The sequence below is a fragment of the Pontibacter brevis genome (assembly GCF_054779655.1).
In genome coordinates, this window is sequence record NZ_BAAGXV010000088.1 from 1 (window position 1) to 57,671 (window position 57,671).

Sequence of the window (57,671 nt, forward strand, 5' to 3'; positions counted from 1 at the left end):
ATGGCCTTGATAATCTGTGTCTCGGTAAACTTTGTCTTTTTCATTCCATTTAAAGTTAGTAGTTTTTACAACTTTTAAATGGCCGAACTTCAGGTAAGCCTACAAATGCCCCTGATTTTTCCCTTTGGTCGAAATGGCAAGTAATTTTGCTATGCTTTTTGACCGGTAGAAAGGACTGCCTGACATAAGGCATAAGACGTTCTGTCTTTGTCTTATATTTAGTTAAAAGACACATAGGCATAGAACACTGTCTCCGCTCACTTGCCTGTGTAAGCCCCACTGCACCTCCGCCTTTGCTGCGTCTTTTGACCAGCAAACAAGTTGTTGGTGAAAACGCACAGCAACGGCAACTGTAGTCAGCGGCAGCATTCACTCAAACATCAACTAAAACTACTTAAGCCTCACCAGCTCCACAGCAGTGAAGCGTTTTTGCTATTACCTGAACTCATACTGCCTGCCATGTGTCCTATACCCATCTGGTCCGGGCAGAAGGCTATTTTTTCTGCGGCCTAATCTCTAACTTTGAAAATACTAATCTAACATTCAACCTACACATGAATAAACGTACCTATCTGAGTATGTTACTGGCAGCAGCGCTGGCCCTCCCTATCGGCGCGGCTAATGCCCAGGACAAAAAAGAAGAAACGAAGTGGAAAGTGGAAGAAAACCACGGACCGCAGAAAGAAATCACCGTCACCACCAACGAAGGCACCTGGATGAGCTTGGACGTGAGTCCGGATGGCAAGGAAATCATCTTCGACATGCTCGGTGATATCTACAGCATGCCTATCAGCGGTGGCAAGGCAAAACTCATCCGGAGCGGCCGTGCTTATGAAGTACAGCCCCGTTTCAGCCCGAATGGCCAGTACATCTCCTTTACATCTGATGCAGGCGGTGGCGACAATATCTGGATTATGAAGCGCGATGGCTCTGATGCCAAGCAAATCACAAATGAGAGTTTCCGTTTACTCAATAACGCTGTCTGGACACCGGACGGTGAGTATCTCATAGCACGCAAGCACTACACCAACACCCGCTCCCTGGGTGCCGGCGAAATGTGGATGTACCACAGAAGCGGCGGTGCCGGTGTGCAGCTGACCAAGCGAAAAAACGACCAGCAGGATGCCGGGGAGCCTTTTGTATCACCTGATGGAAAGTATGTGTACTTCTCCGAAGACATGAGTGGCGGCTCCAACTTTGAGTACAACAAGGACCCGAACGGCCAGATCTACGTGATTCGCCGCGTAGACCGTAACACAGGAGAGATTGAGAATGTGGTGACTGGAAACGGCGGCTCTGTGCGCCCTGTTATCTCCCGCGACGGAAAGCAGATTGCCTTCGTGCGCCGCGTGCGTACCAAATCCGTTCTCTTCGTACACGACCTGAAAACAGGTGAGGAATGGCCGGTGTATGATAAGTTAAGCCACGACCAGCAGGAAGCCTGGGCTATCTTCGGTGCTTACCCTTACTTCTCCTGGACGCCAGACAACAAAAACATCGTGTTCTGGGCTGACGGTAAAATCAATAAAGTAGATGTAGCCACGAAGCAGGTAAGCAACATACCGTTTGAGGCCACCGCTACGCACCAGATTACGGATGCCGTGCGTTACGACCACAGCAAAACAGGCGTTTCTCCAAAGCAATTTGAAGCAAAGGCAATCCGCCATGCCGAAACTTCTCCGGATGGTAAGACCTTGGTGTTCAACGCAGCAGGGTACATTTATAAGAAAGAACTGCCAAACGGAAAGCCGGAGCGTATCACCAAAGGTCAGGACTTTGAGTTCTACCCATCCTTCTCGCCAGACGGAAAATCTATTGTCTACTCCACCTGGAACGACGACAATTTCAGCGGCCTGTACAAACTCGACATCCGCAAAAAGAACGCGAAGCCAACCAAACTGACGACAGAGAAAGGCTTCTACACAGAGCCTAAGTTCTCGCCAAATGGCAAGTTCATTGTGTACACCCGCGAGGGCGGTAACAACCACCAGGGCTACGTGCACAGCAAAGAGAAAGGCATTTATTATATGCCTGCCGACGGAGGCAAAGCGGTATTAGTGCAGGAGCGCGGCTCCTCTCCACAGTTCAACGCCTCTTCCGACCGTATTTTCTTCACAGCGCGTGAAGGCGATAAATACGCTTTCAAGAGCGTGGACCTGAATGGCAAAGAGGAGCAGACGCATTATACCTCCAAGTATACTGACCAGTTCTACCCAAGCCCGGACAACAAGTGGATTAGCTTTGTAGAACTGTTCAACGGGTACGTAGCTCCTTTTTCCACAAACGGCAACGGCCTCGACCTAAGCGCCGATACCAAAGCTGTACCTGTTGCCCGCTTTACCCGCGACGCTGGTACCAGCATCCACTGGTCGGCCGACAGCAAGAAAATTAATTGGGTGCTGGGGGATGAGTATTACTCCAACGACCTGAAAGATCGCTTCACCTTTGTTCCTGGTGCGCCGGATAAATTGCCTGCCATCGACACAACTGGGTCTAAGATTGGTCTGGTGCTGAACACAGATATTCCGGAAGGCAAAGTAGCCTTCACCAACGCTCGCATCATTACCATGAAAGGCGATGAAGTGATTGAAGCCGGAACAATTGTAGTAGACGGCAACCGCATTGTGGCAGTTGGCAAAAATGTGCAAGTGCCGAAAGATGCCAAAGTGATTGATGCTAACGGCAAAACCATTATGCCGGGCATTGTGGACGTACATGCACACCTGGGCACTTTCAGGTTAGGTATGAGTCCGCAGAAACAGTGGTCTTACTATGCGAACCTGGCCTATGGCGTGACAACTACCCATGACCCTTCTTCTACTACTGAGATGGTATTCAGCCAGTCAGAAGCAGTGAAGTCCGGTGCTATGATTGGCCCGCGCATCTACTCTACCGGTACAATTCTTTATGGTGCCGACGGTAACTTCAAAGCAGTCATCAACAGCATAGACGATGCCCGTTCGCACCTGCGCCGCCTGAAAGCCGTTGGAGGATTCTCTGTGAAGAGCTATAACCAGCCTCGCCGCGAGCAGCGCCAGCAGGTAATTCAGGCTGCCCGTGAACTGGACATGAGCGTGTACCCGGAGGGTGGTTCCACCTTCTTCCATAACATGACGATGATTTTGGACGGCCACTCCGGCGTGGAGCACAACATTCCGGTAGCGCCGCTTTATAAGGATGTAATTGAGGTTTGGAAAGCTTCTCAGTCGGGCTACACTCCTACTTTGATTGTGAACTACGGTGCTGTGAATGGTGAATACTACTGGTACCAGAACACCAATGTCTGGGAAAAAGAGCGCCTGTTGAAGTTCACCCCACGCTCCGTTATAGATGGACGTGCCCGTTTTGTGACGCAGGTGCCGGATGAGGAATACAAGAACGGCTACTTCAAAACCTCAGAAGCCTGTAAGGTATTAACCGACAACGGCGTGAAAGTAAACCTGGGCGCACACGGACAGCTGCAGGGCTTAGGCGCACACTGGGAGCTGTGGATGCTGCAGCAAGGCGGAATGACGAACCATGAAGCCCTGCGTGCTGCTACACTGAACGGTGCTGAGTACATTGGCATGAGCAAAGAAATCGGCTCGCTGGAGGCAGGCAAACTGGCCGACCTGATTGTTTTGGACGCCAACCCGCTGGAGAACATCCAGAACTCGGAGCACGTGAAGTACACGATGGTAAACGGTCGCCTGTACGATGCCGCTACGATGGCCGAAACCGGTAACTACGACAAAAAACCCGGCAAATTCTGGTGGGAAAATGACCGCTACGCCACCGCTTTCGACTGGCATGAAGGCACCGACACCCGCTTCGAAGGCATCGCCGGAGAGCACTGCACCTGCCGCCATTAAGAATTATAAAGTTTGATGATAACAAAACAGCCACCTCATTTGGGGTGGCTGTTTTTATTTGTACGGCTGAAGTTAAAAACCTCGCAGCGTGCGCAGCTCCTGCGAGCGTTTGATGCAACGGCTTTTGCCTTGTAGCCGGCAAGACACTCGCAGGAGCTGCGCACGCTGCGAGGTCTATGCGACTCCTGCTCCTATTCTATGGTTTTAGATTTCGTGGCAACTACAGCAACAGCCAATCCCATAGCCGCGATAACAGTAAAGGAAATCCGCAGGCTGGTGGCCCCTGCTATAAAACCAATCAGCGGTGGCCCTAACAAAAAGCCAAAGAAACCAATAGTGGACACAGCAGCCAATGCCACTCCCGGCGACATCACTTTCGATTTCCCTGCTGCACTATATACCAAGGGCACCACCGCTGACACACCCGCTCCTACCAGTAAAAAACCCAGAATGGCAGTATACAAATGAGGTAGCAGCACAGCAATCAGCAGTCCGGAGGCGGTGAGGGTACCGCTTGCCTGCAAGATGCGCTGCAAACCAAAGCGTCTTGTAAAGAAGTCTGCTACAAAGCGTGTGCCGGCCATGGTGCACATAAAAGCCGTATAGCCAGCACCAATCCAGGCTCCTTCTGCTCCTATTACCTTATTAAAGTACACGCCGCTCCAGTCGAACATGGCGCCTTCGCAGATCATCGCAAAGAAACAGATGATGCCCAGGTCAATCAGCGACTTGTCCGGCATGACAAAGATGGGCTTGTCCCCATCCGTATTCACGTCTTTGCGCAGCACAAAGCGAGCGGCAACCGCAATGGTTATATAGGAAATGAACATAATCAGGAGGAAATGGTGAAACGGGGCTACGCCATTCCCAATCATCAGGGTACCGATAGCAGCCCCGGTAAACCCGGCCAGGCTCCACATCCCGTGAAAAGAGGCCATAATGGACTTCTGATACAAATCCTCCACACCTACCCCTTGTGTGTTAACAGAAATGTTCATCAGGTTTCCGGCAAAGCCGAACACGAACAAAGCAATTACCAGTTGCAACGTAGTCTCTGAATAGCCAATCGCTACCAAGGTAGTGCTGTAAAGGATGCCTGCAAATATAAGCACGCTGCGGCTCCCTGTTTTAGCAATTACCCACCCCGCTACAGGCAGCGAAAGCAGCAGTCCTATTGGCAATGCCAGCAGCACACCACCCAGCTCCGCTTCTGACAGACCCATCTGCTGCTGTATGGTGGGTATCCTGGAACCCCAGCTGGCAAAGGACAGCCCCTGCAAGAAGTAAAAGCAGCCCACCGCAACACGGTACACAAGTTTAGAGTGGCGTTGAGCAGGTAAAGAAGTGAGCATCAGAAATTAATTAATAGCTGTCAGTTTCATGTATCAGCTGATGTTACGCATAAAGCAAGGCTTTCGGGAAGGCCCCCTTTACAGGGAGGCAACACTGCATTCATAGGACTGAACTGTCACAAAACAATTTATTACGGTGAATGAGCAACGATGAACGAATAAGAAGCAAATTACTTCACTGCCTCCAGGACCCGCTTAAACAGCTCATCCTGCTTACCGTCGTGCCAGCGCCACACTATTACAATGTCGTGCTCAGGGTCCACCCAAATAGTATTTTGGCCTGCGCCCAAGGCGGCATAACTGGTAGTGGGAGCATTTGGCCAGGCTTTGCCCTCCGTGTTCAGCCACCACAGATAACCGTAATCCGGGCCAACAGGACCTCGCCTGGTAGTCGCTTCTTCTACCCATGCCTCCGACACCAGTTGCTTGTCTTTCCAGCGGCCGTTGCGCAGGAACAGGTAGCCGAAGCGGGCCTCGTCGCGGGTGTTAATCCAGAGGCCCCCGCCCCAGCGCGTACCCCCGCTCACAGATGGCATTTCTGTGCCGTTTATTTTCACCTTTGAATTGCGGTAAGGCACCCAGCGCCACGTATCTGAAGCATTGATCGGGTCCATGATTTCATCCTCCAGCACCTCCGGCAAAGGCTTTTCCCACACGCGCAGCAGCGACAGGGCCAGGCGGTTAATACGCACGTCGTTATATTCATAGTAGGTGCCCGGCTCTTGTAGTTCACGGGGTTTGCGTTCGCCGCGGCCATACTCTTCTTTGCCAACAAAGTCGTGCTTTTTACCCCACAGCTCTCCTTCCCACTCTGTTGTCTGCCGGGCATGATGCTCCCAGGTAACCTTACGGTTCTGTTCTGATTCGTAGCCACCGTCTTTTACATACTTGGCTACCGGGTCGTAGATACTCTCTATCATTCCCTTGTCTATTGTGAGACCCAGGATAGTGGATAAAAAGCTTTTTGCGACGCTGTAGGTTGGGTCAGGACGCTTGGTGTCGCCCCACTCCGCCACGATATACCCATCCTTAAGAATGATTCCGTTCGTTTCAGCCCTGTCAGCGGGCAGTGGACCGAGCATCTTTCCGAAGATTTCCTCCTGTGTGGAAAAATCTTTCGGCATCTGTGCTGTTTCCTGTGTTTTGGCCCATGCTACTGATTCCTGCAGCTTCGCTGCATCCAGGCCTAGCTCTTCCGGGTTGCGGCGTTCCCAATCGTCGCCCTCGCCGGGATAGTAAAAGGTAGTGGCAGTTTGTGAGACCGCCTGTGTAGTGGTAGTCTGTTGAGGTTGCTGTTGGCACGAAAGCAGGCTTGCTGCCAAGGCCAACAACAGTATTGAATGACGAAACATAGTTATATGGTAATTTGAGGGCCTCAATCTACTAAAAATTAGCTGTATATACCTCTATGTCTAAACAAAGGGGAAACAAATTGGAGTCCAGGTGGTACTAACAAGTACAAACTAGATAATGACACATGCTACAGATAAAGGTATACTCAGACTATGTTTGCCCTTACTGCTTTTTCGGGGAAGTGGTGCTGGAACGGGCTTTAAGAGGTATAGAAGACAAAGTAGAACTGGAGTGGATGCCCTTTGAGTTACGCCCATATCCTAACCCCACGCTTAAACCGGAAGAAAACTATTTGCAGACAACCTGGCAAAACTCAGTGTACCCGATGGCGGAGCAACTGGACATTAACATTGTGCTACCTAAAGTATCGCCACAACCACACACGCACCGGGCTTTTGAAGGCTACCAGTACGCTAAGGAAAAAGGACTTGGAGAGGCTTATACCCACCGTATGTTTACTGCCTTTTTTCAGGAAGAGCAGGACCTAGGAGACATAGAGATACTGACCAGGCTGGCAAAAGAAGTCGGCCTGGATGAAGAGGAATTCAGAGCAGCGGTTGAATCAGGCAAGTACAAAAAAGCACACCTGAAAGCCCTGCGCCATGCTTATGAAGAGGTAGGCGTAACTGCAGTGCCCACCTTTATCATCGGCAATAAAAAAGTGCGCGGGCTATTGCGTGAAGAAGACCTGCGCAGGTTAATTGAACAGGAACTGGAGTAGAAGCAGCAGGTACTCCGCCTTGCAACGAAGGCGAAGTACCTGCTGCTTTGGAATGTGTTTTCCCAGCAATGGAAGAAAGCCTCAGGTTGCTACAAGTTGTGTTGCGCTGTCCTTAGCTGCTTACCATCCTGAACCGCTGCGCCTGCCACCTCCAAGTATGCCTCCCAGCAGGCCACCCAGACCTCCGGAGCGCCGCATGTTGCCGTAGCCCCTTCTGCCGTTAAGGCCTCCCAGGATGGAAACGATAGAGCCGAGTCCGCCTCCGCTGCGGTACATGCCGCCGCCCATCATGCCACCACCTAATAGGCCTCCGAGCAATCCGCCGCCCATCATACCGCCACCATAACCATACCGGCGCCGGCGCCCGCCGCTCAACAACGACGCGATAACCAGGGGAGCCGCAACACCTAAAATACCCTGCACCATTTGTGGAGAGATACCGGCATTCTTGAACATGTCGCCAAAGCCATTCTTGTTCAGGAACGACTGTGAGGTAGGGTCTTCCCCCTGCTTCTGTGCCTCATCAGCTTTGTTGACATACTGCTCTAAGATGCTGTACTGTTTCTGGTTTACCTGCAGGTAATCGGCCATGCGCTGAATTTCCTTCTGCTCTTCCGGTGAATAATGCCCATCTGCTTTGGCGAAGCTGATGATATCAGTAATGAAGGAGAACCGCAACTGACTGTCCTTCAGCACATCCAGGCACTTCTGCACATTTATCTGCGACGGGTTTTTAGCGATTTGCAGCACCTCCTGGTGTACATTTTCCGGAAGTTCTGCGGCCTCGCTCATCAAGCTTAAAAACTCCAGTTCCTCCTCTGTTGTTTTCCCATCTGCCGAGGCCATCGTGGCCAAAGCTCCAAAATAGGCTCCTTTTTCCTCTATTGAGTAGTCTTTTAATAAATTCGTCTGTTCCTGTTCCATAGCTTTTAACAGTTATTATATTTTGTACCTGCTATCTTATACGTACCTGTTACTTCCTGTAGCAGTTCCTACTCCACCACTAGCACTATTTTACCGGCAGCATGCCCTTCCTCGCTGTAGCGGTGTGCTTCTGCTGCCTCGTGGAGCGGGTATTCCCTGTCCACCACCGGCTTTACTTTGCCTGCTTCTATCCAGGCAGCAATCAGCTCCAGGTCCTCCCCTTTCTCATCAGCAACCAGCATTTTCAGCTTTTTATCAGAAAAAACAGATAAAGCATACCCAAGCGCTACGTCTTTGGGGTTAGGCACAGTCGTGACATAGCGCCCATTTTTGCAAAGGCTGTCTTTGCTGTCCAGGTAGGTACTTTTGGCTACTGCATCAAAGATGATGTTATAGCAGTCTTTTATCTCTGTGAAGTCTTTTGCAGTATAGTCTATCACCCGGTCTGCGCCCAGGCTTTTTACCAGCTCGATGTGGTCGGTGCTGCATACACCCGTTACCTCTCCGGCTCCCAGTGCTTTGGCAATCTGCACGGCAAAAGTGCCTACGCCACTGGAGGCCCCGTTGATAAGTACCTTTTCGCCCTGTGCCAGTTCGCCTTTGTCGCGCAGTGCCTGCAAAGCCGTAAGGGCAGTCAGGGGCACGGCAGCCGCCTGCACGTAGTTCAGGTTCTCCGGTATGGGTACAACTGCTTTTTCTGAGATTATTGCATACTCTGCAGCAGCTCCTCCCAAACCTGTATCCAGCATGCCGAACACACGGTCTCCGGGTTTGAAAGTTCTCACGCTTTCCCCTACAGCTGTTACCTCGCCGGCAATGTCGTGGCCCGGTATCTTTGGGAAATTTAGGCCGGACACTGGCAGCAAGTGGCCCGAGCGCACTTTCCAGTCTACAGGATTTACACTGGAGGCATGCACCCGCACCAGCAGTTGATCCGCTTTTACCTCTGGCGTTGGTTGCTCTCCATACTGCAGCACATCAGCATCACCGTACTTTTCATAAAAAATCGCTTTCATAGCATGTTGTGTGTCTGTTCAAACTCTGCTTTACGACCGAACGCTTCGTGTGTTCACGGTATATGGGTTTTGCCATCTCAAATAAGGCTCTGGAGCTTTCAAGCGGCATTTTCCATGGGTAATAACAAGCGATAAATAAGAAGGCTCACCTTAGCCAGGGAATGCAACCTCATGAAATCATTGAATTGCAGGTACCTGAGCGCACAGCCTGTGCATAATAAAACAGGTGTAAAAGCAAAAAGCCGGGTAAAATACCCGGCTCTTTCAACTCTAAACTCTATTAACTTCTTAATTCATTATTCTTTCACCATTTTGATGAACTGAGTATAGCCACCAATCTGCGTTTTGATGATGTAGAGGCCGTTCGGCAAGCCTGCATCCAGTTTCAGCTTTTCGGTAGTGAAGCCTCGCTCTACCTGCACCTTCCGCTCCATCAGCTGCTTGCCAACCGCATCGGTTACTACAATCAGCATCTCGCCACTTGTCTCCGAAGCAATATCGAGTGTTACCTCATCATGGAACGGGTTCGGGAAGGCAATCACCTTGCTTGCCACCTTGCCAAATGTCACCATTTTTGGCCCGAAGAACTCGAAGGTTCCGCTGTGGTCAATTTGCTTCAGGCGATAGTAGCGTGTGCCAGCTTTGCCGTTCTCCTTATCAGTGAACTTGTACACCTGCTTGGTATTGGAGTTACTGTTCTTGCTCGGCACAAACGCCAGCGGTCTGTAGTTCAATCCATTCTCCGACACCTGCACCTCAAAGCCCTTGTTGTCCTGCTCCGACGCCGTGGCCCACTCCAGCAGCACATCGTTGCTTTGTTTGCTGGCCTTCAGGTAAAGGATTTCGACTGGGAGAGGAGTGATACTACCGGTCTCAAGAGTCAAGGCATTATAGCAGTTAGTCCCATCATTCCTTGGTTGGATTTCTACTTTCACTTTGAGTTCTCCTTGCTCAACTGAAGCTATAACGAAATCATCAGTTGGTGAATTGGCAGTATGCGTTGCTTCTAGTACCCAGGCCATTGTTGTTTCATCCCACACATACCACTGATATATTACTGCTGTACCTCCTCCTATCTCAGTTTCGGCAGTAAAAGTAGCTGGTTCATTAATCAACACCGGATCTGGGTTAACAAGCAATTTAGCTGCAGCTGTTATCATTGGATTTACTGTAAGCATTACCGCATCAGATGTTACAGTACTGCAAGCACTACTACCAGTTATGCGCACACTGTACAGCGCTTCATCAGCCTCTGTTGTGGAAAGAATAGTATAACTATTTTCTGTTGCACCAGATATTTCTGCACCATTCTTCAACCACTGATAACCAATGTCTGTGCCAGTTGCTGTTACATTAAATGTTGCCCCTGTGCCGACACAAACAGCCTGTGGCTTTGGCTGGGCAGAGATAGCCGGTGGTGTATCCACAGTAAGTGCTACTGCATCAGAGGTAAGTGTACCACACGTGCCAGTTACTCTTACACTGTAGCTTCCTGCATCCGCTGTCGTCACTGCCTGTATAGAATAAGAACTTGCAGTTGCACCCGTTATAGTGCTTCCATCTTTCAACCACTGGTATGTTAAGTTTGTACCAGTGGCTGTAACATTGAAAGAGGCTTGCTGACCTACACAGAGAGCCTGAGGCTGTGGCTGGGCAGAGATAGTTGGTGGCGTATACACTGTGAGCGCTACTGCATCAGAGGTGAGAGTACCACACGTGCCAGTCACTCTTACACTGTAGCTTCCTGCATCCGCTGTTGTCACTGCCTGTATAGAATAAGTACTTGCAGTTGCACCTGAAATTTCTGCACCATTCTTCAACCATTGGTAACCTACGCTTGTACCAGTGGCTGTTACACTGAAGGATGCTGTCTGACCTACACAGAGCGTCTGAGGCTGCGGCTGGGCAGAGATCCTTGTTAAAGGATTGACTACAAGCGTTGCTTTATTCGATTCGGCAGACGTAGTGCAAACAGAATTTGTACCGTTGCTAACAACTACATAGTAGTTACCTGCGTCAGTTAAAGCCAGGTTAGAGATAGTAATGGAATTTGTCGTAGCACCGCTTATTTTACCTGAGCTGTTCGTCAATAAGGTAGGAGTGGTTCCAGCCTTGTACCAGGCATAGCGCAGGTCAGTACCTGTTGCCGTTATACTAAACGTTACACTACCTGCTTCACATCTTTCCACCGGTGTTGGGAGAGAGGAAGTTATGACTACAGGCTGATGCACTTTTAGCTCAACAGTGTTAGAAACTGTTTTACCAGCACACTTGCCTCCCACATAATTGTCAACGTCAGATGTAAAGTTTATATGTATCTTATCTCCATCTATGAAGCTACCTATAGCTGTACCTGCCGGATTATAGGTAAAGCTTATGGTGTTTGAACCATCATAAGGGAGGGTGTTCAACGTATAAGTAGTTTTATCTCTTGTCAGGATGAACTGTAATTCCAAATCGGCTACTGCCCAATAATCAAAGTCCCCATCCAAAGTGGCCGTCAGAGTTACCGGGCCACTTGTACACATCGGGTTTGGCGACACTGCGAGGCTTACCTCATAGTCAGGTAAATCAGCGCTGTACATTCTGTAGGACACCTGGTCTTTCAGCTCCGCATCGCAGAGCGTTCCTGACACCTTAACGTTATAGTAGTCCTGAGATGAGAGACCGGCATCACTTGTTAAATACTCACCATTCTTTCTGTTTTGTGTTTCATTCTTTTGCCACTGGTAAGAAAACTTGCTTGGGTCTACTCTTTCTCCGCCCGTAACAATAGGCTGAAAGTACCTGTATCCCTGCTCTTTTACGAGCTGTGATGCCTCAGCAGGATATGGGTAATCAGGATTCCACACAGGCAAGTTACCAGCCCCCTTCTGTATCAGGGCACCACTCGCATCCACCGGTTCTCCTTTTGCATTAACAAGGTACGGATAAACTATATTGGCGTCTCTGTACACAAACGCTTCAAACTCAACATTCTCACCCTGGCAGAATGGGTGTGGCTTGGCCTTGATGATAACTTTATAGGTGGACTGTTTGATTGTTACTGTCACAGGGTCTGAAGTATTACTACAGGTACCATCGGAATAGGTATATGTAACTGTAAATGTACCAGCTCCTAAAGTACAAGAAGAGAAGGTAGCACTAGTAGACACAGTCTGTCCGGAAGCATTCTTTACTGTAAACCTGCCACTTGAATTAGAAGGGTTGGCCTGCAGTGTAAAGCTAGTCTCACCTGTATAGTGGACAGCTGCCAGGTTTGTAATAGTTGGCTTCTGAGGCAGCGGGTTTACAGTAATTGTATGAACAGCAGACACGCTAGCCTGGCAAGTACCAGAACTGACAACTCTCCTATACCTTGTTGTTAGAGTTAAGGCAGGTGCCTGATAGTCTTTTAGATTATTAGTACCTGCTGCAGAACCCCATGTAGCATTATCTGTACTTTGCTGCCACAGGTAAGTGTACCCTCCATAACCACCAGATGGAGTTGAACCTGTTATTTGACCTGGCTGGGAGTTGAAGCACACTGACGTTGGGCCTGAGATTGTGTTATTAGAAATTGCAGGTACAACAGTTACCGCTATGACTTTATCACTGGCTACAGGTGCAGCACAAACCCCTGATGTTACTGTACGTCTGTAATAAGTAGTGCCGGCAGTGGTGGTTGGTGGTGTATAAGCAGCCGTGTTATTTGTCCCACTTGCAGAAGTCCAGGAGCCTGTTCCTGTTGAACTTTGCTGCCATGTATAACCATAATTTGTCCCATCCCCGCCACTAACTGTACCTGTTATAGCTGTAGCAGGGCTATTCTCGCAGTAGCTGTAGATAGTGGGGCCAATTAGCGAGTTCACTATACCTGGAAGTACTGTAACCTTAAACTCGTTACTTTCAACATTTGTACAAGCACCTGAAGTAACGATACGTTTGTAGTAGAAATCACCAGCTTGTGCAGTGGAAGGCACATAAGTTGCTAACGTAGCCCCACTTATTGTTCCCCAGGTACCGCTCTCACCGGCTTTTACCTGCCATGTATAAGCATAAGTTCCAGTACCTCCACTCACAGTACCATTTAAAGCGGTAGCAGTGGCATTCTGGCAGTAGCTTGAGGTTCCGGAAATAGTATTAGCAGTTATAGATGGCGTCACTACTACGGCCAAAACATTACTGTTACTTGAGCATGACTCAGAGGTGACAACGCGGCGGTAGTACATCGTTCCGCCAGTCGCTGTAGAAGGGGTGTAGCTGGCTTGCGTGTTGGTACCTGTAGCAGCCGTCCAAGTTGACGTCTCCGTGTTGGTAGTGCTCTGCTGCCATAGGTACGTTTTATCAGTAACTCCTCCGGTCACCTCTCCTCCCAGTGCGGAAGCTGCTGCATTCTGGCAGTAGCTTTGCGTGCCTGATATGGTGTTGGCAGTTATAGATGGAGTCACCGTTACAGCGATTTCTTCGCTTGTACTTGAGCAGTTACCTGAGGTAACTATGCGGCGGTAGTACGTCGTACCGGCAGTCGCTGTAGAAGGGGTATAGCTAGCTTGCGTGTTGGTGCCTGTAGCAGCCGTCCAGGTTGACGTCTCCGTGTTGGTAGAACTCTGCTGCCAAGTATAGCTGTAGCTACCAGTCCCGCCACTTAAGGTCCCGCTAGTTGTCAAAGCAGAAGCAGGTGCATTTTGGCAATAAGCTTGTGTACCTGCAATAGTGTTACCAGTAAGAGAAGGCTGCACCGTTAGAGACACAATGTTACTTTCTATAGGTGCACAGGAACCAGAAGTAACAATACGTTTATAATAATAAGTACCAGCAGTTGTTGATTGTGGTGTATAATCACTCCCATTACTTACACCAGGAGCTGCTGCCCAGGCACCATTAGTTCCAACGCGCTGTTGCCATGCATAAGTATAAGAACCCTGACCACTACCACCTGTTACCGCATCGCCTGTTATGGTTTGAGCAGGGCTATCCTGGCATATTGTCTGGTTTGCAGAAGTTAGGGTGTTAATTATCTGTGGCAGCACTGTTATCTTTATAACATCACTCTCTACTGCACAGCTACCTACTGTAGTTATTCTTCTGTACCATCTATCTCCTGTATGAGCACCCAACTCCAGGTCTTTATCTTTTGCACCTGTGATATTGTTGAAGACGCCACCTTCTGTAGCCTTTACCTGCCACTGATAGCCTGGTTCACCACCGGCAGTTGACTGAGCAATTTCCCCGATAAGTGGTGCCGGTTCTTCATTGTAGCATACCGTCTGATGGTCTCTGATACTAACATAGTTTAGGATTGTCTGCTCAACAGTTATAACACCTGATGTAGAAGAACAAGCATTACCGTCTGTTATTTGAGTTACTTTAACATAGTAACTCCCGGCTCCAACGTTTATCTCTCTTGTAGTAAATATTGGGGCTGTATCATCAGCGGTATTAAACCATTCAAAGGTGTAGCCATCGCCATCTACAGCGGTCAAGGTAGCGGTACCAGTACAATAATAAGTTACTTTTCTATTATCTATTATCTGCCCTTCCAGAATAGAGGCCACAGGCACAGCTGTAACTTTAACAGCAACAGGCATACTGCTATCCACACAACTTCCGGATTTTACTGTTCTTCTATAATAGGTGATAGTTGTTTCTTCAACAGTTTGTGTAGTTGGCTGGTAATCCTCCAGGTTATTCGTACCACCTGCTTTTGTCCACGGTCCTGCATCACTTGAACTTTGCTCCCACAGGTATTCAATATCAGTATCTCCTTCTGCGGGACTTCCATCCAAAGCGGCTATAGCACCACCGGAGCATACAGTCTGATTAGAGGTAGCAATGGTATTGTTTGTTATAGCAGGCGTAACAGTTACAGCTACAGAATTGCTCTCGCTCTTACAACCGCCAGAAGTAATGGTTCTTCTGTAGTAGACTGTGCCGGGTGTAGTCGTGCCTGGGGTGTAAGCTTCCTGATTATTTTGGCCATCTGCTGGTTGCCAATCACCTGTACCCGTATTGCTTTGCTCCCAGAAGTATTCTTTTGCAGTGACACCTCCTGTTATAGTGCTATTAAGGGCCACTGCTTCTGCATCCTGGCAATAATTAACCGGAGTTGAAATTGCCTCCTGCCTAAGGGTAGGCGTTTCTGTGATCGTAACTGAAGCAGAGGTTTTTGGGCATTCATTAGATCCTGTTACTCTTACTGCATACGTACCAGGGGCAGTAACAGGAAAGCTTGGTGCATCAGCACCAACTGGAGTAGTAGACAGATCAGCATTTACGATAAGCCACTGGTATGAATATGATGCCTCATCACCTGGATCAACTGCCGAGAGAATTAAACTACCGCCCTGGCAATATGCCGTTTCTCCTGGTTTAATCGCTGCAATAGGTGTAGCCTTCACAAGAACGTCCATTGTTGTTATGCCCTGTACACCAGAACCACAGTCATTTGTTGCGCTTACACTTATAGTAATTGTGCCAGAAGCTTCTGGAGAAATTCTTAAAATTTTAGAGTGTGGGATGTTGGGTACAGAAACAAGAGTCACACCATTTAATGAAGAAACACTCCAAATATAATTTGTAAATCCTGATCGTACTGAATATGTAACCTCTCCTCCGGCACAAACTTCCGCCTCACCTGTAATGGGCTCATGGCTAAAGTTGGGACGCACCGATAACGTAGCGGAAGATGAGGTGCCACCGCCAGGTCCTGGATTCACTACGGTTAATGCTAAATCTCTTTCACTGGCTAAATCAGCGGCAGTAATATCCGCTTCTAAACTCGTAGCACTAATAAATTTTGTAGTTCTGTCATTTCCGTTAACTTGTACTACTGATGTACTTATAAAACTTGTACCTGTTACGGTTAGAGTAAAGGCAGCATCGCCCTCTGTTTTACAATTTGTAGAGAGGTTGGAAATTGTTGGGCTGGGGTTTGAAACAGTGAAAGCTGTACTTGTTGCAGAGGTTAATGTACCACTTGTGGCTTCAAGAGTATAACCTGTTCCTGCCTTGTCAATGTTTAAGTCCGAAAAGGTTGCAACGCCTACCGATGCAGTGACTGTTCTTGTACCGTTCAAAGTACCTCCGCCAGCATTGTTCTTAATGGCAACAGTAACGGACGCATTGGATGATGTAACGGTGTTTCCAAACTGGTCCTGTACAGCTACGGCAGGCTGAGGATTCAAGCTTTCATTGATAAGTGCACCTCCAGGTTGCGTAGTAAAACCTACCTTTCTGACAGCACCTGCTTTTTGGGACAATATCTGATCGAGTGTAGCAGGTAAGCCTGCTACTACTGCACCATTTGTTAAACTAAAGGAGATTTTTCCCGAACCAGGTATGTTTCCACCATTCAAGGCCATAACTTCAACTCCACTTATAGTTACTTTATCGCGTTGATTCGTTTTATCTACCGTGAAAGGAATGGAAATTGTAGTTGTTGTTGGGTATGTAACATTTTGATTAACAACTGACACATTTGTACCAGAGTTACCCGTTGTGGAAAGTCCATTAACTACAGTTACGGTAACACTACCCTGCTTGAAAACCCAACCAGATGGAGCTGTCAATACAAGGTTACCGCCGCTAGAAAAATCTCCATCAAGGTTTTCAAGTATCACAATATCCCCTACCCGAGTGTAAGCAGGTGTTGTAAGCGTAGCATTGGCAGCTAAATCGGCAGAAACTGGAAAAGTCCCTCCTCCTGAAACTGTTACGCCAACGGCCGCCCAAACATACAATGAGGTTGCCAAAAACAGCAACAAGATACCTGCCGGAACAGTGTATCTCCTTGAACTAAAAAAATACACAATAAACTTTGTAAAATTCTTTTGCATAGAGAATAGGGTTAGAGTTTTGAAGCCTGTTGCCAGGGTAGATGTGGTATTAAAGAATCTTTAAGTTTAACAATAGCTGCATTTTGCTTTACAGAGGGGCATAAGAGGCTGAGCTATGTACTTTAAAGCTGGGTTGATTAGCTTTAATTACATGGCTTGTTGACCTAAAAATGAACTGGCTAAATGATTAGGCGGTAGAGATAGGCATGTTCAGGTATATCTTTGTTCTCAAAGCTTTATCCTTCATATTTTGTCACTTTTTAGTTCTACAACGAGTTAAAGGTAATAAAAAGAATATTTAATAATATGTATATTTAAATTATTATTTATTTTTTTTACCTGCTGCCTCCAACAAAACAGGATCCAATTAGATAACAGGACAGTATTATTTTACACTAAAACGGTAAAAGATGTAGTGGTTTGAGAAGGAGAAGAAACTAAAGCGCTTTGGAATGAATGTGTGATATTATAAACTGATATAAGACAACTAATAGATTATTTTATTCATTAAAGTTTTGTGCTCGGGTTGAGTTTTATGGGGAGAACAATCAAAGGTTTCGTTCTCCAAAGATTCAAAACAGGGGCCGCTCGCATGAAAGCCTTCCTCCATACAGCGCCATCCCGTTGATTTGATACAGGAGATGCTACTCTGGTATGCTTCCTTGCACCGGTGCTGTAGGTGCACTGTTGAACGTATCGCCAACGCATATTCTTTAAAAGCAAAAGAGCCGGGTAAAATACCCGGCTCTTTCAGCTTTAAACCCTATTAGTTTCTTTGATGCATTATTCTTTCACCATTTTGATAAACTGGGTGTAACCATTAATCTGTGTTTTGATGATGTAGAGGCCGTTCGGCAAACCCGCGTCCAGTTTCAGCTTCTCGGTAGTGAAGCCTCGCTCTACCTTCACCTTTCGCTCCATCAGCTGCTTGCCAATGGCATCGGTTACTACAATCAGCATCTCGCCATCCGTCTCCGAAGCGATATCAAGTGTTACCTCATCATGGAACGGGTTCGGGAAGGCAATCACCTTGCTCGCTACGGCATCAAACGTCACCACTTTCGGACCGAAGAACTCAAAGGTTCCGGCATGGTCAATCTGCTTCAGACGATAGTAGCGTGTGCCGCTCTTGCCATTCTCCTTATCCGTAAAGGCGTACACCTGTTTGGTATTGGAGTTGCCATTCTTGCTTGGCACGAACCTCAGCAGTCTGTAGTTCAAGCCGTCCTCAGACACCTGCACCTCGAAGCCTTTGTTGTCCTGCTCCGACGCCGTCGCCCATTCCAGCAACACATCGTTGCCTTGCTTGCTGGCGTTCAGGTAGATGATCTCTACTGGGAGAGGAACTACACCGATGTTGGTTAAGACAAACATTTGACATGTTCCATCAGTTGTTAACACCTCCGCCATTATTTCCAGATCCTCAGTGGGGTTATCAACAATCAGTGTATTAGTAGTGCTGGCTCCGGTATAAGTCCATGGATTCTCGGGTGAAGCAGCTGTCCTGGTGTACCATCTGAAGATTGGATTTGCTCCATAACTTTCAGAATATTCTGATGCTACCACTATCCACTGGTCCAGGTCATCATCTGTCCAGGTAACGGTCAGGTCACCATAAGCTGTTATGGTTGGCTCTTCTGCTTCGATAGTTGCACTGCCTGTCATTTCTATAGTGCAAAGAGGTTCTGTATCATAATCTGCTCTTACAGTATAGGTACCTGGTATGGTTTGTTCCCTAAACTCAATAGGAGTTCCTGCTGTAAAAGTACCAGCCTCTATTGTCTGCACCCAGTCTGTGACTCCATCCACTGTTCGCCACAGCGTGTAATCCACTCCTGCTTCAGAGCCAGAAAGCGTGATTGGGAAGTTCTCAGGAACGGTTTCACAGTAGCTACCACCACCTGTAACTGTGAATTGGGTTAATGCTGGTCTGATAGTCAGGGTTCCTAGCAGCACAAGTATATCTTCGCACCCATTTGAAACTGTCACATTCACATCATAAACACCTGGTGTAGAAGTAGCAGGACTGCTGAAGGTTATACTTCCATTTGAAGTTGTTTCTGTATAAGTCACAACTCCAGATTCATTTGTTAAAGTCCAAGTGTAGCTTAGAGCTGCAGGGCCCGTTTTAGTAGCAGAAACAGAGTAGCTTACTTGCCCGTCTAAGCAGATTACATCAGAATCCGGTGTAGCCGTTGCCGATATGATATCATTAACTCTTATAGTGATAGGAGCAGATACATTTGTTCCGGCACATTTGGTACTGGCTTGGTATGAATCAACATCAGATTTAAACCTCAGGAACACCTTATCTCCGTCTATAAAGCCACCCGCAACAACAGCAGTAGCATCAGTACTTAACTCAACTGTATTTGTTCCTGAATATGGTACAGTTCCTAAAATGTATTCAGTCTTATCTCTTGTTAACACAAACTCAAACTGCGTATTAGCAGTGCTCCAATCAAACGTGCCAAGTGTTGCTGTGAGAAGCACAGCATCTCCTTTACATATAGGATTTGGACTAGCGGCCAATGTTGCTGTGTAACCAGGTATCTCTGCGCTGTACATCCTGTTTGAATTCAACACAAGTGGTATATCGCATGCAGTGCCTTCTACGCGAACACTATAATAATCTTGCGAAGACAAACCAGCATCAGTAGTTGTAGGTTGGTCATTTTTTCTTTCGTTCTTATCATTTTTTAACCACTGATACGTTACGCCAGATAAATTAGCGGTTGGCACCCCTTCTTTGACTATAGGCTGGAAGAATCTGTAAGCCAATAGTTTTATAGATTCTGGTGTATTCTCAGGGAATGGATATTTGTCATTTGCTACAGGGAATTTACCCGCTCCTTGCTCAATAAGGTTGCCTGCTTTATCTACAGGTTCACCTTTTTCATTCACCAGGTATGGGTAAATAATATCCCCTTCAGCAAGATCTCTGTACACTGTAGCTGTATAAGTTACATTTGTTCCCTGACAGAAAGGATGCGGATCCGCTTTGATAACAGCTCTGTAGGTTGATTGCACTACATTTACCTGCACTTGTGCTGTACTTGTACATCCTGCTGAGTTTTTATATGTATAGGTGAGTGTATGTATACCCACTCCAGCCGCACAAGGAGAGAAGGTAAAGCCTGCACTAACACTTCCGCTTACACCCGGTCCGGTAAACGTGCCTCCTGTAGGATTTCCTGCAAGTGCAATACTACTTTGCCCTGTATAATAAGTAGCGCCATCCGTCACACCTGAGATGCTGGCAGGAGTAAGCGGATTCACTGTCACAGACACAGGTTCGCTGGTGTTGGAGCAACCGCCGCCGCTCACTATTCTTCTATAGTAGAAGGTGGTAGCAGTAGTTACTGTCTGCACCGGAGGAGTGTAGGAAGCAGCTGTAGCCCCAGAAATTTCTGACCAGGCGCCTGATGTACCTATTCTTTGCTCCCACTGGTACTGATAAGGCGTAGCGCCACCAGCAAGACTAGTACCTGATGCCTGACCAAGTGCCGCAATGGTACCTCCAGAACATACTGTCTGATCGCTTGCTATGGTGTTGCCAGTGATTGCTGGGTTCACAGTAACCTGAACTGCAGCTGACATATTGCTTATACAGTTGTTGCCATTGATAGCTCGGACAGTATAGCTACCAGACTGGGTAGCAGAATATGTTGAAGTTGTGGCCACTTGTACGTTATCTCTATACCATATAAAGCTGGTGCCAGTATCAGAATTACCAGTTAACAACAATGCACTTCCCTGGCAGAGCGTTGTTGAACCAGTGTATGTGATAGAAGCTGTCGGTAATGGATTTACAGTTACAGCTACAGGCTCAGATGTTGTCGCACTACAGTTGAGAGAGGTGCTGGTGTCTGTTACCCGCACTGTATAATTACCACTCTCAGTAGCCTGATAGGTTTGGCTGGTGCCATCTACAGCAATCTGTGTAGAGCCGTTAAACCATTGGTAGGAATATGTTCGTCCTTCCGGAGCAGAGGGAGCCTGTAATAGCACCGATTCGTTTTGGCAGAAAGTTGTTGGGCCTGTAGCTGTGATAGTAGCGTCAGGAGTCGGATCAACGTCCACTACCGTGGCCGCAGATATGTTACTACAGGTAGTGGCTTCTACAATTGCCTGTACTGTATAACTGCCGCTTTCCCTGGCAGTAAATGCAGCACCTGTTCCCACCTGCGCTCCATCTCTGAACCAGACAAAGCTTGTGCCAATATCAGATACAGCATTAAGTGTTACAGAGCCGCCCTCACAGAAAGCAAGGGGGCCATCTGTCTGAATCGTAGCTGTTGGGAGTGGGTTAACAGTAACCGTTACAGGCTCTGACTGTACCATGCAGCGGTTATTCGTAACCTGAACATAGTAAGTACCTGCTAGGCTGGCAGTATAGCTACTTCCGGTTGCGCTTAGTTGGCCAGTTCCTTCCAAATACCATTGATAAGTATAACCCGTTCCTTCTGGCGCATTCAATACAACCTCACCTCCCTCACAGAAAGTTGTTTCTCCTTGTGGAGTAATAGTGGCTGTTGGTAGCGGTTTGACGTTAAGTACTACAGCATCGGCCGCTTCGTTACATCCTGCTACTGTGCTGCTGGTTGTAAGGGAGATAGTCGCATCGCCTGAACCTGTTGCCACTACAGTTGCTGTTGCTACACCCGTGGTAGTGTCATAGACAGGGTTTTGAATCGCAAAGTTTGTGTTATCGGAACTCCAGACAGCTGTGCCGCCAGAAAACGTACCACTGACAGAAAAACTGGTGCTACCATCAGCCTCAGCACATAAGGATTGTGGATCCCCGCTGATACTGGCCGTTGGCTGAGGGTTTACAGTTACCTGTAAGGGATCAGAAAGTCTTACACATTCATTCTCAATACTGGTTTCCGTGATTTCTACCTGGTATGTACCTGTAGTAGTAACGGTGTAGCTACTGCCTATTTCACCAACTATTGTCACATTATCTTTTATCCAACGGTACTCATAGGTTTGGCTTTCCGGAGGTAAAATCGCATCTAACTGCAATGCTCCGCCCTCACAAAATTCTGTGGGACCTGTATAGGTAAAAATGGCAAACTCCAAAGAGCCTTCTCTTACCACAGTTCCAACAGACGTACTTTCGCAAAGAGTCACTGTGTTGATTACCCTCACTGTATAGGTACCTGGGTCAGCGGCTTCAATGCTTCGGTTATTACCACCTACTACAGTTGTACTGCCATTCTGCTCTAAGCGCCACTCATAACTGTACGTACTGCCATCCGGAGCCTCCGGCGCGTTTAGTACTACTGATTCTCCTGCACAAAGATCAGTAGGGCCCGTTGCTGTAATGGTCGCCACAGGCAACTGGTTCACTATTACTTCTACCGAGGCAGAAGTAGCAGTACAGTTGTTGCTGCCGGTTACCTCAACATAGTAATTTCCTGGTGTAGAAGTAGTAAAGCTAGCATCTGAATCCAACACCGTAGTGCTTCCTTCAGCAAACCACCTGTAAGTATAGCCTTCACCAGACGTGGCATTCAGAGTTACAGAGCCGCCGGCGCAGAACTCAGTTGAAGATGCCGGAGTTATTTCAGCTGTTGGCAGTGGGAGTTCTGTTACGGTAGTAGGCTCAGACATTGTGCTGCAGCCATTTCGGGTAACTTGTACTCTATAATCACCTTCTGCGCTTACAGTTAAAGTACTTGACGTTCCATTCTCTAGTGCTGAGTCATTAAGAAACCATTGGTAAGTATAGCCAGTTCCGGTTTCTTGTGCAGTAAGTGTTGTGGAGCCACCTGCACAATAAGTGGCAGTAGCACCTTCTGCAATAGTAGCTGTTGGTAATGGGTATATAGTTATACTGGTTTCGCCTGATATGGCTGTACAGCCTGCGCTGCTTTTTACTCTTACACGGTATTTACCAGAGGCACCTGCAGCATAAGAGTTGTCAGTAGTATAGTCTTTAACGACTGTTCCATTAAGCAACCACTGGTAAGTAGCTCCTTCTACTGGTGTTGCTGTAAGAGTGATTGGGCTCCCCACACAGGATTCCGTAGTACTAGGAGCTTCAATTACAGCTGTTGGGAGCGGGTTAACAGTAACAGTTATAGAAGAAGGGGGACCAGGTTTACCACACTGGTTGTAGGCTACCAGTGAGATTACCACTGTACCTGCAGTACTTCCGAAATTGACACGTACACTTCTTGTATCTCCTCCCGAAGCGATAGCAGCATCTCCCGAATCAATTCTCCATTCATATCTACTTACACCTGAATTAGTAGATACAGCGTAATTAACACCAGTTTGGCCCACACACACAGAAGAAGTTCCGGATATACCTTGTGTTATTAATGACAATACCTGTTTAGAAAAAGGCTCAGACACCCCATTATTGCTAGCAGGAGTAGGATTTGTGACAACCACGTTTTTGTTACCAGAAGTAGCTAAGGCTTCTGCTGACAAAGTAGCTGTTATAGTGGTAGAGCTTTCAACAATGGCTGTTACAGAAATACCTCCAAAAGTAACGGTAGCACCGGAAACAAAATTCTCACCAGTGATTGTCACTGGTGTTGCTGGATCACCAGCAGATAAACAACCACTAACTGCAGTTATAACAGGTCGGGGATTATTTACAGTAAAAGTATTACTTGTAGCAGCCGTCAATGTACCGCTGGAAGCTATCAATGTATAGCCTGTTCCGGCTTTGTCAATATTCAAATCAGAGAAAGTCGCTACACCGCTAACCGCATCAACTGTTGCAGTACCACCCAAAACTCCATCCCCTGGAGGATTTGTTCCAATCGTAAGCGACACTTGTGAGGTTGCAGTTGTCACTGTGTTGCCAAACTGGTCCTGTATAGCTACAACAGGCTGTGGATTTAAGCTTGCATTAATAAGTGCTCCACCAGGTTGCGTCGTGAAGCCTACTTTTCTGGCAGCGCCAGCCACTTGTGATAATGCTCTATCGATATTAGTAGGCAGACCTGATACAACAGCATTATTAGACAAGCCAACTGTAATGTTACCTGAACCAGGGATATTGCCACCATTCAAAGCTTGAACTTCAATTCCACTAATTGTTACTTTGTCAAGCTGATTAGTACCATTTACAGTGAACGGTATTGTAATAGTTGTAGCTGTATAAGATACACTACTATTATTAATTGCAACGTTTGTATTCGAATTACCTGTATTAGGATTTCCATTTACAACAGCTCCAGTAACACCAGATTGCTTGAAAGTCCAGCCAGATGGAGCTGTTAGTACGAGATTTCCGCCACTCGAAAAGTCTCCGTCAGCACCTTCTAGTATTACAACATCTCCTAATAATGTAAAGCCCTTACTTGGGCTATCACTATTAGCTGCCAAATCCGCAGAAATAGGAAAAGACGCACCTCCTGAGACCGTCACACCAACAGCCGCCCATACATAAAATGAGGTTGCTAAAACTAACAGTAAGATACCTGCCGGAACAGTATACCTCTTTGCACTCAGAAAATGCGCAATCAATTGTGTAAAATTCTTTTGCATAAAAATAGGGTTAGGGTTTTAAAGCTTGTTGCTCGGGTTTTGTGGTATTAATAGGTTCTTATATTTAACAAAAGCTATATTTAGCTTTACAGAGGGGCAAAAGAGGTACTGATAATGTAATTTCAGCGCGGGTTTAGCAGCATCCATTGCATTACAAACTAGAACACAGTATTTTAACTGTATTATTTAGGCAGAAAATAAGGCGGACTTAGGTAACGTGGCGTAGCACATTGCCTTTTTGGATGATTCATTTGATTTTTATGCTTGGTAAAAGTGTTTTCAAATTAAATATATTAGTTATTATATATAATATATTCCTTTATTAGGATACTTGTACAGCTAATAATGGATTTTGTTACACTCAGTGAGAAAAAATTTTCACCAAATGTTACAATAAAAAATATCATTAGGTAAAAAACATTGCAGAAGCTGCTGTAGAGCGGGTCAACAGGCATAAAAATTTAACAAAGAGGGTCAAAAATTTTATAGTGTTTCTGGTATATTTGCTTAAATCCTTACCTTATGAACCGTAAAACACACCTGCGCGTCCGCAGAGCCCACCGCTACTTAGGTCTTTTCACCGGCATCCAGTTTATCTTCTGGACACTGGGCGGTTTGTACTTCAGTTGGTCAGATATAGAGGAGATACACGGGGATTTTCAGCGGAAAGCCCCGGCAAATTTCAGCAGCCAGATGGCGTTGGCCTCCCCGGCACAGGTGCTGGCGCTGCTGCCCCGCGCAGACTCCGTGAAATCAGTTAGGTTAATCGAGATATTAGGTGAGCCTGCCTATCAGGTAATTTACTTTGCGAACCATGAAGGGGAAGCCATGCCGCAGACACAGCTGGCTGTGGCGCGAACTGGTATGTTGCGCGGTAGTCTCACAGAGCAGGAGGCCGTGCAGATGGCCCGGAACAGCTTTAGCGAAGCGGTAGGCGTGCAACAGGTGGAGTACCTGACGGAGGGGCAGGTCGGGCAGCACCATGAGTACCGCGAGAGTCCCTTGCCTGCCTATGCCGTTACGATGCAGCACCCCACCAACACTACCGTGTATGTAGCCAGTGAACGGGGCGAGGTCATGAAGTTTCGGAACAATAAATGGCGCCTGTTCGATTTCCTTTGGATGCTGCACACGATGGACTACCAAGGCCGTGACAACTTCGGGAACATATTGCTGCGCCTGTTCTCTGTGGTGGGTATGGTCACCATCCTGTCTGGCTTTGCACTCTATTTCGTGAGCTTTAGGGGAAGCCGCAGAAAGGTAGCTGCCGGCACTACACGTCCCCGTGTGAACAAATAAGTTACACATACCTGAAGTTTTCTTGCTATTGTGCCTGTTAAAAAGAGGGTTCATCAAAACAGGTAAAGCTGTACACTCTTCTGTCATCCGCGTAAGGATATTTTATATTATACCGTTTATCATGAACTATATTCCATAGTTTAGAACAGCAAGGGGTAGTATATGTTTCTGTCTAAGCTGCCGTAATTACGTAATTATAGTTCTTCCAGCAGTAGACCTACAAATTCCTCTTTCTTAATCTTAGCTCTCAAGGCCGAGAGGCCTCATCTTTGTACACCGCGCTGTGTATTTGAAGCTGCCGGGGATAGAGGCACTCTATTCGCGCTGCTTCGGCTGCCACACTGCGTGCGGCACCGCAACAAATACAATAGAGGGCCCCTACCCCCAGGCGCTCAACACAAAGAATGGAAACACCTTCACTTCGTGCTAAAGCTTTAGCCTCATGTGAATTGATACTACCTGCAGGCAGCTTAGGCAGAATCAAATACCATTAAATGCTGGAACACCTGCCAAGGCAGCACTACAGCAACAGACCCAAAGCACCTGCTGCGCTAACTGTTTCTACCCAATTCACAGCTTTCGGCACAGAAGCTTTCCTTATAAGGGGCTTCCTATTTGCAAAAGCCTTTATAAATGAGGAAATTGCAGATATAAATTAATCTAAATTACCTACTCTTCACCCTTATACATGAAAAACCTACGCATACTTGCTGTAGCGGCTATGCTGGGCCTTGGCCCGGTGGCGGTGGCACAGCAGGCCGAAACCAGTCTGTCTTATTATCTGCCGGCTGATGTTTCATACAGCAGCAACATTCCTACTCCTAAAGATATACTGGGCTATAACGTGGGCGAATGGCATGTGAGCCACGATCAACTGGCGATGTACGTGCGCCAGATGGCGGAGCTGTCAGACAGGATGACGCTTGTGGAATATGCCCGCACGCATGAGAACCGCCCCCTGTACCTGCTCACCATCACCTCACCGGAAAACCTCCGCAACATAGAGCAGCTAAAGGCGCAGCATAAAAAACTGACAGAACCAGCACAGTCGGGCAGCGTGGACATCAGTAATATGCCTGCTGTGGTGTGGATGGGCTACAGCGTGCACGGTAACGAGCCTAGTGGCAGCAATGCCGCCTTGCTGGCCATCTACCACCTGGCAGCGGCACAGGGACCTGAAATAGACAAGCTTTTGAGCGAGACAGTTATTCTGCTGGACCCGTCTATTAACCCGGATGGCTTGAACCGCTTTGCCAGCTGGGTGAACACGCACCGGGGCAAGAACCTGGTGACAGATGCCAACAGCGCGGAGTTTGACGAAGTATGGCCGCGGGGCCGCACCAACCACTACTGGTTCGACCTGAACCGAGACTGGCTGCCGCTGCAGCACCCGGAGTCGAAGGGGCGGCTGGCGAAGTTCCACGAGTGGAAGCCGAATGTGCTGACAGACCATCATGAGATGGGAACTAATTCCACGTTCTTCTTTCAGCCGGGCATTCCGAGCCGCAACCACCCGCTCACACCGGAAAATAACTTTAAACTGACACGAAAGATTGGCGACTTCCATGCGAAGGCACTGGACAAGATCGGCTCTTTTTACTTTACGGAAGAGAATTACGATGACTTTTACTACGGCAAGGGTTCTACTTACCCAGATGTAAATGGCGCTGTGGGCATCTTGTTTGAGCAGGCCAGCTCCAGGGGGCATGCGCAGGAAAGCCAGAATGGTGTGCTGACGTTCCCGTTCACCATCCGTAACCAGTTTACCACCACCCTCTCTACACTACAGGCCGCACAGGCTATGCGTGAAGAGCTGCTGGCGCATCAGCGTAATTTTTACAAGGACGCGATGAACGAGGCAAAAAAGGCAGCCACAAAGGCGTATGTATTCGGCTCAGAAAAAGACAAGGCCCGGGCTTACCACCTGGCCGAAATCATCAAACAGCACCAGATAGAAGTATACCGCCCGAAAGAAGCTTTCAGGATCGACAATTTAACTTACACGCCGGAGAATGCCTATATCATACCGACGGAGCAGCCACAGTATAAGCTGATTGAGGCGATGTTTGAAAAGCGCACCACATTCCAAGACAGCCTTTTCTACGATATCTCTGCCTGGACTTTCCCACTGGCTTTTGACTTAGAACATGCTGCACTATCATCCCGAAACTTCAAGCAGAACCAACTGGGCCAGAAAGTAGAGGAACCTACTTTTCCGAAGGGAGAAATAATAGGCGGCAAGAGCGACTATGCTTATGCTTTTGAGTGGCATGATTATTACGCCCCGCGCGCACTGAACACTTTGCTTGAGCGTGGCATCACCGCCAGGGTAGCCACCGATAAATTCACCACAGCGGAAGGCAAGCAGTTTGACTATGGCACCATTCTGATACCCGTTACGGGCCAACAGATAAGTGCAGAAGCACTACAGCAAGTACTACAGGAGGTAGCAACAAATAACGGCATCCGCGTGCATGCCCTGAACACTGGTCTTAACCCGCAGGGCATTAAGCTGGGAAGCCCGATGATGCAGACGCTGGAGCAGCCGAAGATACTGATGCTGATAGGCGACGGTGTAAACAGCAACGATGTGGGCGAAGCCTGGCACCTGCTGGACAACCGCTTCGATATGAAGCCCACGCTGGTGAAGACAAACGACTTTAACCGGGTTGGCCTGAACAGATACAATGTGATAGTGATGGCCGACGGCAACTATAACAGCATCTCGAAAGACAAGCTTCGGAACTGGGTGTTGCAGGGCGGCACTGTGGTAGGTATGGGAGAGGCTGCCCAATGGCTGGCAGATAACGGCATCGGCAACATCAGCTTCAAAAAAAGCCCGTCAGACACAGCAAACCAGAAGTCATACGCTGACATGGCCAATACCACCGGCGCCCAGATAATCGGCGGCGCTATTTTCGAAACAAAGCTGGACCTGACGCACCCGCTGGCTTATGGCTACACCGATGCGCAGCTACCCATCTTCCGGAGCAATACGCTGTTTATGGAGCGCTCCAAAAGCCCTTATGCTAACCCGGTGATGTACACGGCCAACCCGCTTATGGCAGGTTATATCTCTAAGCCAAACCTGCAGCTGCTGAAGAACTCAGCCGCTGTAGATGTGTCGGCAGTGGGTAATGGCAAAGTAATTGCCATGCCGGACAACCCGAACTTCCGGGCATTCTGGTACGGCACAAATAAACTGTTCCTGAACAGTATCTTCTTCGGCCAGATCATCAACGGCCGTTCTGCCCGCGCGGAGGAGGCAGCTCATTAACAGCAGCAACAGAATGCTATAAAACAGGAAAGCCGGCGCAAATGCGCCGGCTTTCCTGTTTTATAAACTATGCCTGATAGTACCGAATGAGGTTAAGCTCCTTCCAAAAAAGTGTAGCTCTTACTATTTGTCGGCACGGAGTGAAGGAGTTTCCAGTCTTTGGGTTGAGCGCCTTGTAAATGTTGCGGTGCCGCACGCAGTGAGGCAGCCCGAGCAGAGCGAGTAGAGGGCCCCTACCCCCGGCAGCTTCAGTTACACAGCGCGATGCCCGAAGACGAGGCCTCTCGGCCTAGAGAGCACAGGCAGAAGCTATAGAACTATAGGTGTGTTGGCAAGACATAAGCTTTAGCCACGGCAGGTTAGACAGCATCAATCATTCCCACAGGCTCTTAAACAGGAAAGCCAGCGCTAAGGCGCTGGCTTTCCTGTTTTAAATGGGTATAACAAATTCTACTTATTGTAACCGGAACCCCAGCATGATCTCATGCGTGCCTGCGCTGTAGTTTCGCATGGTCGATGTCGTAATGTCGTAGGAGTAGCTTAACTGATACTGCTCTTTAAACTGCAGGCCCATAAGGCCTATTACTGCATCGTTTGTACGGTATGAAACACCCGCCCACACCATGTTATCAGATTTTGATTTAGTACCATCCGTAAAATGGTAAGCTCCCTCCACATTCAGGTCAGCCTGCAGCGGGGCACCGTTCACGTACCTGAGCAAGGCAGAAGGCGTCACCGTGACATTGCTGTGCACATCCAGGTTATAGCCCCCGGATACCAGCACGTGCCGGGCAAGGCGGCTGGGGTCCTCCACATCACCTGCATCAAATATCCTGTTTCCCAGCACCTGGAAAATAGAAACACCGGCATAAAATTTATCGGAGTGGATGTAAGTGCCCAAACTCAGGTCTGGCATAAAGGAGTTCATGTTGCCGCTCCTGGTTACCGGGTCCCGCTCGTTGGAGCCTTCTGCCAGGTAAATCTTGTTGGCATCGAACCTGTATTGCTGCACCCCGGCAAAAACACCGGACGAAAGGTAAATCTTTTCGCTGAGAGGCACATGGTACGCGTAAGAAAGTGACAAGCCTGTGCGGGTAGTTGGCCCGGTTTGGTCGGTATATGCGTAACCGCCAACGCCGTGGTAAGGACTGCCTTCTACACTTTCTTCCTTAAACAAAGCTGTTTCACCGCTTACGTAGAAGGTTTTGGGTGCTCCCTCAAAGCCAACCCACTGGTTACGGTAGCCTGCTTTAATGCTCAGGTCCTTCCCCGCTCCGGACGCTGCCGGGTTGAGGAGATAATAATTGGTCATGTACTGGCTGTACAACGCTTTCTGCTGGGCAACAGCTACCGAGCCTGCAAGTAGAAAGCAGAAAATAAGTATATAATTTTTCATAATATTCTGTGATAGGTAAATGGCCGATGTTAACGCATAATAGTCAGGGACTGCTTCAATGATGGCTTGGCGTCACCGAATTCGATGATGCAGTAGTAGGTGCCATCCGGCAGCATTTTGCCCTTATAGGTGCCATCCCACGGCTGCATGTAGCCTTTTGATTCAAACACAGGACTTCCCCAGCGGTTGTACACCGTTACCCGGCAGTTAGGATGGAGCGTGGAGAGGTTCTTTATAGCCCAAAGGTCATTCACACCGTCTCCGTTTGGTGTAAATCCGTTCGGAATGTCAATGTCAACTGCGCTTTCGATGCTGAAGCTTACCTCGGTAGTACAGCCAAAGCTGTCTTTCACTACCAGCGTATAGGTTCCCGCAGCTAATCCGTTGAAAGTAGGCTCAGACGTAAAGCCGCCGCCATTCAGTTGGTAGGTGTAAGGTGCAGTACCTCCGCTGGCAACCGTAACCGAAGCGCTACCAGAATTATCCGTTCCGATGGCTTTCGTAAGCGGTGTCACCGTCACCTGCATCTGTTCACCCTCCCCTCTGGCCACAGTAACCTCTTTCACTGTTGTACAACCCAGCTTATCCATCACCGTGATAGCGTACGTGCCTGCTGCAAAACCAGTTAGAATGTTAGCTGTCTGGAAGGTAGTGCCACCGTCTTTACTGTACTTGTAAGGTGAGGTGCCGCCCGTAACCTCTGTTATGGTTATCTCCCCGTTGCTACCCTCACACGTAGCGGGGGTGGCACTTGCGGTAAAGTCACTTGGCCCGTCATAGTTGGGTATCGTCACCGTTTCAGAGTAGGTGCAACCCGCGGCATCTTTTACGGTGAGTGTATAATCACCCGGAGCCAGACCACCAAAGGTGTGAAAGGCCTGGAAGGGAGTACCGTTTCTGGCATACATATAAGGAGCAGTGCCACCGGTTACGCTAATCACTTTAAAATAGCCGTTGCTTCTGCCGCAGAAATCGGAGTAGATTTCCAGTTCCACATCGGTGGGCCCGCAGGCTCCGCCAGACGATTGTGCATACAGGCTGTGGGTTACGAGCAGCTGTAGCAACCCAACCAAGCTAACGGCACATATAAAGATGAGTCGTTTGGTAAAATGTTTAATCATAAAATAAGGGTTTAAATAATGGCTTTTGTACTTATAGATTGATTCATACATCTGCTTTAGCAGCAGCTTTGATGTTGCCTCTCGCCTCAGTTCTGTTACAGCTTTTTCTGTTGTAGGCAAGATTCCGGAGAGTGAACGGCACCAGGTTTTAAAACCATGATGCTTTTGCAGGTAATAGGATGTCAAGGTTATAGAACACGGGAACGTTTAGGGAACAGTTAATTTCATAGCCAGAAGCGTTTTCAAATGGTAAAGCCAAACAGGCGCAATGGTGATTACAGAAGTTTTAATTAAACAATTGATATATCTACGTATTAAGGGATATCAATTGTTTTATGTTCTTATAAAAATTATAACCATGCTGTCCTTGGCTACCGAACCAGGATTGCTGCTGAGCATGATAGGGCTTTGAGAAATGTTCGCTATCCTGAAAAAGAACAAACCTGCCGAAGACATTAAAGGCTTCTCATAAGAGCGGATATAGAAGAGATGCTGATATGAAGTCAAAAAATTGATTCAACCTTCAAGAGCGTAAGCTTTACGGCAGCGCTGCCTTGCCCATAAAACCACATGTAGGCTGACAAAGTATAAACCATTACCTTTGCCTCCTCGATCATCCAACTTGAACCTATGAGTGCCAGAGCGTCAGAGCTATTAGTCCAGACAGCCTATGAAAGCGAAACTCCACCTGTGTCAGCAGAAGAGGCAGGCAGAATTTACAACGATTTTGAAAAAGCCTTCAAGGCGTCCAGAACAGCATCAGGAAAGGTAACAGAAGAACTTAACTTCCGTTTTGAGCGGCTGCGCCTGCTGATGGCCCTGGCCTTTGTGAAAGCTTTTACCCGCCTGTCCAACAACGAAAAGAGCAAAGAAGCACTGGACGTGCTACAGGAAGCCCTTCAGGCACGAAGCACAAAAGAAATAGACAAGGTGGTACAGAAGAAAATCGCTGTGTTCGACCAATTGTACCACGAGATTTTTGTGAACGAGCAGCGCGACCAGATCCTGAGCCTGTTTGAGCAAACGCTGGATGCCGGCTCAAAAGAAGAACTGGATGACTTACTCTTTGAAGGTGTGGCCTTCCTGCAGAAGGTGGACTGGGAAGCAAACGAGGAGGAAGGCCCGGATGATGAAGACCAACTGGACGAAGGCTTTTTGAAAAACCTACAATAGAGCGCCTTTTGCAGCTAAACAATGGAGATTTCCCTCACCACACCAGCACTCTTGTTTCCGGCTATCTCGTTGCTGCTGCTTGCCTACACCAACCGTTTTCTGACACTGGCCAGCCTCATCCGTAACCTGAAAACCCGCTACGCCACTACGCACAGTCGCCTCGTGTATAGCCAGATAGAAAACCTGCGCATACGCCTGAATCTGATCAAAAACATGCAGGCCTTTGGCATTTGCAGCATCTTTGGCTGTGTGTTCTGCATGTTTATTCTTTTTGCCGGCTACAATACACTGGGCAAATATCTTTTTGGGCTGAGCCTCATCTTACTTATGGCCTCGCTGGCGCTGGCACTACGGGAGACGCAGATATCAGTAAAGGCCCTGACGTTAGAACTAAACGACCTGGAGGAGGAAACAGAGGAAGGAAAGAGCAGCAGGAGCACATCCTAAGCCTTTTACTGCACAGCAACAGCCGCTGGATGGGATATCTGAAAAAGGAATGGAAAACCTGCGAAAAGCAAAAAAACAGGCGCTGTTTCAACACAGGCGGAAACGAACAGATACAAATAAGCTATCCTTTAAAACCTATTCAATCTTGTTACGTTTCAAAAATTTAGCCATAGGTTAAAACTAAAGCCCTACAGGATGAAGCTACGCTTACTTCTCCTACTCCTTGCCCTCTGCCTGTCCCGCTATGCTGCTGCAACCCACATTGTAGGAGGCGAGATGGAGCTACGCCATGTTGATGGCTACAACTACAGGCTTGTACTGAACCTGTACTTTGATGAAATCAACGGTTCACCCGGGGCAAAGGATCCTGCGAACTACATCACTTTCTTCGAGAAAGGCACCAACAAAGCGATAAAATCAGTCTCACTGCCTCTCAGGGAGCAGAAGCAGTTGAGTTATACTAACATCAACTGCACGACCGGTGAATTAAAAACCTCCCTTATCCTGTATTACGAAGACATATTTCTTGATCCTGCTATTTTTACGCATCCACAGGGATACTATGCAGCCTGGGAACGTTGCTGCCGCAATAACTCTATTAATAATATAGCGTCGCCGGAGAGTGCCGGCATAACGTTTTATGTGGAGTTTCCTCCTGTGATTAAAAACGGCCGGCCTTTCGTAAATTCTTCTCCAAAGCAATCCCCTCCACCTACCGATTATGCCTGCCAGGGGGAGCTATTCTCCTATAGCTTCAGCAGCAGTGATGCAGACGGCGACCAACTGGTGTATGACCTGGTGACGCCCATGAACGGCTTTAGCACACCAGGCTTTCCAAACCCTCCGGCTTCCAGTGCACCCTACCCGGAAATCAACTGGTTGGCAGGGCATGATGCAAACAATCAGATAAGAGGCAGCCCCTCCGTCAGGATTGACAGGAACACAGGCAAACTTGTGGTCACCCCTACACATGTCGGGCTGTTTGTTTTCGGGGTGCGTTGCCAGGAATACAGAGACGGCGTGAAGATAGGAGAAGTAAGAAGAGACTTCCAGCTGCTGGTAAAAGACTGCCCCCGCAACGAAAGCCCTGAGGTATATGCAAAACCTACGGGTAGTACCAACTATTACAGTGAAGGACAACCCCTCCGTATCAGCGCGACAGATGCACGTTGCCTGGATATTTTCTTTACAGACGGAGACGACGACGAACCGCTGTCGCTTAAAGCTAAGCCAGTTAACTTTGATGAAAACAGCTTCTCTTTTACAGGCCTTACCAGCGGTGTGGCAAACGCAGGTGGCGTCAAGGATATGCTGCGAACATCTGTCTGCTTTGATCCATGCCTGGATTCGGAGGGCAAAGTGTATCAACTGGATTTGATTGTGAGTGATGACGGCGACGAAGGGTGCAGCCTGCCCCGCCAGGACACGTTGCGGCTGAGTTTTATTATTGACCCGACTCCAAATCAGCCTCCTACCCTTTCGCTTTCAACCCCTGACAGGATATTTGAGGTAAGCGAAGGGGACGTGATAAGCTTTGATGTGACAGGCACCGATCCGGACCAGGACAATGTAACCCTCTCTGCCAGCGGCAGGGGCTTTGACATGGGTAGCCAGCAAATCAGCTTTTCGGCAAACAGCGGTAGCGGACAGGCTGTTTCATCGTTCAGGTGGCAGATAGACTGTGCTGCCCTTCAGCAGGCTGTATACCAACTCGAACTGACCGTTACCTCTACCACCTGTGGAAAACCAGTAACCACTACCGAAATAATAGAGGTAAGAACAAAGCAGGACAAAATTGAGAACAACAGCATTTCGCAGGCACAAACTGTCTGCTACGGCACCTCTGCTGCGGCTATTACAGGGAGCATGCCCACCGGCGGGCGCACAACCTATACCTACAGCTGGGAAATCAGCACTGCGGACAACCCGGGCGTGTTCAGGGCTGCGCCCGGCGATAACAGCAAAGCCAACTACACCCCGACCGCCCTTACAGAGACCTGTTGGTTCCGGAGAAAAGTGAAGGCAGGGGATTGTTCTGAGACTTCGGTAAGCAATGAGATAAAGGTAACGGTGATGCCACTGCCGGATGCTCCTGCTGTTACCCACGGCATTACGTGCGCTGGTCAGACCGTAACTTTAGCGGCAGCAACTGCAGATGCCGGCTCAGAACTGGAGTGGTACGACCAGCCAGCGGGTGGTAACCTGCTGCACAAAGGCACCAGCTTCGAAACAGCACCCGTTAGCGCTACCACCCACTTTTATGTGCAGGCAGTAAACCGCATGGGCTGCGCAAGTGGCCCGCGAGTAAAAGTAACGGCAGAAGTAAAGGAGGTTGCAGTAGACGCCGGAGAAGACCTGACCATTATCCTGGGCGGTTCTGTGGGTCTGCGGGGTAAGGGCGGGGTTAGTTATACCTGGTCGCCGGCCACGGGCCTCTCTGACCCGCACGATGCCAGGCCTTTGGCCACTCCTTCAGAGACCACTACCTACACCCTTACTGCCACCACCAAATATGGCTGCACCTACACCGACGAAATAACCATTACGGTGCTCCCACGCATCGACCCAACCAACACCGTAACGCTCAACGGCGACGAAATAAACGACAAATGGTACATCCGGAACATTGAGCATTACCCGAACTGCCGGGTGCAGGTGTTTACGCGCTGGGGCGCCCAGATTTTCGACTCCCAGGGCTACCAGGAACCATGGGACGGCACACACAACGGGAAGCCGCTGCCCATGGCTGCTTACTACTATATCATAGACCTTGGATTAAAAGAGAAACCGGTTTCCGGAAGTATTACCCTCATTAAATAACGCCGCATGAGAGTTTTCTTTGGTATTGTATTTTGTTTCTGTTGGTGTGTTTCTGCCCTGGCGCAGCAACGGCCGCAGCATACGCAATACTTTCAGAACAACTACCTCCTGAACCCTGCCGTGGCTGGCATTGAAAATTATACCGACGTGCGCTCAGGCTACCGGAGCCAATGGGTAGGCATGGAAGGCGCACCTACCACATTTTACACCAGCGTGCAAACCGCCCTCAACAAGAACGACAGGAATGTGCGCCGGTTTAAACCAGGCAAGCCACAGTCCTCTCCGCCTGCCCCCGTTGCCAATAAGAACAACCGCTTTTACGTGAAGCCGCACCATGGCATAGGTGCCATTGCCATGATGGACAGATCCGGGTTGCTTTCTACCTTTTCCTTCAACCTGAGCTATGCCTATCACCTGCCCCTTACGAGTAGCATCAACCTCTCAGGAGGCGTGTCAGCCGGTATGCTGAAGCAATGGATCAGCCGGAAAGATGTAGATGTGATCACGGTGGACGACCCTTTTCTGGCAGGAGAAAGCGGCAACAGGAACAAACTGGATGTGGGCCTGGGCCTCTGGCTCTACAGCCGTGACTTTTACGTAGGCGTGTCGGGGATGCAACTTGTAAGAAGCATGAATGATGTAGGCTCAGATGGTGTGCCACGGGCAGAGCTTCAACCACACTATTACACAACGGCCGGTATTCGGTTCCAGTTAACGGATGAGTTGACCTTTACGCCCTCCGTGATGGCGAAAATGGCAGCGGGAGGATTGTCGGCGGTAGATGTAAATGCAAAAGCCGTTTACGATGAACGGTTCTGGGCTGGTGCCTCCTACCGTCACAACGATGCGGTTGCTGCCATGGTAGGCATTTACGTCAATCACTTTATTGATGTCAGCTACTCCCACGATTTCACTACGTCTGACCTGAACAGGGTAAGCTCCAACAGCCATGAGGTAGTGGTGGGAATCAAGCTGAACAACCCACAGAGAACCATTTGCCCGAACTGGTTGTGGTAACAACCCGACCAATGTGCCTGCCTCTCTTTCCTTCTTATGCGCTGCTAAAAAGTAATGCAATCAGATCCGCTTCCTGATGCTTTCCAACCAAAGGCTGAATAGTACCTCAAACCGAATACCCCTGTTCAAATTTATCACTAAAACAATATTAACATTCCTTTACAAAAGGCTTCTCTTGGAGCGAGCCAGCAACACATCAAAATTGCACACCCCTAACCTGTGTCATGTTTTACCACAGCCACATCACGCCACTTCATCAATAGCACTTATCTACACACATCACTCACACATTACATTATTTACCATACGAAATATGATTTAATAAATAAAATCAACTTACTTCCGCACAAGCACAATAATATTCTCCCGCCTTATTTTGAGCACAATATTGTTTAACTATATTTAGAACCCGAAACCCAATTTACACCCTTCACTCAAAAGGATGATATTACGTTTACTACTATTTTTTTTAGCACTGTTTCTAAGTCTTCAGGCTTATGCAACACACATTGTTGGTGGCGAATTTGAGTTGCAGCATCTTTCAGGCTATAACTACAGGTTGTCCTTAAACATGTATTTCGATGAGGTCAATGGGAGGCAGAATCAAAAAGAAGCTAATGTGAAGGTTTTCGTTTTTGAGAAAAACACCGATCAGTTTGTCAAGGAGTTTACACTGTCTCTCCGGGAAATAAGGTTGTTAACTTATTCCAACGTGGGCTGCACCACCAGCAACTTAAAAACCTCCAGGCTCCTCTACTACGAAGACTTGAACCTGGCTCCTACCAAGTACAACCATCCGGATGGATACTACGTGGTAATGGAACGTTGCTGTCGCAACAATGCAGCGAACAATATCTCCTCCCTGTTTGAGGCTGGCACTGCTATCTACATGGAATTTCCACCTGTTTTTGCAAAAGGCAAAGCATTCGTAAACTCTTCCCCTAAACTTACGCCACCGCCCAGCGAGTATGCCTGCCAGGGGGAATTGTTCTACTATAATTTTGGCAGCACTGATGCTGATGGAGACCAGCTAGTCTATGACATGGTGTCTCCCCTCAATGGGTACAGTACTGCAAAAAACTTTAGACCTGGCGCATCAAGTGCCCCTTACCCCGAGGTAAGCTGGCTTCCCGGCTATAACAAGGACAACCAGATAAAGGGAAACCCGGCCTTGAATGTTGACAGCAACACAGGATGGCTGACCGTGAGACCAAGCTTTGTGGGTTTGTTTGTGTTTGGCGTACGGGTGCAGGAGTTCCGGAACGGCGTGAAGATTGGGGAAGTCAGAAGGGACTTTCAGCTTTTGGTGAAAGCCTGTCGCTTTAACGGGGATCCTATCGTTTCCATTGTGCAGATTGGCAGTCCCAACCCTTCAGCAAACGAGCAGGAGTTGTACATGGGCCCTACAGATTCCCGCTGCCTTAAAATACTATACACAGACCCGGATATAAACGAACCCCTTACACTGGAAGTAAAACCTGTAAATTACACCAACAGCAATGTTTTTAGCATGTCTGGTGCTACCAGTGGTGTCGCAAACATTCCGAACGGAAACACGACACTTGAAGCCACACTTTGTCTGGATCAGTGTTTTAGCACAAACGGGCAGCCTCTTGTGCTGGATTTAATAGTAAGTGATGATGGCGACGATGGGTGCAGCCTGCCAAAACAGACCGTTAGGCGCATTAGCCTGAACGTAGAAACAGGCCATGGAAATGCGCCGGACATTGCGCTTTCTACCCCTGTAAAAGTCTTTGAAGTGTCCTTGGGGGATCGGATTGACTTTGACGTGACAGGTACTGACGCAGACGAAGAGCAGGTTTCCCTATCTGCTTCAGGGAGGGGCTTCCAGTTGGGTTCCCAGAACATTACGTTTCAACCGGGCAGTAACCGTGGCCGGGCAAGTTCCCCTTTTACCTGGACGATTGACCGGGAGGCACTGAAGCAACCTTCCTACCTGATTGATTTCCTGGTTACCTCTGTTACCGCCTGCGGCAACACACTTACCAGAACCGAAACCATAGAAGTAAGGCCCCTCCAGCTGGATGATTTTGCCAACAATGTCATATCGGCTGACCAGACACTATGTGCTGGCCAGGCACCGGCAACCCTGATGGGAAGTTTGCCCACTGGTGGAAGCGGTGATTATGCCTATACCTGGGAGATGAGTACTAGAAGTGCTGAGACAGGCTTTGCGCTGGCACCGGGTCCAGGAAACAAGGAACAGCACTATACGCCGCCTGCTCTTACAGGCCCTGCCTGGTTCAGGCGAAAAGCAAACTCTGGTTTAGATGATGAACTGGTAAGTAATGTCGTGCAGGTAACCATGCAGGATGCTATCGGGAACAATACCATCTCCCGTGCACAGGCTATTTGTGCCAGCACCGCTCCTTCTCTTCTAACAGGAACGGAGCCAACGGGCGGCAGCGGCACCTATGCTTTCCAGTGGGAGTATAGCACCACCAGTTCTACCAGCGGCTTTAAACCAATCAGCGTACCAGGTAAAGGAAAAGCAAAAGATTATCAGCCGGGCCCACTCATTCAGACGACCTGGTACAGACGCGTAGTTGTTTCTGCCCCCTGCCCTCCTGTGTTCAGCAACGCAGTTGAAATCACCGTTACACCTGATGTCAGCCAGAATACTATCAAAGGAGATCAGGTAGTTTGCGAAGGAAGTGCCCCCGGTAAACTAACCGGGCCAGTACTTACCAGTAACAACGACAGCTTCACATACGAATGGCAGTACAGCACCACAAGTGCAACAGCAGGCTTCTCTTCTGCACCTAGCCTTAACACTGCTCCGGATTATACACCAGGGCAGGTGGACCAGCCTACCTGGTTCAGAAGAATTGTCCGCACTGCGGCTGCGTCCTGCCAAAGCACCAGTAACACTGTGCAGATAACGTTAGAGGCACTGCCTGCCACACCGACAGCAACAAATGTGGTTATTTGCCCTGGCGAGACCGCCACACTACAGGTAAGCGCTCCGGCAACAGGCATGCTGTACAGGTGGTACGACAAACCGGATGGCGGGAAGCTTCTGCGGGAAGGCACCACCTACCAGACCAACCCGCTGCACACCACGACAGACTTTTATGTGCAGGCGGTGAGTAGAAACGGCTGTGCCAGCACCAGCAGGACAAAAGTCACGGCCACCCTCCGGCCATCTACCGCCAACGCAGGTGAGGATGTAACCATAATGGAGGGCCAGTCTGTCAAGCTGCAGGCGACAGGTGGCACCAGCTATTCCTGGTCACCGGCCAACGGCTTGTATCATCTCTCCATTTCGGACCCTACTGTAAGACCTGAGCGCACAACTAGCTACACTGTAACAGTGACCTCAGAATTCGGCTGTGCTTACACCGCCGAGGTGACGGTGACAGTATTGCCTCATATTGTACCAACGAACGCCATCACAGTAAACGGAGACAACATCAACGAAACCTGGTTCATCAAAAACATCGAGTTATACCCCAACTGCCATGTGCAGATATTTACACGCTGGGGAAACAAGATATTTGACTCTAAAGGGTACCGGGAGCCCTGGAACGGCACACACAACGGCATGCCCCTGCCCATGGCTGCCTACTACTACATCATAGACCTGGGGATGAATGAAAAGCCGGTTTCAGGAAGTATTACCCTTATTAAATAATGATAATGAAGTTTTTTACCAGCCTGGTATTATTTACCTGCCTCTGCTTTACGGGGTTTGCCCAGCAGCGGCCACAGCATACGCAGTACATCCAGAACAACTTCCTGCTTAACCCGGCTGCTGCGGGTACAGAAAGCTATGTAGACGTTCGGAACAGCTACCGCACCCAATGGCTTGGCCTGGAGGGAGCGCCTACCACCTACTACACCAGCATCAACGCCTCGCTTGACAAAAACGACAGGAATGTCCCATCTCCAAAAGCGAAAAGCAGTTATGCCGCATCCGGAGTTAACAAGAACAACCGCTTTCATGTAAGGCCTCACCATGGAGTAGGCGCTATTATGCAGCTGGATAAATCGGGGCTGCTGAACACCTTTTCCCTGAACCTTAACTATGCCTATCATTTGCCGCTCACCAAAAAGATTAACCTATCGGGAGGCATGTCAGCCGGCCTGCTACAGTACCGCCTGAACAGAAGGGATTTGAACATGCAGGTGTCCGAAGACCCTTTTGTGGCAGGTGACGCACCCAACATGAACAAGTTTGACTTGGGAATAGGCTTGTGGCTCTACAGCTCAGATTTTTACCTGGGCCTGTCGAGCATGCAGGTGCTGCGCAGCGAAACGGAAAACAACAATAGCGGACCACAGGCCGCACTTCAGCACCATTACTACGCTACGGGTGGTATCAGGCTAAAAGCTTCCGGCAACATCACATTCACCCCCTCCGTGATGATGAAAGTAGCAGAAAATGGATTGTTTATGGTAGATGTAAACGGGAAGGCAGCTTATGGTAACCACTTCTGGATGGGAGCCTCTTACCGCCACAACGATGCAGTGGCCGGTATGGCAGGCGTTTTCATCAACCAGATGCTGGACGTAAGCTATTCCTATGACTTCACTACATCTGAGCTGAACAGAGTCAGCGCCAACAGCCATGAGGTGGTGCTGGGCATTAAGCTGAACAACCCTCAGAGAACCATTTGCCCGCAGTGGGTGTGGTAAAAGCTTTCTCAAGAACGTAGGTACCTTACGTAAGGCCTTTATCAAAACAAGCCTTACCTTTGCAGTATTACTAACACGTTTACCATGATTGACCCGAAGAAGCTGGCCATAAAAGACTTTGTGTACGAGCTGCCAGAGGAGCGCATCGCGAAGTTTCCGCTGCCGGAGCGCGACCAGTCGAAGCTGCTGCACTACCGGCAGGGCCAGATAGCAGACCATACTTTCACAGACCTGCCGAAACTGCTGCCACCCCACACGCTGCTGGTTTTCAACGACACCAAAGTGGTACAGGCGCGGCTGCTGTTTCAGAAAGAGACAGGTGGCGTTGTGGAAATTTTCTGCTTGGAACCGGTGGCTCCTTACCGGGAGGTGCAATTGGCTATGCAGCAAACCGGCAATTGCGTCTGGAAATGTTTAGTGGGTAACAACAAGCGCTGGAAGAGCGGAAAAATAGCGCTTCGGTTTGATGGTGGTATACTGCAGGCAGAGCGCGAGGCGCAGCAGGAAGGTCATTTCCTGATACGTTTCACGTGGGAACCGGCAGAACTGCCCTTTGCCGAAGTGTTGGAGCGCTGCGGAAGGCTGCCGCTGCCCCCCTACCTCAACCGCGACCTCACCCCCGAAGACCATACCCGCTACCAGACCATCTACGCCAACCAGCAGGGAGCTGTGGCCGCTCCAACGGCAGGTCTGCACTTCACAGACCGTGTGATGGCCAGCTTGCAGGAACAGCACATTGCCCTTGCTTACCTGACACTGCACGTGGGTGCCGGTACCTTTCGGCCCGTGAAAGCTGATACGATGGAGGCGCACGAAATGCATTCCGAGCAGCTCTACCTCACAAAGCCGCTGCTGCAGCGTTTGCTAAGCCAGCTGGGCAAGCCCATTATACCGGTAGGCACCACCAGCATGCGCTCGCTGGAGAGTTTGTATTGGCTTGGGGTGAAGGTGCTGCAAGAACCCGCGCTACCAATAAAGGAGCTGCAGGTAAGCCAGTGGCAGGCTTATGAAACGAATGAGCCACCTGCTGCTGAGGAGGCTTTGCAGGCTTTGCTGACCTATATGGAGAGGCAAGGCACCAACTACCTGCACGCTAGCACACAGATTATTATCGCACCTGGCTACACCTTCCGGATATGCGGGGGCCTGGTCACCAATTTCCACCAACCGGAAAGCACGCTGCTCCTTTTAGTTTCCGCTCTCATCGGCGATGATTGGCGCAAGGTGTACCAGCACGCCATGGAAAACAATTATCGTTTCCTGAGTTATGGCGATAGCTCCCTGCTACTGCCCTGGCAAAGCAGCAAGAACTCATAGAGACATCAACCCTCCCTTAAAACAAAAACGGCCTCTCCATCGAGAGGCCGTTTTTGATGCAACACTTTTTAGTTTACTTCTGCACCTTAGCGGTTGTATCATCTAATCCGTACTGTGAAATCAGGTAGGTCAGGGCAGCCATAGAAGCAGCTCCCAGCTGCATTTCCCGTCGGTTCACCTGCTCAAACGTGTCAATTACGGTGTGGTGGTAGTCAAAATAACGCTGTGAATCTGGTCTGAAGCCAATGAGAGCCACAGTACCCTGTCCTTTTAAAGGGCCAATATCGGCACCACCGCCACCACGTGTCAGGTCGTGCAGGCCGTACGGCGCTAAAAGTGCTTTCCAGCTCAGCGCTTTGGAATATTGGGCATCTGTGCCATCAATGCCAAAGCCACGTGGCGTAAAGCCACCTGCATCTGACTCAATTGCGGCAATATGCTTCTCTCCTTTTGCCTTCGCTACTTCAGCATATTTGCGGCCACCGCGCAGTCCGTTTTCCTCGTTCATAAACAACACCGCACGCACCGTACGCTTAGGCTTTATGCCTAAATCATTGAAAAGGCGCAGTACTTCAATTGACTGCATACAACCGGTACCATCGTCGTGAGCACCTTCCCCTAAATCCCAGGAATCAAGGTGGCCACCTACTACAATGATTTCATCAGGCTTTTCGGTGCCTTTCAGCTCCCCAATCACGTTGTAAGACAGCACGTCTGGCAGCGTTTCGGAAGTCATGCGCATGTAGAACTTCAGGTTGGGGTCATCTTTCAACAGGCTGCTTAACTGATCTGCATCTCTGGTGCTGATAGCAGCTGCGGGTATTTTCTCTACCCCCTCCTCATAGCGCGTGCTGCCTGTGTGCGGTACATCCTGTATTTCGTTTGCCATGGAACGCACCAGCACGCCAACAGCACCCAGTTTCGCCGCTGCCGCCGGGCCGCCGCCACGCTGATCTACTGCCCCACTATACGCTGCCATGGTTTGCACGTGCGTGTTATCGAAGGCACGGTTGAAGAGCACAATCTTTCCCTTCACCTTCTTTTTGCCCAGCTTTTCCAGCTCTTCGAAATTCTGCACTTCTATTACCTCGGCACTCATGCCTTTTTTACCTGTGCCTACCGAGCCTCCCAGCGCCGCAATGTTCATGTCTACCGTTCCCATTAACCTGGAATTGTAGACACGGCCTATTTCTTTGTCGCCGCGCACCCAATGCGGAACCATTACCTCTTGCAGATAAACGGTGTCCAGGTCCATCTCCTCCATCACCTGCCGGCTCCATTCTACCGCTGCTGCTGCCTGTGGCGAACCGCTCAGGCGCGCGCCTATCTTCTTGGTCAGGTAGCGCAGGTTCTCGTAGCTCTCTGTGCTGGTAAGGGCATTATTGTAAATCTTCTTGATAGTAGCTGAATCGGAAGCATAGTTTTGTTGTGCCATGGCCGGCACAGCAAGCACTGTGGCAGCAGCTACCATCAGGCTCCGTAGGTTCTTTGTTTTTAGCATTGCTAGCGTTAGGTTTTGATTGCCGTGAGTTTAGGCGGCTTTAAATTACTAAAATTTCATCAATCACAGGAAAGCTGCTGAAAGCAGCCTCCGCGTGTCATAGAGTAAAAGCAAAAGAGGCAGAAAATAATTCCTGCCTCTTTTGCTTTCATTTCCAATATCTTACTTAATCCGCATCAGCTTTTCCATGTTCTGCTTGCTCACCGTCAGCAAACCTACTTCGGGTAAACGGCTGGTGAGTTCGCGCCAGTTATCGTCCTTCTTATACACCTCGCGCAGCAGTTTTGCAGCTTCTTCCACCTGGCCGCTGTTGGCTAATCCTATCGCGTGCCAGTACTTCATCTCCAGGTTGTTCGGGAACATGGCTTCTGCTTTGCCGTATTCCTGCATGGCCTGCTGCATCTGTCCCTTCTCAATAGCCAAATCACCTGCGTTCATGTGTTCATAGGCGCGGTAAACTTTCAGGAGGCGCGCCAGTTCGTCCAGCGGCTGCTCATGGTCATCCACGCGCAGGTCGATGGTGCGGTCGTCCCAGGGCTTGTCGTCTTTCTGCCCCTTCACCACCACTAGTGCGGCAGACTGCCTGCCCCGAATATCCCCGCCTTCCTGCTCTGCTGCCTGCATCGCCAGTAACACGCGCTCTGCCAGCGGCTGCCCTTCGCTTCTCTCAAACGCTTTCGCCATGGCAGGCCATACTTTATCCGTGAGCATCATATTGGCCTGCACCGAGAAGTTTTTACCTGTAATGTGCCCGGCATAGCGGATGCACTGCTTACCGGTATGTGTCGCCACACGGCCCTGCGCATCCAAGATCGCTACCTGCCGCACTTCCCTGGCTTCGTCATCGGCCAACAGAATGGCTAATGCTTCTTCCGGTGTTTTGCCCTCTTTCAGCAAGGCCAGGCCGCGCAGGCCGAAGGATTTGTTGGTGAAAGATTGTGTGGCCACTACGCCCACGCCCGCCTCTGTCCAGGGCACAGCAGTGCCCACCGAAAACCAATGGCTCTGTACGCCCACGGCCATTTCGCCGGTTTTTGCGTCGCGGGCCACGATGGAATACGTATGCGCCAGTGGCTCTTCTGCCTTAAATACCTGCGCCTTTGCTGTCCCCAGCGCAGCCACTAAAGATACTCCCATAGCGAATAATGTTGCTTTTAACTTTATCATGTTCTTCTTTGTGTATACTCTTATTTTTCGTACTATGTCCAAAGCCGCAGTAAAGGCCGGTAATAAACACCTGCTTCGGCCGCTGCTATAGTTAACAAACAAATATAAAGCTTTAATTACAGGGATGGTAAGCTTTGGCTACAACAACCTCTATCCTCAAGAGCAGTATAACGATAATAAATAACCACCAAGAACCAGCGAAGCGCTTTCCTGCGCTTCTATGCGACCCTTACACATGAAAAACTCAGTACGAGAAAAAAAACCTTCGCGCATGGCCATGCTTATAGATGGCGACAATGCGCAGCCCAGTCTGATTGTTAAGTTAATGGCCGAGGCCGGTAAATACGGCGCCACTACCATCCGGCGCATCTACGGCGACTGGACCACTCCCCAAATGAACGGCTGGAAAGACTGCCTGAATAACCATGCCATCCAGCCCATACAGCAGTTCCGTTACACCGTCGGCAAAAACGCCACCGACAGTGCGCTCATCATTGATGCCATGGACCTGCTGCACAGCGAGTTCGTGAATGGCTTCTGCATCGTTTCCTCTGACAGCGACTACACCCGACTGGCCACCCGCATACGCGAAGCTGGCATCTTTGTAATGGGCATTGGCCAACGCAAAACGCCCAAGCCGTTTGTAAACGCCTGCAACGTGTTTATCTTCACAGAGAATCTGACAGATGATATTGATGACAAGAAAATTTCAGCAGCTGAGAAGGAACCAGAAAACGGCTCCTCCAAGCATACGCCAAACCCGGTACCGCTGCTGAAAGAGGCTTTTGTGATGTCAGAAGACGAGGACGGATGGGCGCATTTGGGCGTGATGGGCGTAAACCTGCGCCAGCTCGACCCCAGCTTCGACCCGCGCACCTTTGGCTACGGGCAGTTACTGCAGCTCATCAAGGCACAGAAAGACCTGTTCACCATACGGAAAGAGGATGACAAAGGCCCTTCGGCTGTTTATGTAAAACGTAAAGACAAAAGAAGAAGCCCCGCCAGGCGCAAACCAAAGTCCGAAGTGAAACCTAAGGCAGAAGCCCAGAACAATAAGTAATATGGCCGGTTAACACTTGTAATGCTTTTCCATAATAACTTTGTCCACGCTGCCGTAGCAACAGCTTGTCCAGTGACTCATAAACCTGAAGTTCTATAGCTCACATTGGTGCTTTAAAGGCCGGGAGGCCTCATCTTGGGAGTAGGCGCTCAACCCAAAGACTGGGAACACTTTCACTTCGTGCTTGCAAATTTTAGAAGTAAAAGCTTTAACATCTTATAGAATAGACTTAATGCGATAGTGTATTGTTCATAAAACCTACACCTCGAAAGCCTGACCTGTAAAGGGTCGGGCTTTTTTTGTTGCATGCCATTCCTATAAAAAACTAAACCCTCCGCTGTACATCAGAATTGAATTAACAGAGCTGTCCTGCTTTATCTGTCCTGCATAATACCCACTCTTTCCCCATAAAAGCCTGAACGTTAAATAAAAGTTAAAGTGCCAACACTGTAGTAGATAAATCCAGTTTTTTCAGTAATATTAAATAATTCATCTGAACCTATGTTCAAGTGCCTGCAGCACGATGAAAACAAGAAACTATGAAGCATCTCCTCCCCCTCCTCCTGCTCTTGCTTACAGCCATGCCACCCGTACATGTACACGCTCAGAACACCAAAGGCGAACTGGTAGGCAAGGTGCTGGACGAATCTAATAATGAACCGCTGCCTTACGCGACGGTGTCGGTGTACAATGCACAGGACACCACACTGCTTACCTTCAGGATGAGTGATGAGAAAGGTACTTTTAAGATTCCGGGCCTGCCCCTGGACAGCCGCCTGAGAGTCATCATCACGATGATGGGCTATGGCGTGTACAAGCACGAATTCTCGTTACCTGCAGCCCAACCCTCCCTGAATCTGGGAGAAGTTAAAATGACTGCTTACAGTATGCTGCTCAGCGAGGTGCTGATTGTAGCCGAGACACCACCCATACTGGTGCGGAATGATACGGTAGAGTTTAACGCTGCTTCCTTTAAAACCCTGCCTACTGCTCTTGTGGAGGACTTGCTGAAAAAATTACCGGGCGTAAGCGTAGATGGTTCCAGCAACATCAGGGTGAACGGGAAAGTGGTGAACAAAATATTGGTAGATGGCAAAGAGTTCTTTGGCAGCGACCCCAAAGTTGCCAGCCGTAACCTGCCTGCAAATGTTATCGAGAAAGTGCAGGTAATGAACGACCCGGAAGCCCTGCGCCGTGACCCGGACATGCCCGAGATAGAGATCCCGCAGGTTATTAACCTAAAGTTTAAGAAGGGGATAAAGAAGGGGATGTTTGGGAAGGCTTACGGTGGTGGCGGTACAGACGACCGTTATGAAGCAGGCGGTATCCTGAACTTGTTCCGGGACACCACGCAGGTGAGCGTGCTGGGCTACTCAAACAACCTGAACCGCCCGGGCTTCGGCTTTGAGGAAATTTCCCGCATAGGAGGCTTCGACAGAAGCGGGTTTAACTCTGTGATGTACAGGAGCGACGGTGGATTTGCCCTGAATGGAATCTCGTTTGGAGGAACAGAAGAAGGCATACAGCAATCATCGGGGGGCGGCGCTAACTTTAACACAGTGTTCAAAAACGGCATCATCATGAACCTGCAGTACTTTTACGGCAGCATTGACGCTGACCTGGACCAGGTGGTAAACTCCTCGCAATTGGTAGAACAGGACACCATCACGTCACGCAGACTGCGGGACCAGTACAGCAAAAGCAACAGCCACAGGATAGGTGGAAAACTGAACTGGAAGATTGATACCCTGACAGATTTTACCCTGACGCCTTATGTCACGATTGCTGAAAACAGGTCTAACCAAATGGCTTTCACAAACACATACGGAAACTATCCGGAGCTTATTAACGCCAGTAATAACAGACAGTTCTACAGCAACAACAACCTGACGTTTAGCAACAACATGTCGCTAAGCCGGAACTTTCGGAAGAAAGGCAGAAACCTGACCTTTTATGGCTTTTACGAGCACGGCACCATCCTGCAGGAGCAGCAAAATAATGCTGAAAACATCTTTTACAGCCCGGAGCCCACGATAACGCGCCTGGACCAACTCCGCGACAACGACACCTACAGCACCAAAATCAACCATTCTGCGGCCTATAATGAGCCTATATTTAAAAACGTAAGTGCTGTCTTTCGCATCAACTCAGAGTATTTTGATGACAAAAATGCCCTTCAAACCTATGATGCGGATCCTGAAACAGACGAGTATACCCTGTTGGTACCGGGGCTCTCAAACGGGCTGACACGCACTGGCTGGCGAAACTACCTGACGAGTGGCATCAAATGGAAGATAAAGGAAGTGACGGTGCAGCCGGCAGTTCGTTTTACTTCACTTAACATTACCAACACTTTCCAGAAGAACCCCACCATCCACCAGGACTTCTTTTATGTGTTCCCGACGTTCAACATCAACTGGAAATCACTGCACATCAACTACGGTGTAAACCTGAGAGAGCCAAACGCAGCCGACCTGCAACCGGTGATAGACAACACCAATCCTCTGTTCATCAACTATGGCAACCCTGAGCTAAAGCCTACTGTCTCCAACTCCATCAATGTCAATTTTTATAAATTCGACACGAAGCGCTCCATCAACTACAGCTTTTACATGAATGGCAGCATCAGCAACGATGCCGTTACCCGCCAGCGCACCATTGATGCCTTCGGTGTGCAGACGTCGCGGCCCGCGAACACCAACGGCAACTGGCAGCTAAACAGCAGTGCCCGGCTCATGAAGGACATCAAGAATGATAACAACCGGCAGTATTCCTTTGGAGGATTTATCTGGGCTTCCTATACCCGCACACTGGTGCTATTCAATGATATCAGCAGTTTCAGCCAGACCTGGAGCCTGAACCCTACCCTGGAGGGAAGAATGAACCTGGATGATAAGATTGAGTTTAACCAGACCTTTACACTACGCCACCAGCGCAGCTCTTACGAGAACAATGCTTTCCGGAACCTGCAGTTTAACACCAGGACCTCTCGTTCAGAAATCATCATCCGGATGCCGAAAAAGCTGGTGTGGGAGGCAACATTAGACTACTGGTACAACTCCAACATGGCACCCGGCCTTCGGAGCCACTATACCAGGCTGAACGGTGGAGTGACCTTCCTGTTCATGAAAGATGACCGGGCACAGCTTAAGCTGTCGGTATACGATGTGCTGGACCAGAACCTGAGCGCCTACCGGAGCATCCGCGAGAATATCATCGAAGACGTACAGACAGTGGTATTGAACCGCTACGGCATGCTCACTTTTACCTACAACATCCGCAACTTCGGCGGTAAGGTGGGAGGCTCCAACACTATTTTCAGGTTCTAAAAGCTACCCTAGCAAAATCTTATTCTCCTGAAGAAGAGGGCGGCAATGGAGCTTGCACCGGCAAGCTCCATTGCCGCTTTATGGCTAAACGAACTATCTCTCTTTATCTCCTGTTCTTGCTTTTCAGTCTAAAAATGCCTAAATCTGAAGATTGAAACAGGACAAACAGCGCCTGCTCATATTACACAAACCTCTTTTACCTATAACTAACAACATGCGAACAGCACTACGCGCTGCACTAACACCACGGCTGCTGCTGGCAGGCACCCTGGCCTTGCTCCTGGCAGGGCAACCGGCAGAGGCTCAGCGGCAAAAATCCAAGTCCAAAAAAACTGCCACCGCTACCGTTGATCCGGAATTGTACAATGGCCTTAACTGGCGCTCCATTGGCCCTTATGTAGGCGGGCGCTCTGCCACGGCAACCGGTGTGCCGGGCAAGCCGAACCTCTATTATTTTGGCTCCGTGGGCGGCGGCGTATGGCGCACCACCGATGGCGGCGCTACTTGGGATAATATCTCTGATGGCTTCTTCGGCGGCTCGATTGGAGCAGTGGCCGTAAGCGAGGCCGACCCGAATGTGATTTATGTAGGCGAAGGCGAGAAAACAGTGCGCGGTAACGTATCATCAGGCTTCGGCGTGTGGAAGTCGGTGGATGCCGGTAAAACATGGCAGCATACCGGCCTGAGAGACACGAAGCACATCGGCCGTATCCGCATTCACCCGGACAACCCGGATGTTGTGTACGTGGCCGCCATGGGCGATTTGTATAAGTCGAATGAAGAGCGCGGTGTGTTCAAGAGCACAGACGGTGGGAAAACATGGAAAAAGACGCTTTTCGCAAATAAAGATGCCGGTGCCGTTGACCTGATTATCGACCCATCAAACCCGCGCAACCTGTATGCCACCACCTGGAATATACGCCGTACACCATACAGCCTCCTGTCTGGTGGCCCCGGTTCCGGTATCTGGAAAAGTACGGACGAAGGAGAAACCTGGAAAGAAATATCTAGGAACGAAGGCCTTCCGAAAGGAACACTAGGCATTATTGGCGTAACGGTATCACCTGCCAACTCAGAGCGGGTGTATGCCATGGTTGAGGCAGAAGAAGGTGGCCTCTTCCGCTCCGATGATAGCGGCCTGACCTGGAAGAAAGTGAACGACGACCGCAACCTGCGCCAGCGGGCCTGGTACTACACCCGCGTGTTTGCCGACCCGAAGGATGAGGATGTAGTGTATGTGCTGAACGTAGCTTACCACAGAAGCAAGGACGGTGGTAAAACGTTTGAGAGCGCCTACGCCCAGCACAGCGACAACCACGACCTATGGATAGACCCGGCAAACCCGTCACGGATGGTTATTGCCAACGACGGAGGCGCACAGGTATCTACTGACGGTGGTATGAACTGGAGCACCATGCACAACCAGCCTACCGGCCAGTTTTACCGTGTGGTAACCGACAACCATTTCCCGTACCGCATCTACGGCGCGCAGCAGGACAACTCTGCCATCCGTATCGACCACCGTTCTTCCGGATACGCCATCACAGATGATAACTGGGAGACAACAGCAGGTTCTGAGAGTGCCCATATTGCCGTGAATCCTACCAACCCGGAAGTAGTGTATGGCGGTAACTATGGCGGTTTCCTGGAGCGCCTGGATCACAGCAACGGCCAGAGCCGTGTGGTAAACGTGTGGCCCGACAACCCGATGGGCCACGGAGCAGAAGGCATGAAGTACAGGTTCCAGTGGAACTTCCCAATCCTGTTCTCTCCTAATGACCCGAACAAACTCTACACTGCCTCCAACCATGTGCACGTTACCTATAACGAAGGACAGACCTGGGAAACTATCAGCCCGGACCTGACACGCAACGACTCTACCAAACTAGGCCCATCTGGCGGTCCCATCACAAAGGACAACACCAGCGTGGAGTATTATGGCACTATCTTCTCCATCAACGAGTCCGCGCTGGAGCCGGGTGTTATCTGGACAGGGTCTGATGACGGCCTGATGCATATTACCCGCGACGGTGGCAAGAACTGGACAAACATTACGCCGAAGAGCATGCCGGAATGGATCATGATTAACAGCATTGACCCGCACCCAACGCAGAAGGGTGCCGCCTACGTTGCCGCTACTATGTACAAGTCCGGCGATTTCAGGCCTTACCTGTACAAGGTGACGGACTACGGCAAGAACTGGACGAAGATCACGAATGGCATTCCGGAAAACCACTTTACCCGCGTGGTGCGTGCTGACCAGAAGCGTCCGGGTCTGCTGTATGCAGGTACGGAGTACGGTATGTACGTTTCCTTTAACGACGGACAGAACTGGCAGCCTTTCCAGCAGAACCTGCCACTTGTGTCTATCACTGACCTTACCATTAAGAATGACAACCTGATTGCATCCACACAAGGCCGCGGCTTTTGGCTGATTGACGACATCACGCCGCTGCACCAGTTAGAAGCCAGTGCAGCGAACTCAAGATTCGAGCTTTACAAGCCACTGGATACCTACAAGATAGACGGTGGCAGCAGGGGCCCTTCTAAAACTGCCGGGCAAAACCACCCGGGCGGCGTAATGGTACACTACTACCTGCCACACAAACCTGATACGGCAACGGTTGTGCAGTTAGAAATAATGGACCAGAACGGCAAACTGATTCGCAGCTACGCCAGCAACGCCAAAGAGAAAAGCGACAAGCTGGAAGTGAAAGAAGGCCTGAACCGCTTTGTATGGGATATGCGCTACCCGGAAGCAAGCAAATTCGACGGGATGATTCTGTGGGGCGGCGGCACACAAGGTCCTAAAGCTACACCAGGCACCTATACGGCAAAGCTAACGGTGAATAAGGAAAGCCAGGAAGAGAACTTTGCCATCCTGCAGGATCCGCGCACTAAAGCTACACCAGAAGACCTGCAGGCGCAGTTCGACTTCCTGATGGATGTGCGCAACAAACTGACAGAAACGCACGATGCCATCAAAGACATCCGGACCATGCGCGGCCAGATTAAAACACTCACTGGCAACTTAAAAGGCAATGAGGACTACAAGGCCATCATCGAATCAGCGGAGACCTTAGAGAAAAAGATGACGAAGATTGAGGAAACCCTGTACCAGACAAAGAACCGCAGCGGACAGGACCCGCTCAACTTCCCTATCCGGTTAAACAACAAGCTGGCCAACCTGGTGGGCCAGGTTAGCTCCGGCGATTTCCGTCCAACTGACCAGGCTTATGCTTTCAAGAAAGAGGTAACCGCTCAGATTGACGAGCAGCTGAACCAACTGAAGCAGGTGAAAGAGCAGGAAATACCGGCACTGAACAAAATGATACAGGAGAAAGGCGTGGAATACATTAGTGTACAGAAGAAAGAGAAAAAGGCCGAAGCCGCTCCTACTTCTTCTGTGAAATAGATCCAGGTGGTTTTTTACCTCCTTTAAAAAGGCCCTGTTTAATTGGAATAGCATCAATTCCAGTTAGGCAAGACCTTTTATTTAATGCCTCTGCCTTAGTATAGACAACTACTTTAGCCAGGTACAAATGAAAAAGCTGCTACTGCTAGCGCCCTTATATTTTATTTTCACCTTCTGCGCCACAGCACAAGGCACCCAGAAGTTGAACTGTGATAATCCGCGGACGCAGGCCGAGATGTACGCATGCGCCACTCAGGCCTTTCAGGAAGCTGACAATAAGCTGAACCAGGTTTGTAAGGAAGTAATGGCGCAGCTTACTCCTGAACAGAAGGCACTTTTGGTGAAGGCTCAGAAAAGCTGGCTGGTGGTAAGAGACAGTCACTGTAAGCTCTATGAGCAGTTCTACGCAGGAGGCTCTATGATGCCGCTAATGGTTTCCAATTGTGCGAGAGAGTTAACAGAAAACAGATCAAAAGAACTCCAGATAAATCTGGATGAGCTAATAATGCAGTAGCCCATTCTATGTTCCAGAAAGCGTGCCTCCCTTCTTTTGATAAAAAGAAGGGAGGCACGCTTTTAAGTGCTGCTTCTACTCTGTACTGGTTAACTATTTCTTTTCTTAGCCTGCTGCGCTTTTCTTCGCCACTATCAACCTGGCCTTTTTCACTTCTCCTTCTTTCTCCAGACCAGGATAAGGCTGCACGACCGGGTAAACGTAACTCATCATAGATAATGACATAGGGTTCTCACCCATAAGAGCACCAAATAAGCCAGATGGTTGCAAGGGCGCCGGCCGCCTGTGGAATTCCAGTGTTTCAACTCTAACCATGCCCCCTGTACCTCTAAATAATTGGAATTATGGCGCTATTGTAAGATATTGAATGCCTGAATCACAAGAGGAGCATTACAGAAGCAGAAGAAGGACTACGTGAGTATTACAAAATCAGCAAAAGACAAAATCACCCACCTGACGGGCACTCTGCGTGACTACCGCGTATACCACCGCTACCTCGGGCTGGTGCTGGCGGTGCTGGTTCTAATCAGCAGCGTAACCGGCATTCTGCTGGGCTGGAAAAAGGATGTGGACCTGCTGCAGCCACCTACACAAAAAGGCGCTACCCCTAACCTCGAACAGTGGATACCCTTATCAAACATAGCCACCCTTGCTACTGCTGCCCTCGACTCTGCCCAAGGCCTACGCACCAATCCCATCGACCGGATTGAGGCACGGCCGGAAAAGGGTATGGTCAAAGTGCTCTTTCTGGAGGGCTCCTGGGAGGTACAGTTGGATGGCAGTAACGGTAAAGTGCTTTCTGTGGCACGCCGGCACTCCGACTGGATAGAGAAAATTCACGATGGCTCCATTATCGGCGACTTCTTTAAGCTGATAAGCATGAACGTCTTGGGCCTGGGCTTGCTGGTGCTTACCTTTACAGGCTTTACCCTCTGGTTCTACCCGAAAAGAATACGGAAGCTGAAGCAGTAGCGGTGAAGATTATGTTTTGACCTCCTGTTCTGCAGGCTTCTCTTTAATTTACTGAGACATCTTCAGCCTGCTGCACTTGTCCGGAATTACAATAATGAAGAAATTTACATACCTGTTGCCCTTCTTCTTACTGCTATGCCACTTGGGTATGGCTCAAGCCGTAAGGGTAATAGATAAAACCACACTACAGCCTTTAACAGGTGTCGCTATTAGCACCGTCTCCGGCACCGGTAGCATACGGACAGATGCCAGCGGCCACGCAGACATCAGCCAAATCAACTACTCCTCCGAAGACAAATTGCGCTTCAGCTACATCGGTTATCAATCCCGCACCCTTACCCCTACCCAACTACAGCAGTCAGATTACGAGGTTACCCTGGCACAGCAAAGCCATAACCTGCATGAGGTGGTGGTGTCGGCAGGGCGGTTTGCGGAGGAGGAGCAGCTCGTGCCGCAGCAGGTGGAAGTGATTAGCCGGCGGGAACTAAGCTTTATGAGCCAGCCAACTACCGCCGACGTGATGCAGCAGACAGGGAAAGTGCTGGTGCAGAAAAGCCAAATGGGCGGCGGAAGTCCTATTATTCGCGGTTTTGATTGAGGCCAATAAGGTGTTGCTCGTGGTGGATGGTGTACGCATGAACAACGCCATCTACCGGGGAGGCCACTTGCAGAACATCATTACCCTAGACAACAGCATGCTGGAGCGTGCCGAGGTTATTTTCGGCCCTAGCTCCGTTATTTACGGTTCCGATGCTTTGGGCGGCGTATTGCATTTCCACACGCTGCAGCCGCAGTTAGCAGACACGTCAGACCAAACTTTCAGCGGTAGCGCCTTCACCCGCTACGCGACCGCTCCGAACGAGAAAACAGTGCACACCCGGTTTAACTACGGTCGCCGCCACTGGGCTAGCCTGACGAGCATAACGGTGACTGATTTCGGCAACCTGCGCCAGGGCAGCAACCGCCCGGACAAGTATGGCGACTTGGGTATGCGGAACTATTATGCCGCCCGCATCGCTGGTCGCGACACCATGCTGGTGAACCACGACCCAAACTTGCAGCGCCCCACGGGCTATATCCAGTTTGATGTGCTGCAGAAAGTGCTCTATCAACCATCTGCACACCTGCGCCACAGCCTGAACCTGCAACTTAGCACCAGCACCGATGTGCCGCGTTACGACCGTCTCGCCGAGTTTACCGGTGGCAAACTGAAGCATGCCGCCTGGTACTACGGTCCGCAGGAGCGCCTGCTGGCAGCCTACACCCTGTCCCATACCAGGTCCACCAGATTTTATGAAGAAGCCCGTATGGTAATGGCCCTGCAGCGCCTGGAGGAGAGCCGCCACAACCGCCGCTTCGGCAATCCCTGGCTTTCGCACCAGACAGAGCAGGTGTGGGTGTACAGTCTGAATGCAGATTTCTCTAAAACGATAGCCAGGAACCGCCTGCAGTATGGAACGGAGTTGACGTACAACGACGTCATTTCTGAGGCAAACGAAGAAAACATCATAACAGGAAAACGGCAGCCGCGGGATACCCGCTATCCCGACGGCGGTGCCAGCATGCACAGCGCCGCCGCCTACCTCACCCACTCCTGGGACGTAAACCGACGGCTCGTGCTCTCGCAGGGACTACGCTACAGTTTTGTAGGCCTTGATGCCGCTTTTAATGATAGAACATATTTTCCTTTTCTTCAGGATGAGGTAGCGCAGCGGCATCATGCCTTGTCAGGAAACGTGGGAGCAGTACTGCTCCCGGGCGGAGACTGGCGCTTTTCCATTTTAGGTTCTACCGGCTTCCGTGCCCCAAATGTGGATGACCTGAGCAAAGTGTTCGACTCCTCCCCTGGAAATGTGATTGTGCCGAACCCTGGCCTTGGACCTGAATATACCTACAACGCTGAGGTAAGTGCCTCGAAGGATATACTGGACCGCCTGCATATAGAACTGGTTGGTTACCGGACCTGGTATCGCGATGCCATCACGGTGCAGCCTTATACTTTGGATGGTGATGAGTAGGCAGATATAGCTAGCTTCTCTTAATCACCTATCTTCTTAAAAGCACAGGGCTGCCTCAGTAAGTTGAGGCAGCCCTGTGCTCTATATTGACTTAGGTTGCTCTGGACTATGATAACTTGCTACGCTACTCCTAAAGCGCCTCCTCTTCCAAAATCCCCGGCAAATCCTTAGCTTTAGAAACTCAAATGAATCTAAACTTCCTTCTTAATCCGATACAATGCAAAAGCGTATACTCTCGGTAGCGCTGCTGGTAGCCCTTGGGGGTGCTGCGCAGGCCCAGAAGAAAACGAAGCAGCCCACTGCCACACCCGCAAAGGAAAGGCTGCAAGCTTATGAGAAAAGACAGCAACTGAAGCAGGCTTCGCCTGTAAGCAACCTGGAGCTCCGCAACATAGGCCCCTCTATAATGAGCGGCCGCATCACCGACTTAGAGGTATCGCCTACCGACCCGACAACGTTCTATGCTGCTTTTGCCTCCGGAGGGCTCTGGAAAACCACCAACAACGGCCTCTCCTTTGAACCCCTCTTTGACGAGCAGGCGGTGATGACCATCGGCGACATTGCCGTAGACTGGAAAAACAACGAAACCATCTGGATTGGCACCGGCGAGAGTAACTCCAGCC

The 57,671-nt window shown here is 49.4% G+C and carries 33 protein-coding genes and 2 pseudogenes (1 of these 35 running past the window's edge); 23 read left to right on the top strand and 12 right to left on the bottom strand.

Going from position 1 to position 57,671, the window contains the following annotated elements; all coding sequences use genetic code 11:
* Positions 1-554 precede the first annotated feature (554 nt).
* Entirely contained in the window at positions 555-3,851 is a 3,297-nt protein-coding gene (locus tag ACYVB1_RS19465; protein ID WP_460925486.1) for an amidohydrolase family protein, read from the top strand.
* A 191-nt stretch (positions 3,852-4,042) separates the two neighbouring features.
* On the opposite strand, the gene ACYVB1_RS19470 is transcribed toward ACYVB1_RS19465, so the two are convergent.
* Both ACYVB1_RS19470 and ACYVB1_RS19475 read right to left on the bottom strand, forming a co-directional pair.
* Positions 4,043-5,203 (bottom strand): MFS transporter, encoded by a 1,161-nt coding sequence (locus ACYVB1_RS19470; RefSeq protein WP_460925487.1) that lies wholly within the window; start codon positions 5,201-5,203, stop codon positions 4,043-4,045.
* A 170-nt stretch (positions 5,204-5,373) separates the two neighbouring features.
* Entirely contained in the window at positions 5,374-6,555 is a 1,182-nt protein-coding gene (locus ACYVB1_RS19475; protein WP_460925488.1) for a serine hydrolase domain-containing protein, read from the bottom strand.
* A 125-nt stretch (positions 6,556-6,680) separates the two neighbouring features.
* Here ACYVB1_RS19475 and ACYVB1_RS19480 point away from each other — a divergent pair, with 125 nt between their 5' ends.
* The gene (locus ACYVB1_RS19480; RefSeq protein ID WP_460925489.1) at positions 6,681-7,277 is read left to right on the top strand and encodes a DsbA family oxidoreductase; all 597 of its coding nucleotides are present in this window, start codon (positions 6,681-6,683) and stop codon (positions 7,275-7,277) included.
* A gap of 120 nt (positions 7,278-7,397) precedes the next feature.
* Here ACYVB1_RS19480 and ACYVB1_RS19485 read toward each other — a convergent pair whose 3' ends face one another.
* From ACYVB1_RS19485 to ACYVB1_RS19495, 3 genes are all read right to left on the bottom strand, one after another.
* Entirely contained in the window at positions 7,398-8,201 is an 804-nt protein-coding gene (locus tag ACYVB1_RS19485; protein WP_460925490.1) for a tellurite resistance TerB family protein, read from the bottom strand.
* A 68-nt stretch (positions 8,202-8,269) separates the two neighbouring features.
* The gene (locus ACYVB1_RS19490) at positions 8,270-9,217 is read right to left on the bottom strand and encodes an NAD(P)-dependent alcohol dehydrogenase (protein WP_460925491.1); all 948 of its coding nucleotides are present in this window, start codon (positions 9,215-9,217) and stop codon (positions 8,270-8,272) included.
* A gap of 296 nt (positions 9,218-9,513) precedes the next feature.
* Positions 9,514-15,273 carry an immunoglobulin domain-containing protein gene (locus ACYVB1_RS19495; RefSeq protein WP_460925588.1) on the bottom strand — a complete coding sequence of 1,920 codons (5,760 nt, stop codon included), beginning with the start codon at positions 15,271-15,273 and terminating at the stop codon, positions 9,514-9,516.
* Positions 15,274-15,340: 67 nt separating this feature from the next.
* On the opposite strand from ACYVB1_RS19495, the gene ACYVB1_RS19500 reads away from it, so the two are divergent.
* Positions 15,341-15,772, top strand: coding sequence for a hypothetical protein (locus ACYVB1_RS19500; RefSeq protein ID WP_460925590.1), 432 nt, complete (start codon positions 15,341-15,343; stop codon positions 15,770-15,772).
* Here the strand turns inward: ACYVB1_RS19500 and ACYVB1_RS19505 are convergent.
* A pseudogene (locus tag ACYVB1_RS19505) lies at positions 15,682-15,915 on the bottom strand (hypothetical protein); the annotation flags it as partial. The gene ACYVB1_RS19500 and the pseudogene ACYVB1_RS19505 overlap by 91 nt on opposite strands.
* On the opposite strand from ACYVB1_RS19505, the gene ACYVB1_RS19510 reads away from it, so the two are divergent.
* Together ACYVB1_RS19510 and ACYVB1_RS19515 are read left to right on the top strand one after the other, a co-directional pair.
* On the top strand, positions 15,857-16,195 hold the full coding sequence (locus ACYVB1_RS19510; protein ID WP_460925591.1) for a hypothetical protein: 339 nt from the start codon (positions 15,857-15,859) through the stop codon (positions 16,193-16,195). The pseudogene ACYVB1_RS19505 and the gene ACYVB1_RS19510 sit on opposite strands and share 59 nt — an antisense overlap.
* Before the next feature lie 666 nt (positions 16,196-16,861).
* The gene (locus tag ACYVB1_RS19515; RefSeq protein ID WP_460925492.1) at positions 16,862-17,098 is read left to right on the top strand and encodes a hypothetical protein; all 237 of its coding nucleotides are present in this window, start codon (positions 16,862-16,864) and stop codon (positions 17,096-17,098) included.
* Between the two features lie 719 nt (positions 17,099-17,817).
* Here the strand turns inward: ACYVB1_RS19515 and ACYVB1_RS19520 are convergent.
* Complete coding sequence (locus ACYVB1_RS19520; protein WP_460925589.1) at positions 17,818-23,181, bottom strand: Ig-like domain-containing protein; 5,364 nt, start codon at positions 23,179-23,181, stop codon at positions 17,818-17,820.
* 15 nt (positions 23,182-23,196) lie between these two features.
* Positions 23,197-23,439 (bottom strand): annotated as a pseudogene (locus ACYVB1_RS19525) (hypothetical protein); the annotation flags it as partial.
* 4 nt (positions 23,440-23,443) lie between these two features.
* On the opposite strand from ACYVB1_RS19525, the gene ACYVB1_RS19530 reads away from it, so the two are divergent.
* From ACYVB1_RS19530 to ACYVB1_RS19540, 3 genes are all read left to right on the top strand, one after another.
* On the top strand, positions 23,444-23,707 hold the full coding sequence (locus ACYVB1_RS19530; RefSeq protein WP_460925592.1) for a hypothetical protein: 264 nt from the start codon (positions 23,444-23,446) through the stop codon (positions 23,705-23,707).
* 1,361 nt (positions 23,708-25,068) lie between these two features.
* A complete protein-coding gene (locus tag ACYVB1_RS19535) occupies positions 25,069-25,845 on the top strand; it encodes a PepSY domain-containing protein (protein ID WP_460925493.1) in 777 nt (258 codons plus the stop codon).
* A gap of 688 nt (positions 25,846-26,533) precedes the next feature.
* On the top strand, positions 26,534-29,122 hold the full coding sequence (locus ACYVB1_RS19540; protein ID WP_460925494.1) for a M14 family metallopeptidase: 2,589 nt from the start codon (positions 26,534-26,536) through the stop codon (positions 29,120-29,122).
* A gap of 454 nt (positions 29,123-29,576) precedes the next feature.
* On the opposite strand, the gene ACYVB1_RS19545 is transcribed toward ACYVB1_RS19540, so the two are convergent.
* Positions 29,577-30,518, bottom strand: a complete 942-nt coding sequence (locus ACYVB1_RS19545) for a PorP/SprF family type IX secretion system membrane protein (RefSeq protein WP_460925495.1) — start codon at positions 30,516-30,518, stop codon at positions 29,577-29,579.
* Positions 30,519-30,547: 29 nt separating this feature from the next.
* On the bottom strand, positions 30,548-31,639 hold the full coding sequence (locus tag ACYVB1_RS19550) for a T9SS type B sorting domain-containing protein (protein WP_460925496.1): 1,092 nt from the start codon (positions 31,637-31,639) through the stop codon (positions 30,548-30,550).
* A 630-nt stretch (positions 31,640-32,269) separates the two neighbouring features.
* Between ACYVB1_RS19550 and ACYVB1_RS19555 the strand changes: the two genes are divergently transcribed.
* The 7 genes from ACYVB1_RS19555 to ACYVB1_RS19585 all read left to right on the top strand — a co-directional run bounded on the left by ACYVB1_RS19555 (position 32,270) and on the right by ACYVB1_RS19585 (position 43,072).
* Positions 32,270-32,812 (top strand): hypothetical protein, encoded by a 543-nt coding sequence (locus ACYVB1_RS19555; protein WP_460925497.1) that lies wholly within the window; start codon positions 32,270-32,272, stop codon positions 32,810-32,812.
* Positions 32,813-32,833: 21 nt separating this feature from the next.
* Positions 32,834-33,259: a DUF2721 domain-containing protein gene (locus tag ACYVB1_RS19560; protein ID WP_460925498.1), complete on the top strand. Its 426-nt coding sequence runs from the start codon at positions 32,834-32,836 to the stop codon at positions 33,257-33,259.
* Between the two features lie 195 nt (positions 33,260-33,454).
* The gene (locus ACYVB1_RS19565) at positions 33,455-36,079 is read left to right on the top strand and encodes an Ig-like domain-containing protein (RefSeq protein ID WP_460925499.1); all 2,625 of its coding nucleotides are present in this window, start codon (positions 33,455-33,457) and stop codon (positions 36,077-36,079) included.
* Positions 36,080-36,085: 6 nt separating this feature from the next.
* A complete protein-coding gene (locus tag ACYVB1_RS19570) occupies positions 36,086-37,096 on the top strand; it encodes a PorP/SprF family type IX secretion system membrane protein (protein WP_460925500.1) in 1,011 nt (336 codons plus the stop codon).
* Positions 37,097-37,667: 571 nt separating this feature from the next.
* Positions 37,668-40,751 (top strand): Ig-like domain-containing protein, encoded by a 3,084-nt coding sequence (locus tag ACYVB1_RS19575; RefSeq protein WP_460925501.1) that lies wholly within the window; start codon positions 37,668-37,670, stop codon positions 40,749-40,751.
* Positions 40,752-40,756: 5 nt separating this feature from the next.
* Positions 40,757-41,755 (top strand): PorP/SprF family type IX secretion system membrane protein, encoded by a 999-nt coding sequence (locus tag ACYVB1_RS19580; RefSeq protein ID WP_460925502.1) that lies wholly within the window; start codon positions 40,757-40,759, stop codon positions 41,753-41,755.
* 84 nt (positions 41,756-41,839) lie between these two features.
* Complete coding sequence (locus tag ACYVB1_RS19585) at positions 41,840-43,072, top strand: S-adenosylmethionine:tRNA ribosyltransferase-isomerase (protein WP_460925503.1); 1,233 nt, start codon at positions 41,840-41,842, stop codon at positions 43,070-43,072.
* A gap of 73 nt (positions 43,073-43,145) precedes the next feature.
* On the opposite strand, the gene ACYVB1_RS19590 is transcribed toward ACYVB1_RS19585, so the two are convergent.
* Both ACYVB1_RS19590 and ACYVB1_RS19595 read right to left on the bottom strand, forming a co-directional pair.
* Positions 43,146-44,573, bottom strand: a complete 1,428-nt coding sequence (locus ACYVB1_RS19590; RefSeq protein ID WP_460925504.1) for a M20/M25/M40 family metallo-hydrolase — start codon at positions 44,571-44,573, stop codon at positions 43,146-43,148.
* 162 nt (positions 44,574-44,735) lie between these two features.
* Positions 44,736-45,710: a DUF1028 domain-containing protein gene (locus tag ACYVB1_RS19595; protein WP_460925505.1), complete on the bottom strand. Its 975-nt coding sequence runs from the start codon at positions 45,708-45,710 to the stop codon at positions 44,736-44,738.
* Positions 45,711-46,011: 301 nt separating this feature from the next.
* Here ACYVB1_RS19595 and ACYVB1_RS19600 point away from each other — a divergent pair, with 301 nt between their 5' ends.
* The 8 genes from ACYVB1_RS19600 to ACYVB1_RS19635 all read left to right on the top strand — a co-directional run.
* Entirely contained in the window at positions 46,012-46,800 is a 789-nt protein-coding gene (locus ACYVB1_RS19600; protein ID WP_460925506.1) for an NYN domain-containing protein, read from the top strand.
* 539 nt (positions 46,801-47,339) lie between these two features.
* Positions 47,340-50,129, top strand: a complete 2,790-nt coding sequence (locus ACYVB1_RS19605; RefSeq protein WP_460925507.1) for an outer membrane beta-barrel protein — start codon at positions 47,340-47,342, stop codon at positions 50,127-50,129.
* A 214-nt stretch (positions 50,130-50,343) separates the two neighbouring features.
* The gene (locus ACYVB1_RS19610) at positions 50,344-53,544 is read left to right on the top strand and encodes a WD40/YVTN/BNR-like repeat-containing protein (protein WP_460925508.1); all 3,201 of its coding nucleotides are present in this window, start codon (positions 50,344-50,346) and stop codon (positions 53,542-53,544) included.
* Positions 53,545-53,671: 127 nt separating this feature from the next.
* Positions 53,672-54,058: a lysozyme inhibitor LprI family protein gene (locus ACYVB1_RS19615; protein WP_460925509.1), complete on the top strand. Its 387-nt coding sequence runs from the start codon at positions 53,672-53,674 to the stop codon at positions 54,056-54,058.
* A gap of 414 nt (positions 54,059-54,472) precedes the next feature.
* Complete coding sequence (locus ACYVB1_RS19620) at positions 54,473-55,030, top strand: PepSY domain-containing protein (RefSeq protein WP_460925510.1); 558 nt, start codon at positions 54,473-54,475, stop codon at positions 55,028-55,030.
* Between the two features lie 94 nt (positions 55,031-55,124).
* A complete protein-coding gene (locus tag ACYVB1_RS19625) occupies positions 55,125-55,628 on the top strand; it encodes a carboxypeptidase-like regulatory domain-containing protein (RefSeq protein WP_460925511.1) in 504 nt (167 codons plus the stop codon).
* Positions 55,621-57,048 (top strand): TonB-dependent receptor plug domain-containing protein, encoded by a 1,428-nt coding sequence (locus ACYVB1_RS19630; RefSeq protein WP_460925512.1) that lies wholly within the window; start codon positions 55,621-55,623, stop codon positions 57,046-57,048. The genes ACYVB1_RS19625 and ACYVB1_RS19630 overlap by 8 nt, the downstream gene beginning before the upstream one ends.
* A gap of 217 nt (positions 57,049-57,265) precedes the next feature.
* A protein-coding gene (locus ACYVB1_RS19635; protein ID WP_460925514.1) for a WD40/YVTN/BNR-like repeat-containing protein crosses the window boundary here: on the top strand, positions 57,266-57,671 show its 5' portion. It continues 2,543 nt past the right edge of the window; 406 of the gene's 2,949 nt are visible here — the first part of the coding sequence; its start codon is at positions 57,266-57,268; its stop codon lies beyond the right edge, outside the window.

Bases quoted from the DNA above. Each gene is read 5' to 3' on its own strand.
- ACYVB1_RS19570 (WP_460925500.1), top strand. From the start codon at position 36,086: ATGAGAGTTTTCTTTGGTATTGTATTTTGTTTCTGTTGGTGTGTTTCT.
- ACYVB1_RS19575 (WP_460925501.1), top strand. From the start codon at position 37,668: ATGTATTTCGATGAGGTCAATGGGAGGCAGAATCAAAAAGAAGCTAAT.
- ACYVB1_RS19580 (WP_460925502.1), top strand. From the start codon at position 40,757: ATGAAGTTTTTTACCAGCCTGGTATTATTTACCTGCCTCTGCTTTACG.
- ACYVB1_RS19535 (WP_460925493.1), top strand. From the start codon at position 25,069: ATGAACCGTAAAACACACCTGCGCGTCCGCAGAGCCCACCGCTACTTA.
- ACYVB1_RS19605 (WP_460925507.1), top strand. From the start codon at position 47,340: ATGAAGCATCTCCTCCCCCTCCTCCTGCTCTTGCTTACAGCCATGCCA.
- ACYVB1_RS19600 (WP_460925506.1), top strand. From the start codon at position 46,012: ATGGCCATGCTTATAGATGGCGACAATGCGCAGCCCAGTCTGATTGTT.
- ACYVB1_RS19480 (WP_460925489.1), top strand. From the start codon at position 6,681: ATGCTACAGATAAAGGTATACTCAGACTATGTTTGCCCTTACTGCTTT.
- ACYVB1_RS19550 (WP_460925496.1), bottom strand. From the start codon at position 31,639: ATGATTAAACATTTTACCAAACGACTCATCTTTATATGTGCCGTTAGC.
- ACYVB1_RS19540 (WP_460925494.1), top strand. From the start codon at position 26,534: ATGAAAAACCTACGCATACTTGCTGTAGCGGCTATGCTGGGCCTTGGC.
- ACYVB1_RS19465 (WP_460925486.1), top strand. From the start codon at position 555: ATGAATAAACGTACCTATCTGAGTATGTTACTGGCAGCAGCGCTGGCC.
- ACYVB1_RS19485 (WP_460925490.1), bottom strand. From the start codon at position 8,201: ATGGAACAGGAACAGACGAATTTATTAAAAGACTACTCAATAGAGGAA.
- ACYVB1_RS19625 (WP_460925511.1), top strand. From the start codon at position 55,125: ATGAAGAAATTTACATACCTGTTGCCCTTCTTCTTACTGCTATGCCAC.
- ACYVB1_RS19545 (WP_460925495.1), bottom strand. From the start codon at position 30,518: ATGAAAAATTATATACTTATTTTCTGCTTTCTACTTGCAGGCTCGGTA.
- ACYVB1_RS19490 (WP_460925491.1), bottom strand. From the start codon at position 9,217: ATGAAAGCGATTTTTTATGAAAAGTACGGTGATGCTGATGTGCTGCAG.
- ACYVB1_RS19585 (WP_460925503.1), top strand. From the start codon at position 41,840: ATGATTGACCCGAAGAAGCTGGCCATAAAAGACTTTGTGTACGAGCTG.
- ACYVB1_RS19555 (WP_460925497.1), top strand. From the start codon at position 32,270: ATGAGTGCCAGAGCGTCAGAGCTATTAGTCCAGACAGCCTATGAAAGC.
- ACYVB1_RS19590 (WP_460925504.1), bottom strand. From the start codon at position 44,573: ATGCTAAAAACAAAGAACCTACGGAGCCTGATGGTAGCTGCTGCCACA.
- ACYVB1_RS19475 (WP_460925488.1), bottom strand. From the start codon at position 6,555: ATGTTTCGTCATTCAATACTGTTGTTGGCCTTGGCAGCAAGCCTGCTT.
- ACYVB1_RS19610 (WP_460925508.1), top strand. From the start codon at position 50,344: ATGCGAACAGCACTACGCGCTGCACTAACACCACGGCTGCTGCTGGCA.
- ACYVB1_RS19560 (WP_460925498.1), top strand. From the start codon at position 32,834: ATGGAGATTTCCCTCACCACACCAGCACTCTTGTTTCCGGCTATCTCG.
- ACYVB1_RS19565 (WP_460925499.1), top strand. From the start codon at position 33,455: ATGAAGCTACGCTTACTTCTCCTACTCCTTGCCCTCTGCCTGTCCCGC.
- ACYVB1_RS19615 (WP_460925509.1), top strand. From the start codon at position 53,672: ATGAAAAAGCTGCTACTGCTAGCGCCCTTATATTTTATTTTCACCTTC.
- ACYVB1_RS19595 (WP_460925505.1), bottom strand. From the start codon at position 45,710: ATGGGAGTATCTTTAGTGGCTGCGCTGGGGACAGCAAAGGCGCAGGTA.
- ACYVB1_RS19470 (WP_460925487.1), bottom strand. From the start codon at position 5,203: ATGCTCACTTCTTTACCTGCTCAACGCCACTCTAAACTTGTGTACCGT.